At 58.4% G+C, this 55,838-nt stretch carries 58 protein-coding genes (1 of these 58 running past the window's edge); 33 read left to right on the top strand and 25 right to left on the bottom strand.

Annotated features, from left to right (window positions below; genetic code table 11):
• The 3 genes from ACM5SV_RS11810 to ACM5SV_RS11800 form a co-directional block, all read left to right on the top strand.
• Positions 1–66: the 3' portion of an NAD(P)/FAD-dependent oxidoreductase gene (locus ACM5SV_RS11810; protein ID WP_419425219.1), read on the top strand. The gene continues 1,065 nt to the left of window position 1, outside the view; only the last 66 of its 1,131 coding nucleotides appear in the window; its start codon lies off the left edge, out of view; its stop codon occupies positions 64–66.
• Entirely contained in the window at positions 63–413 is a 351-nt protein-coding gene (locus ACM5SV_RS11805; protein ID WP_419425218.1) for a RidA family protein, read from the top strand. The genes ACM5SV_RS11810 and ACM5SV_RS11805 overlap by 4 nt, the downstream gene beginning before the upstream one ends.
• 104 nt (positions 414–517) lie before the next feature.
• Positions 518–1,291: an amino acid ABC transporter ATP-binding protein gene (locus tag ACM5SV_RS11800; protein ID WP_419425217.1), complete on the top strand. Its 774-nt coding sequence runs from the start codon at positions 518–520 to the stop codon at positions 1,289–1,291.
• Between the two features lie 78 nt (positions 1,292–1,369).
• On the opposite strand, the gene ACM5SV_RS11795 is transcribed toward ACM5SV_RS11800, so the two are convergent.
• From ACM5SV_RS11795 to ACM5SV_RS11740, 12 genes are all read right to left on the bottom strand, one after another.
• Entirely contained in the window at positions 1,370–1,609 is a 240-nt protein-coding gene (locus ACM5SV_RS11795) for a GntR family transcriptional regulator (RefSeq protein WP_419425318.1), read from the bottom strand.
• A gap of 143 nt (positions 1,610–1,752) precedes the next feature.
• Complete coding sequence (locus ACM5SV_RS11790; RefSeq protein WP_419425216.1) at positions 1,753–2,181, bottom strand: c-type cytochrome; 429 nt, start codon at positions 2,179–2,181, stop codon at positions 1,753–1,755.
• 92 nt (positions 2,182–2,273) lie between these two features.
• A complete protein-coding gene (gene copD / locus ACM5SV_RS11785; protein WP_419425215.1) occupies positions 2,274–3,161 on the bottom strand; it encodes a copper homeostasis membrane protein CopD in 888 nt (295 codons plus the stop codon).
• Positions 3,158–3,526, bottom strand: coding sequence for a copper homeostasis periplasmic binding protein CopC (copC, locus tag ACM5SV_RS11780; RefSeq protein ID WP_419425214.1), 369 nt, complete (start codon positions 3,524–3,526; stop codon positions 3,158–3,160). The genes copD and copC overlap by 4 nt, the downstream gene beginning before the upstream one ends.
• Positions 3,527–3,608: 82 nt before the next feature.
• Complete coding sequence (locus ACM5SV_RS11775; protein WP_419425213.1) at positions 3,609–4,199, bottom strand: SCO family protein; 591 nt, start codon at positions 4,197–4,199, stop codon at positions 3,609–3,611.
• Positions 4,200–4,251: 52 nt separating this feature from the next.
• Positions 4,252–4,737, bottom strand: a complete 486-nt coding sequence (locus ACM5SV_RS11770; protein ID WP_419425212.1) for a copper chaperone PCu(A)C — start codon at positions 4,735–4,737, stop codon at positions 4,252–4,254.
• A 62-nt stretch (positions 4,738–4,799) separates the two neighbouring features.
• Entirely contained in the window at positions 4,800–5,567 is a 768-nt protein-coding gene (locus ACM5SV_RS11765) for a DJ-1/PfpI family protein (protein ID WP_419425211.1), read from the bottom strand.
• A gap of 1 nt (position 5,568) precedes the next feature.
• Positions 5,569–6,171, bottom strand: a complete 603-nt coding sequence (locus ACM5SV_RS11760) for an SCO family protein (protein ID WP_419425210.1) — start codon at positions 6,169–6,171, stop codon at positions 5,569–5,571.
• Positions 6,168–7,073 carry a copper uptake system-associated protein gene (locus ACM5SV_RS11755; RefSeq protein ID WP_419425209.1) on the bottom strand — a complete coding sequence of 302 codons (906 nt, stop codon included), beginning with the start codon at positions 7,071–7,073 and terminating at the stop codon, positions 6,168–6,170. Before ACM5SV_RS11755 ends, ACM5SV_RS11760 begins: the two co-directional genes overlap by 4 nt.
• An 11-nt stretch (positions 7,074–7,084) precedes the next feature.
• Positions 7,085–8,458: a PepSY-associated TM helix domain-containing protein gene (locus ACM5SV_RS11750; protein WP_222335490.1), complete on the bottom strand. Its 1,374-nt coding sequence runs from the start codon at positions 8,456–8,458 to the stop codon at positions 7,085–7,087.
• Positions 8,459–8,536: 78 nt separating this feature from the next.
• The gene (locus ACM5SV_RS11745; RefSeq protein ID WP_164048729.1) at positions 8,537–8,944 is read right to left on the bottom strand and encodes a hypothetical protein; all 408 of its coding nucleotides are present in this window, start codon (positions 8,942–8,944) and stop codon (positions 8,537–8,539) included.
• Between the two features lie 342 nt (positions 8,945–9,286).
• Positions 9,287–10,567, bottom strand: a complete 1,281-nt coding sequence (locus tag ACM5SV_RS11740; RefSeq protein ID WP_419425208.1) for a DUF3422 domain-containing protein — start codon at positions 10,565–10,567, stop codon at positions 9,287–9,289.
• Positions 10,568–10,912: 345 nt separating this feature from the next.
• On the opposite strand from ACM5SV_RS11740, the gene ACM5SV_RS11735 reads away from it, so the two are divergent.
• The gene (locus ACM5SV_RS11735) at positions 10,913–12,340 is read left to right on the top strand and encodes an aldehyde dehydrogenase family protein (protein ID WP_222335486.1); all 1,428 of its coding nucleotides are present in this window, start codon (positions 10,913–10,915) and stop codon (positions 12,338–12,340) included.
• On the opposite strand, the gene ACM5SV_RS11730 is transcribed toward ACM5SV_RS11735, so the two are convergent.
• Positions 12,334–13,263: a LysR family transcriptional regulator gene (locus ACM5SV_RS11730; protein WP_222335484.1), complete on the bottom strand. Its 930-nt coding sequence runs from the start codon at positions 13,261–13,263 to the stop codon at positions 12,334–12,336. The two genes, ACM5SV_RS11735 and ACM5SV_RS11730, sit on opposite strands and share 7 nt — an antisense overlap.
• 203 nt (positions 13,264–13,466) lie before the next feature.
• Between ACM5SV_RS11730 and argE the strand changes: the two genes are divergently transcribed.
• From argE to ACM5SV_RS11705, 5 genes are all read left to right on the top strand, one after another.
• Entirely contained in the window at positions 13,467–14,591 is a 1,125-nt protein-coding gene (gene argE, locus ACM5SV_RS11725) for an acetylornithine deacetylase (RefSeq protein ID WP_419425207.1), read from the top strand.
• A 9-nt stretch (positions 14,592–14,600) separates the two neighbouring features.
• Positions 14,601–15,524: a 2-hydroxyacid dehydrogenase gene (locus ACM5SV_RS11720; protein WP_419425206.1), complete on the top strand. Its 924-nt coding sequence runs from the start codon at positions 14,601–14,603 to the stop codon at positions 15,522–15,524.
• Between the two features lie 28 nt (positions 15,525–15,552).
• Positions 15,553–15,906 (top strand): cupin domain-containing protein, encoded by a 354-nt coding sequence (locus tag ACM5SV_RS11715; protein WP_018068409.1) that lies wholly within the window; start codon positions 15,553–15,555, stop codon positions 15,904–15,906.
• A gap of 168 nt (positions 15,907–16,074) precedes the next feature.
• Positions 16,075–16,881 carry a phosphotransferase gene (locus ACM5SV_RS11710; protein ID WP_222335480.1) on the top strand — a complete coding sequence of 269 codons (807 nt, stop codon included), beginning with the start codon at positions 16,075–16,077 and terminating at the stop codon, positions 16,879–16,881.
• A complete protein-coding gene (locus ACM5SV_RS11705; RefSeq protein ID WP_222335479.1) occupies positions 16,878–17,321 on the top strand; it encodes an Lrp/AsnC family transcriptional regulator in 444 nt (147 codons plus the stop codon). Before ACM5SV_RS11710 ends, ACM5SV_RS11705 begins: the two co-directional genes overlap by 4 nt.
• A 281-nt stretch (positions 17,322–17,602) precedes the next feature.
• Here the strand turns inward: ACM5SV_RS11705 and ACM5SV_RS11700 are convergent, their stop codons facing one another.
• The 3 genes from ACM5SV_RS11700 to ACM5SV_RS11690 all read right to left on the bottom strand — a co-directional run bounded on the left by ACM5SV_RS11700 (position 17,603) and on the right by ACM5SV_RS11690 (position 20,788).
• Complete coding sequence (locus ACM5SV_RS11700) at positions 17,603–19,018, bottom strand: aldehyde dehydrogenase family protein (protein ID WP_419425205.1); 1,416 nt, start codon at positions 19,016–19,018, stop codon at positions 17,603–17,605.
• Entirely contained in the window at positions 19,018–20,079 is a 1,062-nt protein-coding gene (locus ACM5SV_RS11695) for a homoserine dehydrogenase (protein ID WP_419425204.1), read from the bottom strand. Before ACM5SV_RS11695 ends, ACM5SV_RS11700 begins: the two co-directional genes overlap by 1 nt.
• Before the next feature lie 232 nt (positions 20,080–20,311).
• Positions 20,312–20,788, bottom strand: coding sequence for an Lrp/AsnC family transcriptional regulator (locus tag ACM5SV_RS11690; RefSeq protein ID WP_130660395.1), 477 nt, complete (start codon positions 20,786–20,788; stop codon positions 20,312–20,314).
• A gap of 239 nt (positions 20,789–21,027) precedes the next feature.
• Here ACM5SV_RS11690 and ACM5SV_RS11685 point away from each other — a divergent pair, with 239 nt between their 5' ends.
• The 12 genes from ACM5SV_RS11685 to ACM5SV_RS11630 all read left to right on the top strand — a co-directional run bounded on the left by ACM5SV_RS11685 (position 21,028) and on the right by ACM5SV_RS11630 (position 32,869).
• Complete coding sequence (locus ACM5SV_RS11685; protein WP_419425203.1) at positions 21,028–22,428, top strand: aspartate aminotransferase family protein; 1,401 nt, start codon at positions 21,028–21,030, stop codon at positions 22,426–22,428.
• A 32-nt stretch (positions 22,429–22,460) separates the two neighbouring features.
• Positions 22,461–23,237: an amino acid ABC transporter ATP-binding protein gene (locus ACM5SV_RS11680; RefSeq protein ID WP_222314422.1), complete on the top strand. Its 777-nt coding sequence runs from the start codon at positions 22,461–22,463 to the stop codon at positions 23,235–23,237.
• A 41-nt stretch (positions 23,238–23,278) separates the two neighbouring features.
• Positions 23,279–24,097, top strand: coding sequence for a transporter substrate-binding domain-containing protein (locus ACM5SV_RS11675; protein WP_419425202.1), 819 nt, complete (start codon positions 23,279–23,281; stop codon positions 24,095–24,097).
• Positions 24,098–24,155: 58 nt separating this feature from the next.
• Entirely contained in the window at positions 24,156–24,869 is a 714-nt protein-coding gene (locus tag ACM5SV_RS11670; RefSeq protein ID WP_419425201.1) for an ABC transporter permease subunit, read from the top strand.
• A gap of 1 nt (position 24,870) precedes the next feature.
• Entirely contained in the window at positions 24,871–25,551 is a 681-nt protein-coding gene (locus ACM5SV_RS11665) for an ABC transporter permease (RefSeq protein WP_222335473.1), read from the top strand.
• A 22-nt stretch (positions 25,552–25,573) separates the two neighbouring features.
• A complete protein-coding gene (locus ACM5SV_RS11660) occupies positions 25,574–25,927 on the top strand; it encodes a cupin domain-containing protein (protein ID WP_419425200.1) in 354 nt (117 codons plus the stop codon).
• Positions 25,928–26,071: 144 nt separating this feature from the next.
• Positions 26,072–27,289, top strand: a complete 1,218-nt coding sequence (locus ACM5SV_RS11655; protein WP_419425199.1) for an NAD(P)/FAD-dependent oxidoreductase — start codon at positions 26,072–26,074, stop codon at positions 27,287–27,289.
• A gap of 59 nt (positions 27,290–27,348) precedes the next feature.
• Positions 27,349–28,332 (top strand): hydroxyectoine utilization dehydratase EutB, encoded by a 984-nt coding sequence (gene eutB / locus ACM5SV_RS11650; protein WP_024323570.1) that lies wholly within the window; start codon positions 27,349–27,351, stop codon positions 28,330–28,332.
• On the top strand, positions 28,332–29,327 hold the full coding sequence (gene eutC / locus ACM5SV_RS11645) for an ectoine utilization protein EutC (protein WP_419425198.1): 996 nt from the start codon (positions 28,332–28,334) through the stop codon (positions 29,325–29,327). Before eutB ends, eutC begins: the two co-directional genes overlap by 1 nt.
• Positions 29,328–29,815: 488 nt before the next feature.
• A complete protein-coding gene (locus tag ACM5SV_RS11640; RefSeq protein ID WP_419425197.1) occupies positions 29,816–31,324 on the top strand; it encodes an NAD-dependent succinate-semialdehyde dehydrogenase in 1,509 nt (502 codons plus the stop codon).
• 117 nt (positions 31,325–31,441) lie between these two features.
• Positions 31,442–31,795, top strand: a complete 354-nt coding sequence (locus ACM5SV_RS11635) for a cupin domain-containing protein (RefSeq protein WP_018068425.1) — start codon at positions 31,442–31,444, stop codon at positions 31,793–31,795.
• Positions 31,796–32,032: 237 nt separating this feature from the next.
• The gene (locus tag ACM5SV_RS11630; RefSeq protein WP_419425317.1) at positions 32,033–32,869 is read left to right on the top strand and encodes a GNAT family N-acetyltransferase; all 837 of its coding nucleotides are present in this window, start codon (positions 32,033–32,035) and stop codon (positions 32,867–32,869) included.
• A 94-nt stretch (positions 32,870–32,963) separates the two neighbouring features.
• On the opposite strand, the gene ACM5SV_RS11625 is transcribed toward ACM5SV_RS11630, so the two are convergent.
• Together ACM5SV_RS11625 and ACM5SV_RS11620 are read right to left on the bottom strand one after the other, a co-directional pair.
• Positions 32,964–33,941, bottom strand: coding sequence for a threonine/serine dehydratase (locus ACM5SV_RS11625; protein WP_172643717.1), 978 nt, complete (start codon positions 33,939–33,941; stop codon positions 32,964–32,966).
• On the bottom strand, positions 33,941–34,933 hold the full coding sequence (locus ACM5SV_RS11620; RefSeq protein ID WP_419425196.1) for an ornithine cyclodeaminase family protein: 993 nt from the start codon (positions 34,931–34,933) through the stop codon (positions 33,941–33,943). Before ACM5SV_RS11620 ends, ACM5SV_RS11625 begins: the two co-directional genes overlap by 1 nt.
• Positions 34,934–35,291: 358 nt before the next feature.
• On the opposite strand from ACM5SV_RS11620, the gene ACM5SV_RS11615 reads away from it, so the two are divergent.
• The 5 genes from ACM5SV_RS11615 to ACM5SV_RS11595 all read left to right on the top strand — a co-directional run bounded on the left by ACM5SV_RS11615 (position 35,292) and on the right by ACM5SV_RS11595 (position 40,672).
• Entirely contained in the window at positions 35,292–35,960 is a 669-nt protein-coding gene (locus ACM5SV_RS11615) for a haloacid dehalogenase type II (RefSeq protein WP_164048716.1), read from the top strand.
• 312 nt (positions 35,961–36,272) lie between these two features.
• The gene (locus tag ACM5SV_RS11610) at positions 36,273–37,370 is read left to right on the top strand and encodes a phosphotransferase enzyme family protein (protein ID WP_419425195.1); all 1,098 of its coding nucleotides are present in this window, start codon (positions 36,273–36,275) and stop codon (positions 37,368–37,370) included.
• A 94-nt stretch (positions 37,371–37,464) separates the two neighbouring features.
• The gene (locus tag ACM5SV_RS11605) at positions 37,465–38,793 is read left to right on the top strand and encodes an aspartate aminotransferase family protein (protein WP_419425194.1); all 1,329 of its coding nucleotides are present in this window, start codon (positions 37,465–37,467) and stop codon (positions 38,791–38,793) included.
• A gap of 64 nt (positions 38,794–38,857) precedes the next feature.
• On the top strand, positions 38,858–39,334 hold the full coding sequence (locus tag ACM5SV_RS11600; protein WP_222335446.1) for an Lrp/AsnC family transcriptional regulator: 477 nt from the start codon (positions 38,858–38,860) through the stop codon (positions 39,332–39,334).
• A 63-nt stretch (positions 39,335–39,397) separates the two neighbouring features.
• A complete protein-coding gene (locus ACM5SV_RS11595; protein ID WP_222335445.1) occupies positions 39,398–40,672 on the top strand; it encodes an NAD(P)/FAD-dependent oxidoreductase in 1,275 nt (424 codons plus the stop codon).
• A 33-nt stretch (positions 40,673–40,705) separates the two neighbouring features.
• Here the strand turns inward: ACM5SV_RS11595 and ACM5SV_RS11590 are convergent, their stop codons facing one another.
• The 6 genes from ACM5SV_RS11590 to ACM5SV_RS11565 form a co-directional block, all read right to left on the bottom strand.
• A complete protein-coding gene (locus ACM5SV_RS11590) occupies positions 40,706–42,028 on the bottom strand; it encodes an NAD(P)/FAD-dependent oxidoreductase (RefSeq protein WP_222335444.1) in 1,323 nt (440 codons plus the stop codon).
• A gap of 19 nt (positions 42,029–42,047) precedes the next feature.
• Positions 42,048–42,473 carry a RidA family protein gene (locus ACM5SV_RS11585; protein WP_222335443.1) on the bottom strand — a complete coding sequence of 142 codons (426 nt, stop codon included), beginning with the start codon at positions 42,471–42,473 and terminating at the stop codon, positions 42,048–42,050.
• Complete coding sequence (locus ACM5SV_RS11580) at positions 42,473–43,651, bottom strand: DSD1 family PLP-dependent enzyme (protein WP_419425193.1); 1,179 nt, start codon at positions 43,649–43,651, stop codon at positions 42,473–42,475. The genes ACM5SV_RS11585 and ACM5SV_RS11580 overlap by 1 nt, the downstream gene beginning before the upstream one ends.
• A gap of 78 nt (positions 43,652–43,729) precedes the next feature.
• Positions 43,730–44,458 carry a 4-hydroxythreonine-4-phosphate dehydrogenase gene (locus tag ACM5SV_RS11575; RefSeq protein WP_419425192.1) on the bottom strand — a complete coding sequence of 243 codons (729 nt, stop codon included), beginning with the start codon at positions 44,456–44,458 and terminating at the stop codon, positions 43,730–43,732.
• Between the two features lie 11 nt (positions 44,459–44,469).
• Positions 44,470–45,444 (bottom strand): 4-hydroxythreonine-4-phosphate dehydrogenase PdxA, encoded by a 975-nt coding sequence (gene pdxA / locus ACM5SV_RS11570; protein WP_419425191.1) that lies wholly within the window; start codon positions 45,442–45,444, stop codon positions 44,470–44,472.
• A complete protein-coding gene (locus ACM5SV_RS11565; protein ID WP_419425190.1) occupies positions 45,441–46,649 on the bottom strand; it encodes a four-carbon acid sugar kinase family protein in 1,209 nt (402 codons plus the stop codon). The genes pdxA and ACM5SV_RS11565 overlap by 4 nt, the downstream gene beginning before the upstream one ends.
• Before the next feature lie 106 nt (positions 46,650–46,755).
• Between ACM5SV_RS11565 and ACM5SV_RS11560 the strand changes: the two genes are divergently transcribed.
• Entirely contained in the window at positions 46,756–47,625 is an 870-nt protein-coding gene (locus ACM5SV_RS11560) for a LysR substrate-binding domain-containing protein (protein WP_222335436.1), read from the top strand.
• 150 nt (positions 47,626–47,775) lie between these two features.
• Here the strand turns inward: ACM5SV_RS11560 and ACM5SV_RS11555 are convergent, their stop codons facing one another.
• Positions 47,776–48,444, bottom strand: coding sequence for a FadR/GntR family transcriptional regulator (locus ACM5SV_RS11555; protein ID WP_018068441.1), 669 nt, complete (start codon positions 48,442–48,444; stop codon positions 47,776–47,778).
• A gap of 217 nt (positions 48,445–48,661) precedes the next feature.
• On the opposite strand from ACM5SV_RS11555, the gene ACM5SV_RS11550 reads away from it, so the two are divergent.
• The 6 genes from ACM5SV_RS11550 to ACM5SV_RS11525 form a co-directional block, all read left to right on the top strand.
• Positions 48,662–50,305 carry an ABC transporter ATP-binding protein gene (locus tag ACM5SV_RS11550; protein ID WP_419425189.1) on the top strand — a complete coding sequence of 548 codons (1,644 nt, stop codon included), beginning with the start codon at positions 48,662–48,664 and terminating at the stop codon, positions 50,303–50,305.
• A gap of 57 nt (positions 50,306–50,362) precedes the next feature.
• Positions 50,363–52,033, top strand: coding sequence for a peptide ABC transporter substrate-binding protein (locus tag ACM5SV_RS11545; RefSeq protein WP_419425188.1), 1,671 nt, complete (start codon positions 50,363–50,365; stop codon positions 52,031–52,033).
• A 71-nt stretch (positions 52,034–52,104) separates the two neighbouring features.
• Positions 52,105–53,055, top strand: a complete 951-nt coding sequence (locus ACM5SV_RS11540) for an ABC transporter permease (RefSeq protein ID WP_024323560.1) — start codon at positions 52,105–52,107, stop codon at positions 53,053–53,055.
• A gap of 32 nt (positions 53,056–53,087) precedes the next feature.
• On the top strand, positions 53,088–53,966 hold the full coding sequence (locus ACM5SV_RS11535) for an ABC transporter permease (protein ID WP_020397318.1): 879 nt from the start codon (positions 53,088–53,090) through the stop codon (positions 53,964–53,966).
• A 202-nt stretch (positions 53,967–54,168) separates the two neighbouring features.
• Positions 54,169–55,503 carry an NAD(P)/FAD-dependent oxidoreductase gene (locus ACM5SV_RS11530; RefSeq protein WP_018068446.1) on the top strand — a complete coding sequence of 445 codons (1,335 nt, stop codon included), beginning with the start codon at positions 54,169–54,171 and terminating at the stop codon, positions 55,501–55,503.
• 149 nt (positions 55,504–55,652) lie between these two features.
• Positions 55,653–55,838 (top strand): acetyl-coenzyme A synthetase N-terminal domain-containing protein (locus ACM5SV_RS11525; protein WP_130676705.1); only part of this gene is annotated, 186 nt, incomplete at its 3' end.

The following is a 55,838-nucleotide window of genomic DNA, read 5'->3' as shown; positions in this document are numbered from 1 at the left end:
AGCCTCACTGATTTCCGCCCTGATCGCTTTCTGGCGGCAAAGAACGGAATGGGACAAAGAGCATGACGATTATCCGCATCGCGAAAACGGAAAAACTAAGCCGTGTCGTCATCCATGAGAAGGTGGCATACTTCTCGGGGTTGACTGCCGATGACAAGAGCCTGGACACCGTCGGTCAGACCGAGCAGATTCTTGCAAAGGCCGACGCCTTTCTCAGGGAGATCGGATCTAACCGGTCGCTTCTGCTCAGCGCTACCATTTGGCTGCGAAATATCGAGGATTTCGATGCCATGAACAACGCCTGGACTGCTTGGATCGACAAGGATGAGCCGCCGGCACGTGCTACCGTTCAGGCGATCCTGGGCCTGCCGGATATCAAAGTCGAAATCCAGTTTACGGTCGCTTTGCCGTAGACAGGCGTTTTTGGAATTCCCCTCTTCTTTCACCATCAGTCAAAGAACCAATCAAGGCGGAGTGGGCGTGCTCAGCTCCGCCTTTCGTCGAAAGGAAACCGATCATGGCGGAAGCTCAAAAGAAGAAGGTGGACCTGTTCGACACCCAAGTGGCTGTCGACCTTGTCGATATGAACAAGTGGTACGGCGACTTTCATGCGTTGCGCGATATCAATCTTAGGGTGCTGAAGGGTGAGCGCATCGTCGTCGCCGGTCCGTCCGGCTCCGGCAAGTCGACGATGATCCGCTGCATCAACCGGCTGGAAGAACACCAGAAGGGCCACATCATGGTCGATGGCACCGCGCTCACCAACGACCTCAAGAAGATCGACGAAATCAGGCGCGAAGTCGGCATGGTGTTCCAGCACTTCAACCTGTTCCCGCACCTGACGATCCTCGAGAACTGTACGCTGGCGCCGATCTGGGTGCGCAAGCTGCCGAAGAAGCAGGCGGAAGAGATCGCCATGCACTTCCTCAAGCGCGTCAAGATCCCCGAGCAGGCAAACAAGTATCCGGGCCAGCTTTCCGGCGGCCAGCAGCAGCGCGTGGCGATCGCCCGGTCGCTCTGCATGAACCCGAAGATCATGCTGTTCGACGAGCCGACTTCGGCGCTCGATCCTGAAATGATCAAGGAAGTTCTCGACACGATGGTCGGCCTTGCCGAAGAACGAATGACGATGATCTGTGTGACCCATGAAATGGGCTTTGCCCGCCAGGTCGCCAACCGCGTGATCTTCATGGACCAGGGCCGGATCGTCGAGCAGAATTCGCCTGCCCAATTCTTCGACAATCCGCAGCATGAGCGCACCAAACTGTTCCTTAGCCAGATCCTGCAGTAGATGAAATCGGCGCCGGCCTTCAATCCCGCAGATTCGCGCACTAAAAGTCACGTTTCGGACTGAAATGAGCGCCCACCGCTAATTCGTTTTGGCCTTCGCGCCAAGGAGTCGAGACAGGGGCTTAGCCTTCCCCGCGACAAAAGATCCAATGCCGGGGACGGCATAAATCATTCGGAGCATGGACAGCTCCTGCCTCGCCCGAGCGGCGGTCATCTTGCTCACTCCGAACTGCAACATCATCTCAGTTTCGGACGGGATCCTATCGCCGGGGACCAAAAGACCGCTTTCGATCTGATTGCGTATCTCGGCGCAAATCATTCGATAGCCGCGGCTTGCGTATCCTCGCTCTGTTTCCTGCATGGACTTTGCTGCCTCCGGGCAACATGAGCGAATCTGCTCCGAGCCATACTACCGGAAGCAACTTCCGACCGATCATAACTTCAGGTCATGTCTTGATACCTCTATTTATTCGTACGAAGGAACTCGATCAGCCCCGAAATTTGCGCATCACCCAAACCCGCAAACGCCATCCTGGTGTCGGGGACAAGTTTGTGGGGATTTTCAAGAAAGGCGCGGAGCGTCGTTTCATCCCATATCAATCCACTTTCGCGCATGGCTGATGAATATGGATAGGCGGTGGAGGCGGCGGCACGGTTGAGAACACCGGTGAGCACAGGGCCGGTGGAGTTTCGAGCGCCGGGTCCAATCTGATGGCAGTGCGCACAAGGCTGGAAAATCGGCGAAAATGTTTCCGTTGGTGGAGGGAGGACTAGCTTTTGCGAGGACGCACTCTCCGGCGCAACCCAGGTGCCTTTTCCGGCGAGATAAGGCATTCCGGCAACCGCGACCAGCACAAGTACCAGCCCTACGAAGACGTATTGTCGTTTCAATATATATTCCTTTCGGTTTAATTGGCGCAGGCATGGGTGATGCGACTGTTTGGTCGTGCGGTATGCCGACCTTAGTTCTGCTCGCCACTCGATTAGTTCGGATCGATGGTGCCGAACCAGGCCACCAGGCCAACGACTGCGACCGCGAGGACGATCTCGGCAAGTGTCGCCTGGATGATCGCTGTTTGAGCCTGTGTCATACTGTGCGACAGCCGGGGCACGAACAGGTAACGATTGGCGATCGCCAAGGTCACCATGATGATGACCAGGACGATCTTGATCGACAGCATCACCTGATAGGGGAAAGACCATTCGAGCGGCAAACCGCCAAGGATCAGAATCATGTTTGCGATCCCGGTCAGGAGTACAATCGCCACGGCGACGTGTCCGGCGTTCGAGAACCGTATCAACGCGAGACGTGCCTCTGATGCGAACTCGGGGTCCGACAAAAGAGGCATAAGCAATAGTACCGGCAAGAGGGCGCCAATCCACGCGCCGCCGGACAGCAGGTGTGCGATATCATTCAGCCGATGCGCAAATCCGATCCCGCCCTGGCTCGTTGCCGCGTGCCCAGTGAAGACCTGTGATGCGAGCAGTAATCCCGAGGAGATTGCGACTGCCGTCTGACGCCGGTGAGCGGACGAAAAAACGGAAAGCCCCAGCAGGGCCGCCGCGACCGCCTGCGCCTGCCATGCCCGTCCGACATTGGTATCGAAAAGCACCGCAACGACCGTTGATGGATCAATGGCATCACTCCATCCTTCCCCAATCGTTGCGGCTCTCAGCGGCAGAAGAACAGCTGTCGTCGCGACGATAACTGCGATCCCGAAGGAAGCGTAGATCCGGAGCCGCCCGCCTATCCGCTCAGAGAGATCGGCTGGCACGAGGGCGCTGAGATAGGCGAACGTACCCCAGAGCAGCATTGCTACGCCGAAAAGCAGGTAGCGGCAAAGGACGACAGCGGCCTCCGGCGTGATCATGGCGCGACGGTGAAACTATAGGTGCCGTTGGTTTTATGCCCATCCGTCGACAGCACATGCCATTCGACCGTGTATTTTCCGGGGGTAAGCTTTTGAGAAACCGGCACCATTAATGTCATGTCGCCGTCCATCAGAGAGCCCTCTCCGGTCTTCACGGCTGCCTTGGCAGGGCCGGTCAGTTTCGCACCGCTGAACTTCAGGTTCAGCCCTTCGGTGAAGGTGAGGTCGAGTTCCGAAGGCGCCTGCTTCACCGTGGTGTCGCTCGCTGGCGCAGCCGCCTTCAAATGAGCATGGGCCAGAGCCTGGCCGGCGAAGGCGATGGTGGCGGCAACTGCGAGGAAAGTAAGTTTCTTGATCTGGGGCATGTCGCTCTTCCTTGTGGTTGATCGGTGGTAATTCCTGAACGTAGGGCGGTCGGACAAAATCTCGTTTCGCGCGTCCGTTCATCTATTGGATGAGGTTACGGATTTTCTTCAGCGCCACCTCAGTGTCCTCGCCGTAGGAAATCGTGCCTTTAAAATTCCCCTTTGCATCGACGAGCAGAACCGACGCCGTATGGTCCATCGTGTAATCGCCATCCGGCGTCGGGACCTTCTTGACGTAGATGCGCCAGCCCTTGATCGCCTTCTGCATCTCAACCGGGTCGCCGGTGATCCCGGTAATCCGGTCGGTGAAGTTCGAGGTATAGCTGTGCATGATCTCGGCGGTATCCCGCTCGGGATCGACCGAGAAGAAATACGCCTTCAACCCGCCAGCGTTTGGACCGAGCGTCTTGAACCAGCCAGCCATCTCGTAGAGCGTCGTCGGGCAGACGTCCGGGCAGTGTGTATAGCCGAAATAGATGAGAGACGGATGCCCCTGCAGCGCCACGTCGGTAATCGGCTGGTCTCGATCATCGGTCAGCTTGAAGGGTGCACCAAAAGCGGTGTCGACGGCACTGGCTTGTTCGGATCGATGCCACGCAACCCAGCCTACGCTCCCGCAAACGAGCAGCAATGCCGTGGCGAGGCCTGCGAAAATTCTCTTTCTGGTCGTCATCGGAATGTACCTCGCGTCCGTGCCTTAAACTCCGGATCACTCACGATGTTTCTCACTTTGCGATCTCCTGGTGACTTCCCGTGCCACCGGCGACGGGACCCCCGGTAAAGTCGATGGCAACGGCGCCCGCCTTCTCGAATGTCAGCGTCGACTTGATCACCTGGCCTTGCTTGAAGGGCTCAGCAACCTTCATGAACATCACGTGGTAGCCACCCGGCTTCAGCTCGACGGTCTTGCCGGCGGGTATCGTCAGGCCATTCGCAAGCTCCCGCATCAGCATCACGTCGTTGTCCATCTTCATCTCGTGAATCTGCACTGTCCCGGCGCGCGGCGAACCGGCGGTAACCAGTCGGTCGTCGGTAGTGCCAGTGTTGGTGATGGTCATGTAGCCGCCACCGACCGGCGCACCGGGAACCATGGCTCTGACATAAGGCTCGGAAATCTTGAGGGTGCCGATCGTGAAGTCTTCAGCCACAGCTGAGTTGCACAGCAAGCAGGCGAGACTGAAGGCGATAACTAGGGAAACGCGTTTCAACATGGTCGATGTCCTCGTGAAAGAGAATTTGAAATGACGCTGTCTGAATGATGTTTCGGCCATCGTCAGAGCTGCCTTGAAACGCGCTCGGCTGCCGCCCTGGCGGCGTCGAGCGCCGAGGCGCGCCGGGAAAGGACGCTAGACACCAATGTCTGCCCCGCCTTATCAGGTGATCCGGCGTCGAAAGGCGGGTGTGGGTCGTATTCGATCAACAGCTGTATGAACTTCGCCGTATCCTCGCCGCGAAGGCGTGCCGCGAGCGTCAGGCCGAAGTCAATGCCAGCGGTCACGGCAGCACCGGTGATGACATTGCCGTCTTCGACGACGCGTGCTTCAACCGGCGTTGCCCCAAAGAGCGGCAGCAGGTCCCGCGTATACCAGTGCGATGTAGCGCGCTTGCCCTTCAATAGACCTGCGGCACCTAGCAGCAAGGATCCGGTGCAGACGCTCGTGACAAACTTCGCCTTGGCGCCGCGCGACCGCAGGAAGCCAACAACCTCGGCGTCCTCCATCATTGCGGTCGTTCCACCAAGCCCGCCCGGCACGAACAGGACGTCGGCCTCATCAGGGCAGTCTGCCAGCGTCGTCGTCGGTGCAACAGTAACGCCGGTGTCCGTCTTCACCGGGTCCATGGTCTTCGAGACCAGGTGAATGTCCGCCATCATCATGTTGAAGCAGGTGAGGGGACCGGCAAGGTCGAGAAGGATCATGCCGGGATAGATGAGCGCGATGACCTTCAGCTTGTTTGCAGGTTGATCTGCAGCACCTGCCGAACCAGCAGCCAGCGCCAACGAGGATGCTGCAAGCACGATGTTGAACTCTCTGCGGTTCATTTCAGGCACCCTTTGCTTGGCTGAGGAGAAGACTGCGGATCTTGGCAAGTGCTGCGTCCTGGTCCGATCCATAAGGGATCAGCCCCTTCAGGCGCCCATCGGCGCCCACCAGCAGCAGATCGACCGTGTGGCTCATGTGATAGTTTCCATCATCTGCCGGCTGCTTTTCTGCATGGATGAACCAGCCTTTCGCGACCTTCTTCATCTCCTGCACGCGCCCGGTCACGCCGGTAATGCGGTCACCGAATGCGGTGACGTAATCGTGCATGACGGTCTGCGTGTCTCGCTCGGGATCGATAGAGAAGAAGTATGCTTTCAATGGCCTGCCCTGCTCGCCAAGTGCAGCGAACCAGCCGGTGATCTCGTAAAGCGTGGTCGGGCAAGCTTCCGGGCAATGGGTGTACCCGAAGTAGACGAGCGACGGATGTCCCTTGAAGATCGACCGATCGACCGGTTTTCCCTGATCGTCGATCAGGGAGAAGCTCTCGTTGAACGGCGAAGCTCTCGGTGTATCGAGATAGACGGAGAACATCACGGCGATGAGGCTGGCAACGAAAACTGCGCTCGCCGAGAGCGCCGTGATAGCAAGCGTTCTCGGTTTCATTTCGAATGCCCTTCGTGGCCGCCCGCCGCTGCGGCGCTCTCCTCATCCGCCATCATCACGGTGCCTTCGAAACTTGCGAACAGCGCAACGATTTTCGGGTCAAGTTTCGCCTCCGCATCCAACAACCTTGCAGAAAGCGCTGTTGCGTCGTCCGTGGAGAGACCGACCTTTTGAAGCGATGCGGCGTCTTTGATGCCGTCGCCGCTGCACAAGTGCACGTTCCAGCCATGGTGACCGTTCTTGAGCAGCGCCCGGCCGCCGCGCCCGGCCTGTTGCCAGCCGGCAATCGCCCAATCCCCCTGGACGACAATGGGTTCGACGGTCAGTGGCTTGTCGGCTGTCTCGAACATTGTTTTCAAGGTCTTGGGAATGGTCTGCTGGGGATCGTCAGCCGCCGGCATCGAACTCATATCCATTCCCTTCATGTCCATAGCTGGCGACTGTTCGTCGTCGGGACCGAGCGGGCCGGCAATCTTGCCGACAGCAAACGTGACCTGGACGTCGCCGGCCTTCTCGAAGGTGAGTGTTGCATCGATCTTCTCGCCCTGCTTGAATGGGTTTTCGACGTTCATGAACATCAGATGGTAGTCTGGCGCCAGCTTGATGGTCTGCCCGGCGGGTACGCTGAGACCACCCTTGAGCTCGTCCATGATCATGATGCCATTGTCGATTTTCATTTGATGAAGTTGAACCTGACCGGCGCGTGCGGAACGGGCTGCGATCAACCTGTCAGGCTGCGTCCCGTTGTTGGTGATGGTTACGAACCCATCGCCAACCTTGGCGCCCGGCACCATGGCGTGGGATGCCGGATGGCTGATGGTAAGGTCGCCGGCCTTGTAATCCTCAGCAAAAGCGGCAGAGGTGACGAGCAAGGTCGCGGCAAATATAGCAAATGTCTTCATAGCAATTTCCCTCAAGCAAAGGCGCGCTTCAGCGGCGGCACGAAACGGACGACCAACTGATCGAAGGCGACCATTAGGAGGATCGCCAAGCCGCTGAGCGGGAAGGCGATGGCGAATGCCAGGGCAATGATCCACAGCCCGAGATAAACCGATCTTTGCGGCGGCATCGGCGGCACGCCGAGACGGCCGGCGGGACGGCGTTTCCACCACATGATCACGCCAGTGATGCAGGAGAGGATGATCATCAGGCAGGTCGCCAGCATCAGGAATTGGTTGGCCCGCCCATATTCCTGGCCCTGGTGGGTATTGATGCCCCATTCGATCGCTTTACCGAGAACTGGATACTGATCATACGAGATATCCACCAGCGGTTTGCCGGAGTACTGGTCGATGTGGATCATCCGCTCCTTGGCGAGGTCGTCGGGATAAATTGCCGCGGAATAAACGCCTGTCGGATCGGATGGAATGGCGACGTCGAAGCCCGGTGCCATCCCTGCCTGCTTGGCAACGGCGACGGCCCGATCCAATCCCACCGGTTTCTTTGACTGGGCTGCGGCGATATCGGAGAGCGGCACTGGCGCCTTTTCGACTGCCCAGCCGACCTTTGGCAGTATGTCCGCTGTCACCTTCTGGGACTTCGGAACGTCGTCCCAGAGTTGTGTTGGGTAGCCCAGGCCATGGCTGCCGAGCCAGGATTGAACGTTCGATCCCCAGTAACTGGACCATGGCATGCCTGTGATGGCCAGAAAGAAGATCAGGATGCCCGCAAATGCGCCGGTGACGGCATGGAGGTCCCGCCAGAAGACGCGACGGGATGGTGTGCCGCGAACGCTGACGACGCCCCCAGTTTGGCGGCGCGGCCACCACAGATAAATACCCGTCACGACCAGGACCATGACAAAGCCGCCCACAATCTCGATAATCCTGTTGGGAGCGTCTCCAAAGTAGACGAGGCTGTGGATGTGCTTGACGACCGTATTGAACTCTTGCGTCGTCTCGACCGTGTCGAGCACCTTGCCGTCATAAGGATTGACAAAGACCAGGCTTGAGCCGGCATCCGACGAGACGGTCATAATTGCCGAGCGATCTGGCCCGGCGGGGTCCTTATAAGAGGTTGCAACCGATCCCGGAACGGCATCCTCGGCAATCGCTGCGATCTTCTGCGGCGAAAGCGGCTCACCCGCCGGCGCGACGATGTAGCGATAGGCGAAGGCCGTATTGTTGATCTCGTCCTTGAACAGGTAGATTGAACCGGTAATGGAGAGGTTGAGCAGGAAAGGAATGACCAGCAGGCCGGCAAAGAAATGCCAGCGCCAGATGGCGCGATAGAGCGATACGCCGGCGATGGCGTTCTCTGCCGGTTCAGCGGCAATGATAGTAGACATGATAATATATCCGAATCCTTGACCGGCGATATCGCGGCCATGATGCAAGATGCACCACGGCGTCAGCCGCGATGCGGTTCAGGCAAGGATCGGATCGGCAGGTGGAGCGCGTGGGCCAGTGTTTGGTGGATAAAGCTGACGATGGAGGATCTCCACGCGACGCGGCAGATCAATTGTCACACCAAAGCTCATCCGCACACCAGTGGCATCGGCAGGCTGTGGCAGCAAGACCGAGGCGCTGATGCGGCAGGCTTCGCAGGGGTTGAGATGCCCGACCTTACCGTGCTCCTTGCCGTTGTTGTCGACGACGGTGATGCAGAGGGTCGGCAGTGTGCCGTCAGGCAGCACATATTGGGCGAGCGCGGCGGGGCTGAGACTATCCTTAGCGAAGGCGGGGACTTGATGTGCGAAACCGACGAACAGCAGCGCCAGCGCGCATATGATGCGCACCGCCAATTGGTCGATCTGGTCTGCTCGCAGCTTCAAGGTTCCCTCCACGTGGCACGATCTTGTGTTAGCGGCATTCGTGGAGAAGCTCAATGCGGCAATTCAGACATCATACTTTCAACCGACGGCGTAACGAGCCAACGTTACGCCCCTAGGTTCTCAATGCGCTGTTCAACTGAACTGCCGTAGCTCAGCCAAGATCTGTGCGAGATTGCTGCTGCTGGATCTTCTTATCTGTGGCGACGAATTTGGACGTTAACATTGGCGCTTCACAACGCGGCGGAGGTGGTAGGAAAACTATCGCCCCGCCGAAGCGCTTGCTGGAGATACAGAAGAGCTGCGTTGATTGATCGAGTGTCCCCGGGTCGGGCTACGCTACATCTAGCTCTCTGCCTTTAAGGCATGCTTGACGCGGAGGATGGTGATCACAACAGATCCTACAACCACCGGAACAGCGACGAGCATGATCACCGGATCGAAATGGAATCCTGCATGGTCTGCTGTCTCATATATAAATTTCAGCAAGCTCAGCAAGTAGTAGCTAATTGCAATCATTGAGAAGCCTTCGACCGCGCGCTGGATCTTGACCTGCGTCGCGGCCCGATCAGCCATCGCCTGAATCTGTGTAGAGTTCTGGAACTCAATCTCGACCTGGATTCGGGTTTGTAGCAGGTCGAGCAGGTGCATCGCAGCCCTTGATAGGTGCTCAAGCCTCAATGCTGTTGCTTCGCAGGTACGCACCGCAGGCTTGAACCGGCGCTCCACGAAGGTACCGAAACGTTGAAAGCCGGGGACATGGGTTTCGCGTAAAAGGGCGATCCTCTCTTCAACGATTTTGGCGTAGGCAGCAGTTGCGCCAAACCTGTTTCTGGTCTCCGCGGTGGCTGAAATGATATGCGACGAGAGAACAGTAATTTCCTCGAGCAATTGCTTGTGCTGATGTGCAGGCGTACTCAAGTTTCGATTGGTCAGCCGAACGAGTTCCGCGTCATATCCGCCCAGAAGCGGGGCAAGACGACGCGCCTCCGGCAATCCGAGCAGCGCCATTGACCTATAGGTTTCGATCTCAAAAATCCGCCGTACCATGCGCCCAAGCCGATGTGCATTCAGGTCCTTGTTGAACAGGATGATTCTGCTTGAATTGTCCTCTCGAACGCGAAAATCGGAGCAAATCTGTGCCGCCCCGCCGCCGATTGATGACGCGGCGGTATCGCCGAAGTCGAGCGACTTTAGAACCGTTCCCAGCTGATCAGGAGGGTTTCCGAGGACGAGGATACTCACGTGGCAAACGAGCAGAGGAGAGTTCAGCCCTGCCAGCCGAGCAAAATCACCTTCACAAAGGTCAGTTTCCGGCCAACCCTCGGGCTCGCTGTCTAATTTTCGGACCCGCGTGACCGTTACGAACTCAGTGTGCCGTTCAACTCTGACTGAAATTCCACCTTCGGCTTCGAGACTATCGTGGAACTCCTTGATCACGCCATCCAACGGCATGAAAGCAACGTGCTCGACGATCGCCGGACCGGTGAAATAAATCGACGGGCGAGCGTGAAGCTCCGAGTTGAAGTCTGCCATCTTCTGTTCAAAAGCAGCTGGACGAGAGACCTGTGGTGCGGAAGCAGACACCGTTGGGGAGAATGCATCTTCTGCGCCCTTTGAAATCATGTCTGTCTTCCCCATTCCCGAAAGCACACGAACTGCCGAACCTATATGAACGGAATGCAATCAACTTGAAAAGCCCCGCCGGAGTTGTTGCGGTCGACTTGCGCGGCAAGCGAGGGGCGTTGCTTTCCTGGTGACAGGACTCAACACTTGGTCGGCTGACGCCGAGGGAGCTTTTGGACGGACATACACGAGGTAAGGCCGATACCACCTGCGTCAGGTCCGACGACGCGTTTTCCGTTAACACGCGTCTTAAGCAACCATTCAGACGACATGAATTGTCATCTTCTGGTCTTTGCGGGCATCTTGCTCAGGCAGCTCGGAATGGCCGCGACGCGAGGTGAAACTATGGTGACCGAACGAGAAAACCAATTCTACCTTGGCGGGGAATGGCGGGAATTTGCGGACGTAACGCATTTGCCGGTCGTGGATCCCGCCTCGGAACGGGTGGTTGGACATATTGCTGCGGGTGGTGCTCATCACGTCGACATCGCGGTTGGAGCGGCGCGCAAAGCCTTCTCCGCCTTCTCTCAATCGCCTGTGTCCGAAAGGTCCGCTCTGCTCGGCAGGATGCATTCGCTCCTGAAGGAACGAGCTGAGAGCTTCGCGGAAGCCCTCGTTATGGAGATGGGGGCGGCGATCAGCTTCGCGAGGGCTTCGCAGGTTCCTTTCGCTGCCGAGCACATCCGCGTCCAGATGGAAACTCTTGAAAAATTCCGGTTTGTGACGATTGATGGGCGTACCGCGACCGCCAAGGAGGCGATCGGGGTATGCGCCCTGATCACACCATGGAACTGGCCGCTCTACCAGATCACCGCCAAGGTCGCCCCCGCAATCGCGGCAGGCTGCACCATTGTCCTCAAGCCCAGTGAGCTTTCACCCTATAGCGCTCTGCTCTTTGCCCAGTTGATGCACGACGCCGGCACTCCGCCAGGCGTATTCAATCTGGTCAACGGCACTGGCGAGAGCGTTGGCGCAGCGCTCGCCAGCCATCCGGACGTTGACATGGTTTCGATCACTGGTTCGACCCGCGCGGGTGTACTCGTAGCGCAGGCGGCCGCACCGACGGTGAAGCGGGTGGTCCAAGAACTCGGCGGCAAGTCCCCGAACATTTTGCTTGACGATGCCGATTTCAGCGAGGCGGTAGCGAAGGGCGTCCTCGCCGGCATGCGTAACGTCGGCCAGTCGTGCAGCGCCCCGACGCGCATGCTGGTACCCGCACATCGGCTGGCCGAAGTGGAGGAACTTGCAAGCACCACCGCGCGTGCCATCAGCGTCGGCGCTCCGCTTGATCCGGCGACGAACATGGGACCCATTGCCAATCGTGCCCAATTCGAGCGGGTACAGACCATGATCCAGGCCGGTATCGATGACGGCGCCAAGCTCCTGTGCGGTGGATTGGGTAGGCCGGCCGGTCTCGACATCGGCTTCTTCACACAGCCGACGATCTTTTCCGAGGTGATGTCCGACATGCGCATAGCTCGTGAGGAGATCTTCGGCCCCGTGCTTTCGATCATGCCCTACAGGCAAGAGGAAGAGGCAATTGCGATTGCCAACGACACCGTCTATGGGCTCGGCGCCCATGTCCAGTCTTCGGATCCGGAGCGGGCACGGCGGATCGCCGCACGCATTCGTGCAGGCCAGGTTCATATCAACTATCCGGCTTGGGACGGAGCGGCCGCGTTCGGAGGGTACAAACGCTCGGGTAACGGCCGCGAATACGGTGTATACGGCCTCGAAGAATATCTCGAGACGAAGTCCATCCTCGGTTATTGACGAGGTGACGCGGCGCGGTCGGCTCGCCAGGGCAGTGGCTTCAACGATTGACGAAGCATCGTTAGGAAAGCGTCAGTCCGCGCGCTTCGCCCGTGCCGCGATCCGAGGATGGCGACGATATCGGCCGGCGGGAGTTTCCAGTTGGGAAGTACCTGCCGCAGTCGCCCCTCGGCGAGATCTTCTGCAACGCTCCATTCGGAACGCATCATGATACCCTGACCAGCCAGCGCCCAGTCCCTTATGACTGCACCATCGTTGCTCGACATGACCGGATTAATACGCACTGTCGCACTTTCCTGCCGCAGTCCCTTGAAGCGCCAGAGCGTTACGTCTTCCTCGTTCTCTCGAACTGCAAGACAGCGATGTGGAGCAAGATCGGCGGGTGCATAAATGGGCGGAGCCGTGGCCAGGTATTCCGGACTTGCGCAGAGAATTCGATCGTTCGGCGCTAATGTTGTCACGATTTGGTCTAGATGCGCGGATGCCCCGATGTGAACAACGACCTCATAGCTTTCAACGATTAGAGCCGAGGGATGGTCGGACAGCTGCAGGGTAGCCGTCGCTCCGCCATGCTCTCGAGCAAACGCTTCCACGACCGGGGCCACGTAGAGCCTTCCAAATCCGTGTGGTGCTGCGACCCTGAGGTGTCCGCGAACCGCACCCTTACGATCAGCTAGGGCCTCGGCAAGTGAATCTATGGCATCGCTGACGATAACGCTGTGAGAAGCGACCAATGAGCCCTCTTCAGTGAGGCGCAGCCGGCGTCCGGACCGGTCGATCAACCGTACGCCGGCTTTCTCTTCGAGCGCGCGCAGGCGCTGGGTGACCGCGGGAGGCGTTACGTTCAGCTTTCTCGCGCTTTCCGCGAGAGATTTCGAGGCGGTAAGGACCGAGAAGAAGGCGAGATCATCGGAGGTAAGCATTAATTCGTGCCTTAATGGAACCTTCACTGCTCATTAATTGCCATCTTTAGGGTTTGGCGACAAGGTCAATTTCGAAATTGGAGATCGGATTCACGAATTTAGTGTCTTCGACTCCGACCGCCCGTTTGGCCGCGGCGACCAGTCTCAGGGAGCAGGAAACTGCCCTTCCAGACGCTGGGGGTTGTCATGGTGGAGAGCCTGCGATGAATGCTAAAGATATCCTCGAGCAGCTGGTCGGCTTTCCATCCGTCGTCGGGACTCCGAACGGCGACATCGTGACATGGGTCAAGGGCTACCTCGAAAGTCATGGCGCCGCCGTGACTGTCTTGCCGGGACCAGAAGGAGATCGAGCAAATCTTTTTGCCACCATCGGCCCTAAAGACAAGCCCGGCTACATTCTTTCCGGGCATATGGATGTGGTTTCTGCGTCCGAACCCACCTGGACGTCGGATCCCTTCCGCCTGCGGGCAGAGGGCGATCGGCTCTTCGGCAGGGGGGCGTGCGACATGAAGGGCTTTCTTGCCGCCGCCCTTGCAGGACTTCCGGCAATGACGAGGATGCCATTAAGCCGTCCGATCCACTTCGCCTTTTCCTATGATGAGGAAGCCGGATGCCGCGGCGTGCCGCACATGCTACGGCAGATCGGGAGCCTGTGCGCCCCGCCCTTGGGCGCAATTATCGGCGAGCCGAGCAGCATGGTGGCGATCCGAGGTCACAAGGGAAAGGCGGCCGCCCGCGTCGAGATCCATGGCACGACCGGCCATTCGTCGCGTCCCGACAGGGGCCTCAACGCCATTCATGCTATGACTGCGGTGATGACCGCAGCTATGAAGACCATCGAGACTCTGCGGAACGGTCCCTACGACCAGACCTTCGAACCCCCGTATTCCAGCCTGCAAATCGGCACGATCGTGGGCGGCCGCAGCGTCAACATCATCCCTGATCTCTGCGCTCTGGAATTGGAAGCCCGCGCCGTGCCCGGCGTGTCGCCAACGGTTCTGCTGGAACCTATCAAGGCAGTTGCCGAGGCGTTGGAGAAAGACGGCTTCCGCACAACGTGGGAGACCAGCAGCACCTACCCCGCACTCTCGCTTGATGCCGACGCGCCGCTCGCCCGGCTGGTCGAGGGAGTGACCCGCACGCCGGCCTTGGCCGCCGTCAGCTACGGCACGGAAGCCGGGCTCTATCAGGCCGCTGGCATCGACGCGATCATCTGCGGGCCGGGGGACATCGCCCGCGCCCATCGCGCCGACGAATTCATCCGCCTCGACGAACTTATTGCCTGCGAGGAAATGATCTTGCGGCTTGCCGAAACCCTGCGAGACTGAGAGGGAATTATGGTTTGCTGGTTCAATTCTGATCGAGAAAGAGGTCGCGTCTTCGCGGATGCTTTTGCGCGCGATCTGCCCGATCTGCCTTTCGTCATGGATATCTCGGAACGCAATCCAGACGACCTCCGCTACATCCTGACCTGGACAGCGCCGCCCGATCTTCATCGCTTCAAGAACCTGGAGGTGGTCTTCTCGATCGGCGCCGGCGTTGACCAATTCAAGCCGCACACGCTCCCCCCGAACGTCATGCTCGTCCGCATGGTCGAGGACGGCATCGTCCGGATGATGCAAGAATATGTGACGCTTGCGGTACTCGCCCTGCACCGCAATTTGAAGGCGTATATCGGCCAGCAGTCTGACGCCACCTGGCGCCCCCTGCCTGTGCGCCAGGCTGCCCAGCAGCGGATCGGTATCCTTGGCCTCGGCCTGCTCGCAGGGGCCGTCGTCGAGCGACTGAAACCCTTCGGCTTTCCGCTTGCCGCCTGGAGCCGCTCGGAGCGACAGGTGGAGGATGTTGACTGCTATCACGGTCCGGACGGTCTCACCCCGTTTCTGGCGCGTACCGACATCCTGATCTGTCTCCTGCCGCTGACGCAAGAGACGCAAGGACTGCTCGACGCCGCGCTCTTGAAGACGCTTCCAGCCGGCGCGGCGCTCATCCACGTGGGGCGCGGCGCCCAACTCGATCACGACGCGCTCATTGCGGCTCTCGACGCGGGGCATCTGTCGGGCGCGGTCATCGACGTCACCGAACCTGAGCCCTTGCCTCCCGAACACGGTTTCTGGCGACATCCAAAGATTATTCTGACGCCCCACATCGCAAGCGTTACGCAACCAGAAACGGCGGCCCGCGCCGTCATCGACAACATCAAGCGCCATCGCGACGGCCTCGAGCTGATCGGGCTCGTCGATCGCGACCGCGGTTATTGAGCTGCAACCAGGAGAGCAAGGAGAAAACATGTCCCTCCTCAAGACCATCGTACCGAACAGCACAGAAGCTCCGCGTGAATCCAAGCCCGGGCCGGAGCGTCTTATTTCCGGTGATCCGTCGTTCAAGTCCTGGGCCCAGGACGTAGCGAGAGGCGAAATGATCCACACCGGCGTCTGGGAGGCAACTCCGGGACTGACGCATTCCGTCAAGGGCGAGACTTTCGAGTTCTGCCACATCCTTCAGGGGGTCGTGGAAATCACGCCGGTTGGCGGAGAACCGGTTACCTACAAAGCGGGTGACAGTTTCGTGATGAAGCCCGGTTTCGTCGGCACATGGCGTACCGTGGAAACCGTCCGTAAGATCTACGTGACGGTCATGTAACTGCTGGACGTCCGTGGGGGACGACGAGCAATCGTCTGCGCCGCGGCGGAAGAGAGTATTTTCCGCCGTGCGCTTTGCCAGGCAATCGCTCGCAGCAATGCGGGAGTTCTCGCGACCGTGGGAGTTCGTTCGAGCGCTAAATCATCGGCCGTCACAAGGGAGCGAAAAATGGCTGTTTTTACCGAGCTTTCTGACGGTGATCGCCAATGGATCACAGCGGCCTATGGTTTCACATCGCTCTCGTCTGTGATCGGCATCGCCGATGGCGACACTGATACGACCTACCTGTTTCGCGCCCAGGAAGGCGAGTTCATCGTGACGCTTTTCGAAAACGGAGTCCAGCCTCTTGATCTGGAAAGAGCCTTCGAGACCATGGAGGCGCTCTTTCAAAATGGCGTGCCGTGCCCTAGACCGCTGCGCACGCTCCAAGGCCATGCCACGTGTCGGGCTGCCGACCGATTGGTTGCTACCGTCAGCTTTGTCCAAGGCTCCTCGTCCACCCTTGCAGGCCCGGCGAAGTGCCGAAGCCTGGGCCGCACGATGGCTCAAATCCATTCTGTTCTTGAACGGAAGACAAAGCCTCTGGCGCCGGCCCTTCCAACTGGGACAGTTCACGGCGCGTTGGCCCAGGCGAATGTCTTTTTCGTTGGAAATGACGTGAGCGGGATCATTAACTTCAGGCTTCGCCACGACGATGCGTTCGTATCGGAGATTGCAGATGTGCTGGTCGGTTGGGTGGCGGAACCCGGCGGTGAACTGAACAAGGATCGGGCACGTGCGCTGCTTCAGGGTTACGAAGAGGTTCGACAACTGACTGCCCCCGAAAAGGAAGCCTTACCAGGGTTCATCATGGCGTCCACGGCTAGACGGCTTGCCAGCCAGAAGGAAGGAAGCTTCCTACCGGAAGTGGCCGTGTTAGCTTATCGTTCGGCAACTTCGGACATTCTAGGTAGTCCATCGGCTCTAACTCCATGAAAAATCTTCTTGATCGGACCGACGAACAGATAGTGGCCGCATTGAAGGCCAACGCTCGAACCTCGCATGCCGAGTTGTCGGCGAAGGTAAATCTTTCGCGCAACGCCGTGCGGGTTCGGATAGAGCGACTTGAGCGAGAAGGCTTCATCAAGGGATATACGATCGTCACCGGCGATGGAGCAACTAGCCAAAACGTGACGACCGCGATCGTCTTCGTCTATCGCCATGATCGCATGAGGGGCGGGGATGTTATTCAGGCGCTTCGGAAAATCCCGGAAGTGGTCGCTTGCGATGTGATGACCGGCGATTTCGATCTCCTTGTCAGGGTAGAGTCTTCCAAGGCAGACCGCATAACGCAAATTTGGCACCTCATAGCCGAGATGCCCGGTGTGCGCGACACACTGACTTCTTTTGCACTCTCCTCCGTGATCCGAAAATAGGACTGGCGACTATCGGTCGATGCACGCGTATGCCGTCCATGCGGCCATATGCAGTCTCGATCGCCATTTCGACGACGCGCTTGTATTCTTCCTGGCTAAGCATTGGCTTTTTCCCGTGGTTCCGCAGGGCAAACCCTGACGTGTCCTCGGCGATTTGCCTGATGAGGCTGCCAAACGCAGCCTCATCGACTTTACGATCGGCGAAGGGGGCAAGCACGGCGACAGATCATTGGAATATATCAATGTCGGGAGGCAACGATGGTCTTAGACTGGCTGGCCGGTCAGCGCTGCAACCGGGTGATGCAGATGACCTTCGGCTGGGTCATGTCTTCGTAAGCGAAGCGCACGCCTTCGCGTCCCATGCTGCCGTATTTGAAACCTCCAAAGGGCATCGCGTCGAATCGGTAGTCGGATGACTGATTGATCATTATACCCCCGGCATCGATCCTCTTGGCGGCATCGAAAGCGTCGGCGAGATCGTTGGTAAAGATTCCCGCATGCAAGCTATACTCCGGGTTGTTTGCCAGTTGTATTGCCTCATCCAATTCGTCGAAAGGCTGCAGGATGACTACCGGTGCAAAGACTTCCTCATTCAACACGTCGCACGTCGCCGGCACATTCTCGAGGATGGTCGGAGGATAGAGTGTACCGGAGAGCTTGTGACCGCAAAGCAGCGCCGCGCCGGCAGCGATGGCACGCTCGACCATGGAAGCGGCGCGGTCGACCGCCTTTTCGGTGATCATTGGACCCATGTCAGTGTCAGCTTCCATCGGGTCGCCAGTTCTCAGCTCAAGTGTCTGAGTCACGAACGCGGTCTTGAACCGCTCATAGATCGGGCGCTGAACTAGAATCCTCTGCGTGCCGATACAGTTCTGACCCGCCGCCCAGAAGGCGCCTGACACACAATCTTCAACAGCGGCGTCAACATTGCTGTTTTCCATCACGATAACTGGTGCATTTCCACCGAGATCCATCGCGAGTTTCTTGATACCAGCGGATTTTGCGATGGCCTCGCCGGTTGCAAAGCCGCCCGTGAAGGAGATCATTCGAACCTCCTTAGCCGAAACGAGCGCCTTGCCCAGGTCCGCTCCGCCGACCGCGACCGTGATGACTTCTTCCGGCAGACCGCTTTCGATCAACACGTCCGCCAGCTTGATGGCCGACAGAGGGGTAAGCTCGGAAGGCTTCAGGAGTATCGCATTGCCGCCGGCGATGGCGGGGCCGAGCTTGTGGGCTACGAGATTAAGCGGATCATTATAAGGCGTGATCGCCGTGATGATGCCCAGTGGCTCTCGCGTATACCAGCCTTGACGCGACTCCGATCCGGCGTAGGCGTCAAAGGGAATGACTTCGCCGGCGTTTCGCTTGGCCTCTTCCGCCGAGAGCTTCAAAGTGTTGACACAGCGTGTCACCTCCTTGCGCGCCTGCGTGATTGTCTTCCCGGCCTCCCGCACGATCAGGAGCGCGAATTCCTCCTCTCGGGCTTCAACGGTCGCTGCGGACTTTTCGAGAATTGCGGAGCGCTGGTGGCGGGGAAGCGATCGGGCGATCTTCGCGCCACGATTGGCGCGCTCAAGCAGCAGGTTGACCGCGTCCGCACTAGTCTCCGAGACCACACCGACCAAGCTGCCGTCGAAGGGATTGTTGACGACGATCTCGGCCGAAGATGTCTTTTTGCTCAGGGCGAAGCTTGCCATCACGCAGCCTCCTTCGCCAGGGTGCCAGACCGGGCATTATGGATGGCGACAATGTCGGACAGCAGCGCATAGGCGGTCTCGGTCCGGCCGGCGCCTGGACCTGTGACAGTGACAGAGCCCAGCAGTTCGGTGTTCAGCGAGACTGCATTGGTAGCGCCGTTGACACCGGCGAGCGGATGCTCGAGCGGTAGCTGTTTGGGAGCAACGATGCCGGTTATCGTCCCGTCGGCATTGCGAAAGGCCGATCCGATCAACTTCCAACGGCTGTTGGCCTTTGCCGCTGCTTCGATGTCGGAAGGAGAAAGCTTGGAAATGCCTTCGCAGAAGACTTCCTCCGGCTTGAGGTTTGCTCCCAGCAGCTCGTTTGCGAGGATCACCACCTTGAGGCGGACGTCGAAACCTTCGACGTCGGCGGTCGGATCGGCTTCGGCAAAGCCGAGTGCCTGCGCTTCCGCGACGGCGCTGGCGAAGTCGAGACCATTCTCCATGCGGCCGAGGACGAAGTTTGATGTGCCATTCAGAATTCCTTCAAACCCTTTCATCTCTGCGCCGGCAAGGGTCTTCTCTGCCATACGTATGACGGGGGTGCCGCTCATGACGGAGCCCTCATATTCGAAATGAACGCCGTTTGCCTTGGCAAGAGCCTTTAGTTCCTGAGCAGCGATTGCGACGGGCCCCTTGTTGGTGGTGACGACGTGCTTGCCGGACTTGAGGGCCCAGCGGCAGTGCGAAACGGCCGGCTCGCCGTCCTTGGGGTTTGTAAATGTCGCTTCCACGACGATGTCGACAGGCGCCGTCTTGATGATCGTCTCGTTATCGGCTTCCGCGCTGCCCCCAGAAAGCCGACCAAAGCCGCCCTTTGCGAAATTCGCTTCAACGAGTGTCCTGGCGTCGAGGCCGTTCGGCGAAATTACGGAACCGAGATAAAGGTCGCTGACAGCAACGATGTTCAGGCGGAAACCGAGATCCCGTTCCCACAGCAGGTTCTTCGTCGCGATGAGTTCGGCCAACGCGCGGTTGACGCCACCAAATCCGATCAGAGCAATGTTGTATATTTTCATGTGGTACCCTCCGGTGAAGCGATCTGTGCGCATATCATCGGATGCGGATCGCTCAGTCGGAACGGCGCAAACAGACCAATCTGCCGTGCATTTTGCTCATTCAACCGCCGTCTTGCTGTGCCGTCCCATTCCGCGCGAGAACTTGAACGGATAAGATGGTCCAGCCGAGAAAAGCCGATTTTGCTTCAGGCGCGATCCGTCAAAACGGGGCCCGATCTCCGTGGGAAAAACCTCAGGAGAATTGATCAAAGTCGATCGGAACTGAAAATCCCGTCTTGACCCGGTCCATGACAACCATTGTCTTGAAACCTTTGATATCGGGATTTTCATAGAAGAACTTGCGGGTAAAAACCTCATAGTCCTCCATGCTTTGGGCAGTGACAATCAGGACGAAGTCCGCGTCCCCGGTTACATAATAGCCGTTCATGACTTCCGGCATCTGCCGTATCGATTGCTTGAAGCGGTCAACAATGTCTGCTCTTTCGCGCTCGAGCGTCACCAGCACAAGCATCGCGATGGGCCGCCCGACGAACTTGTGTTTCACAATCGACACTTCGGCCTCGATCACACCCGCCTCACGCAGCCGTTTGAGGCGGCGCTGCACCGCAGTGGCCGATAGACCAACCATCGCGCCGAGTTCTTCGCTGCTGTGCTTGTTGTGATTTTGCACGATGCTGAGCAGGCGAGCATCAAGGCGGTCAAGTTGCATGGGAAAATCCGCATAATTTCATCGTTTTGCCGCCTCAAAAAGCAGGATTTCTTCGTCAGATCAATATTTATCGGGAAATGCGGCGTTCAAATGGCCTTACGCTTCATTTTGCAAAGGAGTGAGGCGACAAAAAATGTTCAAGCGGAGGACGACAGTGCGACATACTCGGGGCGGCGATCTCGCTCCTGACCACATGAAATACGGTGCGTTTGTTTTGACGGCCGCATGAGGAAATAACCATGACCAATATCGCTGAATTAGCAGACATGGACCGTAGGACAGTTCTGCACCCGTTCACCTACCTCAAGGATTACGCGGCGGGCGAGACTGAACCTACCATCGTCGAGACTGGAAAAGGCGTTCGTATCCGGGACGCGTCCGGCCGGGAATATCTCGACGGGTTTGCAGGCCTTTATTGCGTCAATGTCGGCTACGGCCGCACCGAAGTCGCCGAGGCGATCGCCCGTCAGGCCTACAAGCTTGCCTATTATCATTCCTACGCCGCGCACACGACGGAGGAGCTCGCACGTCTTTCCGACCGACTGGTGCGAATGGCGCCCGGCAACATGTCGAAGGTCTTCTACGGGCTGTCAGGTTCGGATGCGAATGAGACGCAGGCAAAGATCGTCTGGTATTACAACAATCTTCGCGGAAAACCGCAGAAGAAGAAGATCATCTCGCGCGAGCGTGGATATCATGGGTGTTCAGTGGTTTCCGGCTCCATGACGGGCCTGAGCTTCTATCACGATCACATGGATCTGCCGGTTTCGGGAATTCTGCGCACCGGTGTCCCACATTTCTATCGTGGTGCGATGCCTGGCGAGACCGAAGAAACCTTTTCACAGCGCCGCGCCGAAGAGCTGGAAGCGCTTATTCTCGCCGAGGGGCCGGACACTATCGGCGCCTTCATAGCGGAGCCGGTCCTTGGGACGGGGGGCATTATACCGCCGCCGGCGGGATACTGGACGAAAGTCCAGGCTGTGCTGAAGAAATACGACGTGCTGCTGATTGCTGACGAGGTGGTCTGCGGATTTGGCCGCACCGGCGCCATGTTCGGTTCGGATCTTTATGGCATCGAGCCCGATCTAGTCACCGTCGCCAAGGGCTTGACGTCTGCCTATGTGCCGCTGTCGGCCGCGATCATTTCGCAGAAAGTCTATGAGGTCATGGAGGAAGCGACGCCTCTGGTGGGATCCTTCTCACACGGCTACACCTATTCCGGCCATCCGATCGGCGCAGCGGCCGCAAACGCAGTCCTCGATATCGTTGAGCGGGAGAACCTGGCGGGCCAGTCCGCGACCAAAGGCACTTATCTTTTGCAGCGGCTGAGGGCAGAATTCGAGCAGAATCCGATCGTCGGGGAAGTCCGTGGTGTCGGCATGCTGGCGGCCATCGAGTTCGTCTCCGACCGTGGCACCAAGTCCTCGTTCGATCCGGGTCTCAAAGTCGGAGCGCGCATTTCCCAAGCGGCTCGCAATCGCAACCTGATTGCCCGGGCGATGCCACACGGGGACATCTTGGGCTTTGCTCCGCCGTTGGTCATGACGGAAGCCGAAATCGATGAAATGGTCGCGATCGCGAAAGCCGCGGTCGACGAGGTGATGAAGGAATTGGACGCTCAAGGCGCAATGGCGGGATAGTAGATGACCAATTGGCTGGAAAGTTTTCACGCATGAGCGAGGTCCTGAAGGTCCACGAACTCACCAAGACGTTCGGATCCACGAAGGTGTTGGATGGCATCAGCTTTCGCATGCGCGAAGGTGAGGTCATTTCCCTGATCGGATCGTCAGGATGTGGAAAAAGCACCGCCCTTCGCTGCATCAACTTCCTGGAGACGCCGACCTCCGGGCAGATCGAGTTCATGGGCCAGGCAATCTCCGTCAATCGCAAAGAGGGTGGCGAAAGCGAGATCGTCAACGCTTCCTACATCAGAGCGTTTCGCCAGCGGATCGGCATGGTGTTTCAGAACTTCAACCTCTGGCCCCACCGTAACGTCCTCGGCAACGTGACCGAGGCCCTGGTCTATGTGCTGGGCTTGAGCAAAAAAGAGGCCGAAGAGGTTGCGTTGGCCGCCTTGTCGAAGGTTGGCATGGCAAATTTCGCAGAGCGCTACCCACATCAGTTATCTGGTGGGCAGCAGCAACGGGTCGCCTTCGCACGTGTGCTGGCGATGCGACCGAAATTGATGTTGTGCGATGAGCCAACGTCCGCACTCGACCCGGAACTCGTCGGGGAAGTGCTGAAGGTTATCAGAACTCTGGCCGAAGAGGGTGCCACGATCCTCCTCGTCACACACGAAATGCGGTTCGCACGCGACGTATCGAACCGGATGATATTCCTGCAAGAGGGCCGCCTTGAGCAGGACGACACGCCGACAGAACTACTTCGAAATCCCGCGACAGAAGGGGTCAAGCGGTTCCTGTCAGGCGTCATGCCGGCCTGCGCCTAGAGGCATCGGGCCACAACAACAACGATAAAAGGGTAACAGACATGATCATCAGCAAAATCATCAAGTCGGCGCTGGCAACCAGCCTGCTCGTTTCCGCTCTGGCCACGGCCGCTTCGGCTAAGGACGGGGTACTGCGCATCGGCACGGAGGGCGATGCGCCGAAGTTCAGCATGGCTGATCCGAACGGAAACGTCACCGGGTTTGACGCGGACATCGCCAATGGTATCTGCGCCGAGCTCAAGTTAAAGTGTGAGTTTGTTGTGCAGACGTTCAGTTCGCTTGTCCCGTCCATGGACACCGATCGGTTCGACGTCATTATATCCGGCCTCGGGATTACCGCCGAGCGCCAGAAAAAGATCGACTATTCCATCCCCTATGCGACAACCCCGCTCTATTTCGTCGTTGCGAAGGATTCTCCGCTCGCCGGTCTCAAGAGCCTGGCGGAAATTGAAAAGGCTATTGAAGGCAAAAGCGTCGGCGTCGTCACAGGCACGACCTACGCCAAATTCATCGAAAAGCGGATGCCAAGCGTTGATCTGAAGACATACGACGCTGTCACTCAGCAAACCGCCGACCTTGCAAGCGGCCGTATCGACGTCGCTTTCGGAGATTCTCCGACCTGGATGGATTTTTTTCCAACGCCGGATGGCGCAAACTTCACGAAGATCGACGTGAAGATCATGGCAATGGATGACCCGGACGTTCTTGGACGCGGCATGGGCGTTGGGGTGCGCAAGGGCAACACGGAACTAAAGGCGAAGGTGGACGCCGCGCTTTGCAAGATGATCAATGATGGCAAAGTGAAAGAAGCCTCGATGCATTGGTTCCAGGACGACTATACCATTCCCTGCAAGAAGTGATCTTTGACGATGAGACCTGTCTTGGATTGGTCCAAGGCAGGTCATTGGGATGGTGTCCATGCTAGCTGATTTCTGGATATTGATGGTGGAGCGAGGCTGGGCCCTTGCTCTGCTGCGGGGAAGTGCCATCACGATCGCGATCGGTCTTCTCGGAATGTCTTTGGGTTTCGTTATTGCCACCCCATTGGCTGTCTTGCGCTGGCAGAAAGTCGCCGTGGTTTCGCAATTGGTCGATGCGTATAGCATCGTCGTTCGTGGTGTTCCGGGGCTGCTGGTGATCTACCTGCTGTTTTTCGGGTCCGTCGATTGGGTCAAAACCATCACGAGCGCTTTCGGCTATCAGGACTCGGTCGACAATGCCTACCCGTATATCATCGGCGTGATCGCCATAGCCGCAATCTCGTGCGCCTATTCCATCGAGGTGATCCGCGGTGCACTTCAGGCGGTGCCGCATGGACTGCTTGAAGCCGCGCGGTCGCTTGCCTTGCCAGCCACGGTCACGTTCTTCCGTATCACGTTTCCACTGGCTTTGCGTCTGGCGCTCGGAGGGATCAACAACGTCTGGCAGATGACGATCAAGGATACGTCCCTGATCTCGGTTGTCGGGCTGCAGGAACTGATGAGAACTGCGGCGATCGCGGCCGGGATCACGCGCTCTCCTCTCCTCTTTTATTGCATCGCCGCGGCGTTGTTCTTCGGTATGACAGCGGTCAGCCAAGGCCTGTTCTCCAGGGCGGAACGTGCGCTGAATCGCGGCTTCGGAGGGCGATGACATGGATCTCGAGATTGTCAGATATGCCGTGCCCTTTTTGCTGGTCGGCGCCAAGACGACATTGCTGATCGCCCTGTTCGGAATTGGCTTCGGATTCCCATTTGGTATCGCTGTCGGTCTTGGCCGCGGCTCGAAGAACAGGATCTTACGCAACAGCTGCGACACCTACTGCGCGATCTTCCGCGGGACGCCGATGTTGGTTCAGATCTTCGTCATTTACTACGGACTGGCGCAGGTAAGCTTCATCCGTCACAACCCGGTGCTGTGGTGGATGATTGGTGATGGATTGCACGCGGCGATCCTCGCCGTCGTGCTGAATACCGGCGCCTACACCGGTGAAATTTTCCGCACGGGTTTCCTCTCTCTTCCCAAGGGGCTTATCGAGGCGGCCGAAGCCTGCGGCATGTCCCCCTGGCATGTCTTCACACGAGTGAAATTTCCGTTGGCATTGCGCCAGGCTTTGCCTGCCTACAGCAGCGAGGCGGCCATTATCGTCAAGGAATCGAGCCTCGCATCGACAATCACTGTCCTGGAAGTCACTGGATATGCCAAGAGATTGATGAGCGAGACCTTCGCGATCATGGACATCTTCATCATCACCGCTGCCCTCTATCTCGCCATGAACGTCGTTGCTCTCACCGCATTGAAACTTCTCGAACGACGCTTGTCGATCGTCCGATAATCACCTTCAAAAAGGAAATAGCATGTCCAATCTCACCTTCGTCGATCAGAACAATCTTCCTGAACCGCGCAAGGGTCAGCCAGCGCCTGACAGACTTGTCGAGGGCAACCCGCAGTTCCGGAGCTGGGACATCGCACAGACAACTGATGGTGTTGTTCGCTCCGGCGTATGGGAAGCAACACCCGGCGCGTACCGCTCGATCAAGGGCGAAACCTTCGAATTTTGCGTCATTCTTTCAGGTGTTTCCGAACTGATCGAGGACGGCTGTGAGCCGCGGCGCATCGTGGCCGGCGACGCTTTCGCCATGCATCCGGGTTTCGTTGGAACCTGGCGGGTCATCGAAACGACGCGCAAGCTCTGGGTCTCCCGAGACTAAGTCATCACCAACTCAAGTCATCTTTCCGGAACCTACCTGCTCATGACCCAAGCTCAAAGACATCCAATCAAGTCAACGCCCTACTGGTGGGAGGACTGCCGCTTGCCGTCCCTGCCAGCTCGAGACGTGGAAAAGACATGCGATGTGGCGATCGTTGGCGGCGGGTATACTGGTTTGTCGGCTGCACTCGAACTTGCCCGTGCCGGCAAGCATGTCCAGCTGTTTGACCGCCAGGCTCTTGGCCAGGCGGCATCCAGCCGAAATGGAGGCATGGCCAGCGGAAGTATCCGCCCGGGGCGCAAGGATCTCATCAAGCGGTTCGGGCAGGAGAGGGCACAAGCCATTCTCCTCGAAGGCAAGGCGGCGCGAGAGGATCTTTGGCGCTTCCTGAGAGAGGAAAATATAGAATGCGATTTCTCCCTGTCTGGCGTCTTCAGCGGCGCCATGACGACTGACGAGGCCGAAGAACTCCGTCGTCAGGCAGACTTCCTGCAACAGAACCTCGGTGTCGAGGCATATCCCGTGGAAAGGGCCGACGTCCGGAAGTTCATCGGGACAGACCTTTATATCGGAGGGTTTGTACGTAAGGATGTCGGTGGTCTTCAGCCGGCAAAACTGCTCGCGGCCATGATCGCCCTGGTAAGCTCATCGAGCGCGGTCATTCATGAAAATACCGCAGTCCTTGGCTCGGTCAACGAGGCTGGTGGCGTGCGAGTTCAAACCGAGCGTGGCGATGTCTTCGCCAGCAAGCTTCTTGTCTGCACCGACGGCTACACCGACGGTTTCGACCCGTGGCTGCGTCGACGCCTTGTTCCTGTCCGCAGCAGGATCATTGCAACTGAAGCGCTGGATAAAGAGATGATGGATCTGCTGATGCCGCCACGCATGATGTATGGCGACATGCGCAAGCTCAGCTACTATTATCGGCCGTCGCACGATGGTTCCCGAATCTTGTTTGGCGGACGCGATGGCACGACCGAGGGAGATCCAGCGGCTCCGACCAGGCATCTGCAAACCGAACTTGCAAGGCTTTTCCCGGAACTCGCGGGGATAAACATTACGCATAGCTGGTTCGGCTATGTGGCCATGAACCGCGACATGATCCCTCGCATGTTCTCGCGGGGGAATACGGTCTATGCGACCGGCTATTGCGGCTCCGGTGTCGTATGGGCCAGATGGCTAGGCAAGAAAGCTGCGTTCAAGATCCTGGGCGACGCGGAACAGTCGCGCTCCGCATTCGATTTCGACGCAGCTCCCAGGGCCGTGCCATTCTTTAACGGCAAACCCTGGTTCATTCCCATTGTTTACTCGCTGTATGAGCGTCACGACAGAAAGACGCTGCGCCGTCGCCAGAAAAGCTGAGGTGCAGAGCGTAGCACAGCGGATCACAGATAGTGAGGCCCCGTTTCAAGTGAAAAAACATGATTAGCCTGGACACGATCGAGCAAGCGCGCGAGCGCATTGTCAAGCATATCCGCGACACGCCTCTCGTGATGTCGGCGGCGCTGTCTGAACTGATCGGGACGCAGGTCAGCCTGAAGATGGAGCATCACCAGCTGACCGGAAGCTTCAAGCTTCGAGGGGCGACCAATGCCATTCTGCAGCTCAGCCAGTCCGAGCGCGATCGAGGCATTATCGCGGCTTCCACCGGCAATCACGGACGCGCTCTGTCCTACGCCGCTCAGGCGATGGGCGCCCGCGCGACCATTTGCATGTCGCGACTTGTGCCCGAAAACAAGGTGTCTGAAATCCGCCGGCTAGGTGCATTCGTGCGGATCGTCGGGTCTTCGCAAGATGATGCGCAAGAGGAGGTTGATCGGCTGGTCGCGGAGGAAGGCCTCAGCATGATCCCGCCCTTCGACCACCCCCGGATCATCGCCGGCCAGGCTACCCTCGGTCTTGAAATCGTCCAGGCGATGCCTCAAGTCGCGGCGGTTCTTGTTCCCGTGTCGGGCGGCGGATTGGCAGCAGGTGTCGCGGCGGCCGTCAAGGCGGTGCGGCCGGAGATCAAGGTGATCGGCATTACCATGGAGCGGGGAGCGGCGATGAAGGCCAGCATTGATGCGGGCCACCCGGTCCAGGTCGAAGAGCATCGAAGCTTCGCCGATTCGCTCGGTGGCGGCATCGGATTGGCTAACGTCTGGACGTTCCAAATGTGCAAAATCCTTCTCGACGACGTCGTGCTCGTCGACGAGGGTGAAATAGCGGCCGGCATACGCCACGCTTATGAATATGAGCGTCAGATAGTCGAGGGTGCTGGCGCGGTCGGTATTGCTGCGCTGCTCTCAGGGAAATTGGCGCACGTTGAAGGCCCGATCGCGGCAATCCTTTCGGGCGGAAACATCGACATGGCGTTGCACAGGAACGTGGTCAACGGGCTCAATACGATTGGTGAGGGAAGCTAATGCCGACAATACGAATATTGACTGAGTCGGAGCTCAGGTCGATCGTACCGCTCGACATCGATGCGGTGAATTGTGTTGAAAATGCCTTCCGCGCGCTGGCGATGGAGAATGCAGTTAAAATGCCGCCGATTCTGCGTCTCGACGTCCCTGACAGCAGGGGCGAAGTCGATGTGAAGACGGCGTATATTCGGGGCGTAAGCGGCTTTGCCATCAAGATCAGTCCCGGCTTCTTCGACAATCCGAAGATCGGGCTACCGAGCACCAATGGGATGATGGTTTTGCTTTCGAGTAAAACCGGCCTGGTACAGGCTCTTTTGCTGGATAACGGCTATCTCACCGATGTTCGCACGGCTGCCGCCGGCGCTGTTGCGGCAAACCATCTGGCGCAGAAGGATGCGTCGATCGTGACGGTCTTCGGAGCAGGCGTTCAGGCGAGGCTGCAACTTGAAGCCCTCATGTTGGTGAGGCCGGTTCGAGAGATCCGTGTTTGGGCGCGTGATCCCCGCAAGGCACAGTCGCTCGTCGAACAATTCGCAGGCAAACGAAACCTTTCGATTTCCGCGTTTGACGATCCTAAAAAGGCAATCGCCGGGTCCCAGATCATCGTCACGACCACACCAGCGAACCGGCCAATTGTCGATGCTTCTTGGCTTGAACCCGGGCAGCATCTGACAGCTATGGGTTCGGATGCGGAACATAAGAATGAAATCGACCCGATGGCCATCGCCCGCGCAGATGTTTATGTGGCCGACAGCCTCAAACAAACGCGGAGACTGGGTGAACTCCACCATGCCATTGAAGCCGGCCTAGTCTCGGGCGATACGGAGTTTGCGGAACTGGGCCAGATTGTCACAGGCACCAAGACGGGTCGCAAAAGTGTCTCGGAGATCACGATTGCCGATCTTACGGGAACCGGTGTTCAAGACACGGCCATTGCCACGCTTGCGTTTGCGCGCGCCGAAGCGCACGGCGCTGGGACGCTTTTCGAAAGTTGATGGCAGGCGATCTTTGCCAGCCGAGCGCCCCTGATGGGGGCGTTGAGAAATGCAGTCCGGCGACAGAACGTGTTGGCGAGCGTTCTTTGTTCGTGCCCGGCCGTTTTTTTCGAGCGGCATCCGCAGTTTCTCGGTTGGATACGCTTGAGGATGTCGGCTCGCAAAATTGATGCAACGCGTTCCTAGCGTCTCTGTATGCGGCCCGGCCCTTACTGACATTGGAACTATCAACCGACTGCAAAATAATGTCGGCCTGACGGCTGCGTGTTGTCACCGACCGATAACAGCTGTGGCTTTGTCCGCATTAATGCCGCCAAAGACCCCTGAAATGCTGTTGCGCTGGCGGTTCCGTCAACGAACTTAGCCCTATCACCGCATCCCCAGTCTTCGAGCATGGAAAATAATCTGCGCAACCAATTTGATCTATATTGACACCAATCGTGAAACCAATTGTATATTGATCGCATGACGATCCTGATTGGTAGCGAATGGTGGTGAACGTGAAAACAACTCCAACACTTGAAACAACCCGTGTTGCTCCTTCGCAGGCGGCTGCTGTAGCATGCGATGCTCCCAGCCAACTGTTCATTGGCGGCCAATGGGTCGCCGCGCAAGGCGGCCGGACCTTTGATGTGATCGATCCCTCGACTGCTGATGCAATCGCCACCGTCTGTGACGCCGACATCCCGGACGCGATGGCGGCCGTCGATGCGGCAGAAAAGGCGGCTGCGGCCTGGAAGGCAACTCCGCCGCGCCGGCGCTCGGATGTTCTGATGAAGTGTTTTCACCTTCTCCTCGAACAGGCAGAATGGCTGGCGCAACTGATCACAGTTGAAAATGGCAAGGCACTTGCCGACGCAAGATCGGAAGTCGCCTACGCGGCCGAGTTTTTCCGCTGGTATGCCGAAGAGGCGGTAAGATCTCCCGGTGAATTCGGACCTGCACCTTCCGGCGCGAACCAGATCATCGTGAGCCATGAGCCGATTGGTATCGCCGTATTGGTAACGCCTTGGAACTTCCCGGCAGCAATGGCTACGCGCAAAATTGCTCCCGCGTTGGCCGCGGGCTGTACTTGCATCCTGAAACCCGCAGCCGAGACCCCTCTTACGGCGCTGGCGATCGGAGAGCTCATGCGACAGGCAGGTGTTCCCGCCGGGGTGGTCAACATCGTTACCACGAAGAAAGCAGGCCCTGTGGTCAGCGCGATGCTGCATGACAAGCGGGTACGGAAGCTGTCGTTCACCGGCTCGACAGGCGTTGGCAGGATCCTGCTGCGCGAGGCGGCGGACCAAGTCGTCAGTTGTTCAATGGAACTGGGCGGCAATGCGCCTTTCATCGTTTTCGATGATGCCGATCTGGAAACCGCTGTCGCCGGCGCAATGGTCGCCAAGATGCGCAACGGCGGTGAGGCTTGTACAGCCGCGAACCGCTTCTACGTGCAAAAGAGGATTCTGGCTGACTTCACGCGTCGCTTCGCGGAAGAGATGGCCGCACTCGAAGTAGGACCAGGCCTGGCCGCGGATAAGCAGCTTGGCCCACTGATCACCGAAGCCGCGGTGGCCAAGGTCGAGCGCCTGGTCGACGACGCTATCGCCAAGGGAGCCAATCTGGTTACCGGTGGCAGCAGATTGAGCGGCGAGGGCTTCTATTATCTACCGACCGTCCTCGCCAACGTCTCTGCCGATGCTGAGATACTTCGAGAAGAAATCTTCGGTCCGGTCGCGCCAATCATCGCGTTCGATACTGAAGACGAGGTCGTCGAACTAGCCAACGACACCGAATATGGATTGGTATCCTATGTCTTTAGCCGGGACCTCAAGCGCGCGCTCGCAGTCGCGGGCAGGCTGGAAAGCGGCATGGTGGGAATCAACCGAGGTGTCGTATCCGACGCTGCCGCGCCGTTCGGCGGCATGAAACAGAGCGGCCTCGGACGCGAAGGCAGCCACCACGGCATGCTCGAATATCTCGAAACGAAATACATCGCCGCCGCTTGGTAGACGCGCGATCAACGCAGGTACGTTTCGCTATGCCATGGTAATGGCCTGGAAAGTCAAGCCGGCTCAAAGCCATCCAAAGGTGACGCGGGTGGCTGAAGCCAGACCTAGGAGAGATAAATGTCGCTACTGAAAACCATCGACCCGAATCCATTGTTCGAGCCGAAGCATAAAACTGCAGAGCCGGATCGCCTCATCGCGGGCAGCCCCGCGTTCAAGACATGGTTGCAGGACACCGCCAAGGACGGCACAGTCAATACCGGCGTCTTCGAGGCCACGCCCGGCGAAACGCACTCCATCAAGGGTGAGACTTTTGAATTTTGCCATCTCGTCCACGGTGTCATCGAACTGACCGAGAAGGGAAAGGAGCCTGTCACATATCGTGCAGGCGACAGCTTCGTGATGAAGCCCGGCTATGTCGGCGTTTGGAAGACCATAGAGACGGTGCGAAAAATCTTCGTCACCGTCACCTGATCACGGGACTCTCGGCGACGGGGCGGAAACGGAGCAATCCGGCAGGCAAGGCCTTCAGATGCTTCCACCCGAAACTGGATGGGCGGTTTATCCGCCCATGCCGACTTCCAAACTCGAAGGCCTATATGCCAAGCTTGTCGCGGTTCGGCCTAGACGTCAATCTTACGCCCCTGTGTCACCAAAACCCGCCGCTGTTCTTTCGAGGTGAGCGCAGAGACCCACGAAATGGATGAACTCATGCAAACGGAATCCGTCGTTCTTGCGCCTTTCGAGGCTCACCATCTGGATGATGCGGTGGCGCTTTCGCGTGCGGCGGGTTGGGCTCACAGGAGAGAAGACTGGGTAGTGATATGGTCGCTGAGCCAGGGGCGCGTTGCACTCGCTGGCGACCGGGTCGTGGGAACAGCTCTCATGACTCCCTTCGGAGACACCTGCTCAGCCATCAATATGATCATTGTCGACGAAAGCCAGCGCGGCCGGGGATTGGGAAGAAAATTGACCACCGCCGTGCTGGAACTCGCGGGGAATCGGGAATGCCGCTTGACGGCGACAAATGACGGCTTACCGCTTTACGAAAAACTGGGCTTTGTTGCGACACATCAGATCGTCCGCCACCAAGGCATCGTCAATCGCATCAATGCTTCTGAAAATGTTGAGTGGGTCGGGCCCGACGCCCTGCCGGCAATCAAAGCGCTCGATCGTGCGGCGTTCGGCGCCTCGCGCGAGGCATTAAACGATGTCCTGTCGAAGGAGGGAAGGTTCGCGGTCATTCGGAACGATGATCGTATCGTCGCGTTTGCGTCGACGCGGTTGTTTGGAAAGGGCGAAGTGGTCGGGCCGGTCGTTGCGGAAAACTTCGAACAGGCGAGGGACTTGCTCGCATTCATCCTCTCAGGCAAGGAGGGTCGCTTCGTACGGATCGACATCCCTGAACAGACGGGCCTTTCGTCGTCGCTCAAGGGGTGGGGGCTACCTCAAGCGGATGGAGTCGTAGCGATGGTTCGAGGTGCTGCGGGCCACCCTCAAACACCAGCGGTTCAGACTTTCTGCCTGGCCAGCCAGGCTATCGGCTGACTTGGTCGGGCGGAAGTCCGTTGATTGCACGTCCATTGTCTCTGGGCGAAACATAATAATCATGTCTGTACTCCGAGGTGATCGCGAGTGGCGATCACCTCTCCGCATTGTATATCTCGGCAAGGTCGCATAGATCCCAGTTTCCGCCAGACAACACGACACAAACTTTTTCGTCGGGCTCGACATCTATGGCGCCTGCCAACAGAGCTCCCACGCCGATGGATGCGGCGGGTTCAGCAATGAGTTTCGCGTCCTTGGCAAGAGCACGCATCCCGGCAATGATATGCTCGTCTTCAACAAGAACAATCTCGTCCACATACTTTTCGATAATCGGAAAAGGATTCTGGCCCGGAACGCTTATCCTCAGCCCATCCGCAATAGTGTTCTTCAAGGGAAGCGATGTGCGCTCCTTGTTTATACGGCTCTGAAAATACTTCGGCGTCAGGGCGGGTTCCGCCCCAATGACGCGCACTGATGGTTTCGATTCTTTGATGGCAGTCGCGATTCCCGAGATTAGCCCGCCGCCGCCAATGGGAACAATGACCGTATCTACATCGGCGAGATCCTGCAGTATTTCACAGCCGATCGTGCCCTGGCCGGCCATCACGACGGGGTCCTCGAAAGCGTGAACAGCTGCGTATTTGTTTTCTTCAGCGATTTCATACACCCTTTTCCACCTGGCGGCGGTGTCGCCATCGAAAAGAATGACTTCTGCCCCGAGTGCCTTTGTGTTTTCAATTTTAATTTTGGGCGTGGTGACCGGAAGCACCAAAATTGCTTTTACGCCGAGCAACCTGGCAGCATAGGCAATCCCTTGGGCATGATTGCCCGACGACGTTGCGATGATGCCGTTCGCGATCTCTTCCCGCGATAGCGAGAGAGCCTTGTTCAGGGCGCCGCGAATTTTGAATGCACCCGTAATCTGCAGGGTTTCCGGCTTGAGATAGAGCTGACAACCAGCGGCGCTTTCCATCTTTTCCGCGCGCAATAGCGGCGTGTGCCTGATGTGCGGTTTCAGCCGTTCCTGAGCTTCACGAATGTCTTGAATGGTGGGGTAGTTGCGCATGGTCATCACTCGAAAAACTGAAAGAAAGCGCCGACGTTGTTGGCTATTGCGTTCTGATAGATTTTGTTGGCTGTCGTATTGTCTTGTATGGCCATCCCCGTGGAGTCAAAAATAGTGATTTCGTCATCACTTTCTCGTCCCGGCTTCCTCCCCAACAATACCTCGCCGATTTCGCCGTGGATGTCGTCCTTGGTAATGATGTTTTTATTCAGCGGGTGCCAAGTCTCGCCCTTTTCCGTGCATTGTGAAAGCGAGTCGACGATGATTTTGGCATTTCGGAAAAGTTCCGGTTCCAGTTCCTGTTTGCCGCGTTGATCCGTGCCGATCGCAACGATGTGTGTACCGGGTTTTACCCATTCCGCTTCCACAAGCGACCCTTTCCCTCGGGTCGTTGTGATCAAGATGTCGGCCCGCTCGACCGCCTCCTTCTTCGAGCTTGCGACGGTGACGGGAATGCCGAATTCGCGCTCGATGTCCGCCTTGTATTTGGAACTTGTTTCGTAGGTGCTATCCCAGGCGTGGATCTCTTCGATCTTCAGGATCTCGTTGATCGCACGGATTTGCATTCTTGCCTGATTGCCTGTGCCGATCGACGCAATCGTCCTGGCGTTCTTTCTCGCCAGTGCTTTGACGGAGACGGCTCCCGCCGCCCCGGTTCTGAGGCCAGTGATCAAGCTACCATCCATGATACAAATCAACGCACAGCTCTTTGCATCAAACAGGAGAATGGTGCCCATGCTGTTCGGCACGCCGTGTTCTACCGGGTTGTTGGTGAACCCTCCGGAATGCGCCTTCATAGAGATGATTTCAGCGACCTTATAATAGCCAAGCTTGAAGTCGATCTCGCCACGCAGGGAGGGCAGATGAATCCCGATATAGTCGGGCTGTTCCACCTGATCGCTGCTGAAGGCCTTGTAAGCCTCTTCGACAGCGTCAATGACTTCCGTCATGCCGATAAGCCGTCCTACGTCATTCTTCTTGAGCAGCAGCGTTTTCATGCGTGACCTCTCTATTTCAATTCATCGGATGCATGGGCGCATCACGATCTGACCTGCACTAATCATATTGGGCCCGCTGTATTTCTATTGGCCGTATCCGCGGGGCCTCAAGCAGATTGTTTTATATCGCATGGCGATTTTGGCAGAGAGTACCGGCAGGCGCTTTCGAAGCTTGGGCGGTGTGTTGGAACTATCCCGCCACCGCGGATCACTGTGACCCGGCACTCACAAGGGGAAATGATGTTTCCCTCCAGCATTTTGTGCTGATGTTCCGCAATCTCCGGGCAATTCGGATGCGAGCGCCGGGCTATGATTGGTCATAACTTAAACAGCTCCCCGCAAAGCAAGGACGAAGCGCATGACCACTTTCCGCCCGAAATACATCACGTTCGATTGCCACGGCACGCTGATCAACTTTCAGATGGCGGAGGCGGCACGCGATCTCTACACCGAGCGCATGAGCGAGCAGAAAATGCTGCAGTTCATCGCCGACTTCTCTGCGTACCGGCTTGATGAAGTCATGGCCGACTGGAAGCCCTATGCGGAGGTCGTACATAACGCATTGGCGAGGACCTGCAAACGCAATGGCATCCAGTTCAAGAACGAAGACGCGCAGATGGTTTACGAACGCGTTCCCACTTGGGGCCCGCATCCCGACGTTCCGGCCGGTCTTGCCAAGGTGGCAAAGGAAATTCCGCTGGTCATCCTGTCGAATGCAATGAACTCCCAGATCATGTCTAACGTTGAGAAGCTCGGCGCGCCTTTCCACGCGGTTTACACCGCCGAAGAGGCTCAGGCCTATAAGCCGCACTTCCGGGCCTTCGAATATATGCTCGATATGCTTGGCTGCGGACCGGAGGACATACTGCATTGCTCTTCTTCGTTCCGTTACGATCTGATGTCCGCGCACGACCTTGGGATCAAGAACAAGGTCTGGGTCAATCGCGGTCACGAGCCGGCCAATCCCTATTACGGCTACACCGAGATTGCCGGCATCTCTGACTTGCCGGGCGTTGTCGGGCTTTAAGGAAGCCCGAATACATCTGAAAATCTCTCTGCCACCGGTCCGACAGCGAACCTCGGTTTGCCGGAGGGTAAAGGGCCGAGGGCATTGCGGTGCCGCGGTGTTCGGCGGCGCGATCATGGATCCCGGCACGGGCGAGGAAACAATGCCGAGGCCAGGACGATCGTGCTGAAGGCGGGGACGGTGGTTCCAGCGCCTTCAGTAGCAATCGCCAACCTTCACGCAGGTTGGCCGCAGCGGACTGGATGCCATACTGACGGTCGTTTTTCGGATGACCATTGCCGTCCGGCTCCAAACAGTGCGAGGGTCTCAATCGTGGGTGCTTGTAACGATGCGGTTCCAGACGACGGTGCGGGTCATCTCGACGCCAACCAGTCGGTCGGCGAGCCTTTCAGCGAAGCATATTTCAGGGGCGCTGCCGCTATTCTGGCGACTAAGCCGAGCCCTGCCGATGCGCACGTGTCCGGTGAGCTGCTACTGCGCCACTACGGTTTGACGGGAACGATCAGGGTTCTGTCCTCGGAAGTGGAATGTACCGCCGAGGTCACTCTGTTGAGCGGCGATCGGTTGATCCTCAAAACGTCAGCGCGGCCGGAAGGACGAGACAGTTTCCGCTTCCAGGTTGCGGCCCTTGCAGGGCTGGAAGGCGCTTCCGGTTTCGCAGCACCTCATCTGGTGCGTACCGGCGCCGGTACGCTGATGTTCGAAGAGGAGGAGATTTGCGGCTACCTGCAGACCCGACTTTCAGGGGTGCCGCTGCACCAGGTGAACGCAACTCCGGACGTCCGCTACCGGGTCGGCCAGGCGCTTGGCAGGCTCAGTTTGGCGCTCGAGCCTCTGAAGCTGCCCGCCATGCATCGCCCGGTACTTTGGCATGTCGGATGCTGGCCGAGGCTAATGGAACTGGAGGAGCATCTGCAATCAGAGCCTGTCGCGGCCTCAGTGCGTCTTGCCATGGGCAATTATGTCGAGCTCATCAAGCCGCAACTGCGCGAGGTAGCATGGCAGGTCACGCACAACGACCCGAGCCCTTTCAACACGCTCCTGGCCGGTCAGGGTATCGCGTTCATCGACTTCGGCGACGGCTGCTGGGGTCCTCGGATTCAGGATCTCGTGGTTGCTGCAAGCCACTTGGTAACCGACCCATCTTTGGCTCTCGGCGGCTCAGAAAATCTCATCGCCGGTTATGCTTCGGTGACTCCGCTTTCCACGCTTGAGGCGAAACTGCTGGTCGGATTGATGAAGGCGCGCCAAAGCGCCCTCATCCTCATCAACTACTGGCGAGCCGAGCTGTTTCCGGCCGAGGCGGCATATATCAAGAAAAACGTGGCCAGGGCCGAACGCGGGCTCTCTATCCTATCGGCGTTAAGCGCGGGGGAGGCCGATATGGCTGTGCGTAGCGCAGGACCTTAGCCGGCCGCATCTAAACCTTGCGTCGCTCGCCTTGGTAATCAGGACGGTAAGCCGCGACCTACTCGCGGATAGAAATCTAAGCAGGATCAAAGCTATGTCCACAGATCTCATGCCCAACCGCTTCACTCCCGGGGAAGCCACAATTTCCCCCCGGGAGTCTGAGCTGATCGCTCGGCGCGACAGCGTATTGGGAGCTTCCTACAGGCTCCAATACCGCCGGCCGGTTCATTTCGTTCGGGGCGAGGGCATGTGGCTCTTCGATCCGGACGGACGTCCCTATCTCGATTTCTACAACAACGTGCCCTCTCTCGGGCATTGTCACCCAGAGATCAACGCTGCCATGGCAGAACAAGCCAGCCGAATTAGCGCAAACACGCGCTATCTTGAACCGAGGCTGGTCGATTATGCCGAACGGCTCGTGGCCGCCTTTCCCCAGGAGCTGAACCGCGTTGTCTTTACCTGCACGGGTAGCGAATCGAACGACCTGGCGCTCCGGATTGCAAGGTTGACCAGCGGCAACGAGGGCGTGATCGTCTCTTCCCATGCCTATCACGGCACCAGTGCGGCCACGGCGATGGTGTCGCCCAATCTGGGCGATGCCATCAAGCTCAGCCCTGCCGTGCGCATGGTGTCGTTGCACGGTCCCTCGGGCATACCCGAGCGGCAAGCTGCGGCATTCTTTGAAGAACAGGTTCGCTCCGCAATCGCTGATTTAAACCGACGTGGGATTGGCATCGCGGCCCTCCTCATCGACACGATTTTCTCCAGCGACGGCGTCTGGGTTGACCCTCCTGGCTTCATCGCCGGTGGAGTTAAAGCGGTGCGGGAGGCAGGTGGCCTCGTGATTGCCGATGAAGTTCAGCCAGGATTTGGGCGGACGGGCACACACATGTGGGGTTTTGGGCGTCACGAAGTTGTGCCTGACCTCGTCACTCTCGGCAAGCCTATGGGCAATGGATTTCCAATCGGCGCGGTTGTTGGCCGCAAGGCACCGATGGATCGCTTTGGCGCAACTGCCCGGTACTCAAACACCTTCGGCGGCAATACCGTCGGGATCGCGGCCGCTGACGCCGTCCTGACCATTTTGCACAGAGAACGCATCCCCGAGCATGCGCATGCCATGGGTGAACGCCTGAAAATGGGGTTGGAGCATCTTGCTAAGCTGCACGGCGGTATCCGCGGCATTCGAAATGCCGGTCTGTTCTTCGGCATCGACATCGGGCTGGATGGAACGGGAGACGCCAGCCGGCGTGCCATGGCATTGGAGATTGTAAACCTGGTGCGTGACGATGGCGTTCTTATCAGCACGACTGGCGCCAACGAGGATACGCTGAAAGTTCGGCCCCCACTGATTTGTCAGGCGGAGCACGTGGATCGGTTTCTCGAAGCCATGGAGTCCGCGCTCAGGAAGGTCGTTGCGTAGGTCTAACATCGACTGCCTCGGCAGCCGACCAGGATCGTGCCATTTATCACCGAAAGCTAAGTCCATGAAACTCGACCGGACAGACATCAAGATCCTGCACGTGCTGCAGCAGAATGGTCGAATGACCAATGTGGAGCTTGCTGAGGTTGTCAACCTATCGCCAAGCCCCTGCCTCATGCGCGTCAAGAAGCTGCAGTCGGAGGGCTATATCGAAGGCTACACGGCGCAGATCAATGTCGCCAAGTTGGGGCAGGCGCTATTGGTGTTTACTGAGGTCACGCTGAAGAACCACCGGCAGACCGATTTTGCACGCTTCCTCGCTGCTATCGAGAAGATCGAGCACCTCATTGAGTGTCATGTGATCTCGGGCGGCTACGACTATCTCTTGAAATTCGTGACTACCGGCATAGGCGAATATCAGGAGATCATGGAGCGGCTGATCGAGCTGGACGTCGGTATTGACAAGTATTTCAGCTACGTCGTGCTGAAATCGCCGATCCGCAGGGCGCAACTGCCGCTGACCAAGCTGTTTCAACCTTAAGCTCCTATAAGCTCCTCGCCCTTTCTCCGGGCGATCCAATCTCTAGAGACAAGGCGCGCCACCATGAAGTTCTCATCCTACTGGCACGACACTGCTCCGGCCTTTGCCGGGGCCGAAGAGGGTCCGATCGATGGCCATTACGATGTCGCCGTGGTCGGCGGCGGCTTCACCGGTCTTGGCGCCGCCAGGCAGCTCGCAAAGGCAGGTGCCAAAGTCGTCGTTCTGGAAGCCGAGGCGGTGGGTTGGGGCGCCTCCGGCCGCAATGGCGGTCACTTGAACAACGGACTTGCGCACAGCTATCTGGCGGCAAAGGCGGAGCTTGGCAAGGAGCGCGCGATTGCGCTTTACAAGGCGCTGGACGACTCGATCGACACGATCGAGGCTCTAATCCAAGACGAGAGAATTGATTGCAGCTTCCGCCGCACCGGTAAGCTGAAGCTCGCCTCCAAGCCCCAGCATCTCCAAGCGATCGCGCGCAACTTCGAAGCCGTGCACGCCGAAGTCGATCCGGACACGGCGTTGCTAAGGGCAGACGACCTGAAGCAGGAAATCGGCTCGCCCTTCCACGGCGCGATGCTCTCGAAGAAGAGCGCGATGATGCATATGGGTCGCTACGTCATAGGGCTCGCCGAGGCAGCGAAGCGTCACGGCGCGACGATCTTCGAGAACGCGGCCGTCACGGGCCATCGGCAGGCGGACCGCCGTCATCATCTGAAAACCGGCCGCGGCAGCGTCACCGCCGATGCGGTGCTTGTTGCCACCGGCGCCTATACACCCTCGACCTTCGGCTATTTCCGGCGCCGGATCATTGCGGTAGGCAGTTTCATTATTGCCACGCGGCCGCTGACCGAAGCGGAGATCGCGGCGACGATGCCCGGCAACCGCACCTGCGTCACGTCGAAGAATATCGGTAACTATTTCCGGCTCTCGCCCGACAACCGGCTGATCTTCGGAGGCCGCGCGCGCTTCTCGGCAACTTCCGACCACGGTTCGGACCCCAAGATTGCAGCAACCCTAAAGGCGAGCCTCGCAGAAATCTTCCCGCAACTCGCCAGTGTCGAGATCGACTATTGCTGGGGCGGGCTCGTCGACATAACCAAGGATCGGTTCCCGCGCGCCGGCTGTCATGACGGCGTCTGGTACGCCTTGGGTTACTCCGGCCATGGCGCCCAGCTTTCGACCCATCTCGGAATGCTGATCGCCGACGCGATCCTCGGCCGGCCGGACCGCAATCCGATGAAGGGGCTCGATTGGCCGGCCGTCCCGGGGCACTTCGGAACCCCCTGGTTCCTGCCGCTGGTCGGCATGTATTACAAGATGTTGGACAGCGTCGGCTAGGACTTCATGTCCTACCCTCGCCTTTCGCCATGATCAGAGCCCGCCGACCTCGACTCTGGAGCCGTCAAAGAAGCGCGACAGCCGGAAGGGCGTGGGATCAACGCAAGGCCTATCGTTAGCAACCAGATCAGCGGCGAGGCGGCCGATGCCGGGGCCAATGCCGAAGCCATGGCCGGAACCGCCCGCGGCCAAATAAAGGCCTTTCACATGATCAGACGCCGAGATAACCGGTACCGCGTCCGGTGTGCAATCCACATAGGCGCCCCAGCTGTCAGCGATTTCGATTCCCGCAAGCGCCGGGAACTGCTCGGTGACGCCCTTCAGGATAGCCGCGATTGTCCGGCGGCTCGGTCTTGGATCGAGAACACGGATTTTTTCGAAAGGCGAAGGCGTATCCTTGTTCCAGCTCGCCAAAGCTTCCGGTCCGTGAAACATGGACTTGCCAACGCCAATCTGGACCGCTTTCAGTCGCTTCAGAAACATCGGCATGAACCAGCGCGCGTAGCGCAGGCCTTGTGGCGTGATATCCAAGGTCGCCCTACCGCTGACAGCGAGCGTGTAACTGCCGTCCAACCTGCGTGTCAGCGAGCACTCAGGCGTATAAATCGCCTCGCCGAGATTCGTTGTGGGTCGTGTACGAATTGCAGTCTGGCGCACGCTTGCCTGCGGGAACTGCACGCCGTACTGGCGACAGAACAAGGAGGTCCACGCACCGCCGGCGTTCAGAACGGCCTGCGACCTGATGATCCCTTTTTCGGTGATGATCCCAGCAACTGCACCATTGACGATATCGAGACCCCGTGCGGCGCATTCCTGGTGGATAGTCGCTCCGAACTTACGCGCACCATTCGCGATGGTCGGCGCCGCAATGGCGGGTTCGCCCTTGCCATCATCGACTGAATGGACGCCGCCGAGCCAGCGGCGGCCTTGCGCGGGAATTCTGTCATGCGTCTCCCGGGCAGTTAGCATCTTGGTATTGACGTTGAATTGCCGAGCGAGATCAAGCCATTGTTCCCATTCCGCCAGCTGCTCCGGGTTGTCCGTCGCATAGAACAGGCCGCATTGGCGGAAGCCGACGTCCTCCTCGATTTTGGCTGCGAACTGGTCCCAAGCCTGCATGGAAATCCCCGAGAGCGGCAGTTCGCGCTCATCGCGGTTCTGCCGGCGGCACCAGCCCCAGTTTCGGCTGGACTGCTCACCGCCGATATAGCCCTTCTCGACCAAAGCAACGGAGAGCCCCCGCTCTGCGAGAAAAAATGCCGCCGACGCGCCGATAATGCCGCCACCGATGACGACGACGTCGGCCTTCGCGGGAAGCTCTTGATCGCTCGGTATGCGTTTGAGGAGTGGTGACATCGTGGCTGACCTGAATTGATTAGTCGGAGCTGTTTTGTGCCTGCCGCGCAGGAGCGTCTTGCGCGAGCACGGCTATCGCGTCGATCTCGACGAGATAGCCGTAGTGGAGTTCGGGCACCGGAACCACGGTGCGCGCCGGGCGCGCCTCTCCCAGCCGCGCTGCATAAACCTGGTTGAAGCGCGGCCAGTTGCTGACGCCAACGATGTAGGCCGTCACCCTGATGAGATCGTCCTTGGTTCCGCCTGCGGCTTCCAGGACCGCCAGCATGTTGTCGATGGCCTGCCCCGCCTGCGTCTCGAAGCTATCGTCGGGAAGCGGCGCCCCATCCGGCCGGATCGGGAGCTGCCCTGATATATAAAGATGCCGGCCCGCCAGTTTGGCCTGGACATAATGACCGGCCGGGCTGGGCGCGCGATCGGTATTCACGGTTATGACGTTCGACATCACCAGCCTCCGAAACGCGGCCAACAAGCCTGAACGGCATGCGAGCCAATGCGGACAACATGATAGACCGGGTGCTGCGCAGCGGTTGCGCATGCGTGGTTCGGCAGGATCCGCACCCGGTCTCCGATCGCCAGATCGGGAAGGCGAGCGTCCGAGCCGCGTCGCACGGCGAGGATGCCATGCTCCTGGTTCGCATCGGCAACGATGATGTCCTGGTAGGCATTGCCGTCGATGTCAGTGACGAGGCCATATCCCTGGTCGATGGCCTGCCTGCTGGTGCCGCGGTCCCGCGACAAAGACATCCATCCGCCATCGGTTATGATCCAACCCTTCTCGCGCTGGTGTCCGATAACCGTCGCAAGAACGCTGAGCGCGATGTCATCGACCTGGCAAATGCCGATGCCTGCCATCACCAGATCGAAGAACACGAACACCCCAGCGCGGACTTCGGTCACGCCTGTTAGATCCTTCGCATGATGGGCCGTCGGCGTCGAACCGACGCTGACGACCGGGCACGGCAGGCCCGCACCACGAAGAAGCTGCGCGGCTTCAACAACGGCCAACCGCTCCGCTTCCGCATAGCGTTGCTGCGCCTCGTCGCCTCCACCTTGGTAGCTATCGCCAGCATGGGTCAAAACGCCACGCAGCTCCGCGCCTGCCGCCAGCGTCTGCCCGATCTCCAGCAACTGCGCGTGATTGGCAGGCACGACACCCGAGCGATGGCCATCGCAATCGATCTCGATCATGGCTGGGATCCGCATTCCGGCGCCTCGGGATGCCTCGGCAACCGCCTGCGCCTGTTCGACGGTATCCAGTACCACCACGAGATCGACGCCCTTGGCGCGCAGCTCGGCGACACGCGCGAGCTTTGAAGGAGCGATGCCGACGGCATAGATCATGTCGCGAACGCCAGCGGCTGCGAACTGCTCTGCTTCCTTCAACGTCGAGACGGTCGCCGGTCCCTCTGGCGCACTCATCAACCGCCGGGCCACGTCAATCGACTTCGCCGTCTTCAGATGCGGTCGCAGCGACACGCCGAGGTCATCGAGCCGGTTCCTGAGCCGCTTGATATTGCGGTCCATCCGGTCCGCATCCAGAACCAGACAGGGCGTTTCCAGCGCCTCAAGAGTGGTCGTGGCTGCCGAGCGAGGGGAGGGGGCGAACGTCGCTAGATCCATTTGTCTGGTCTCCAAATTCGAAACTCACCTTGTCGCCCAATCGTAAAGACGGCAATTAATGATTGGTGAAGGTTCGATTCAGTTGCGCGTTAATTCTGATGGTGCAATCCAGCCCGCGTCGGCCTGAATCCGATCGAGAACGTTGATCTCCGCCTCGATCTCCAGCCGCAGGTTGGAACTGCCGGAAAAAGCACCATTGAAAGCCGCCGTTCCGATGGTAAAGCCTGCAGCACCAGACCGTACGACCGCCGCCATCCTTTCAGGGCTGTCGATCGATCCGGCAACAACCACGGGCTTGGCCACGGCCTCGCACACCTGCGTCATCAGCGCTTCGACATCGCCGCCGAAGCGATAGGCCAGCAGATCGAGACCGCTGACACCGTTGATCGCCGTCAATTGCCGGGCACTTTCCACAATTGTCTCGATCGTTCCTTCGAGCTTGCTCGGATGACCGACAATCTTGCCGGGGAACGGATAGTAGCCGATGTTTCGCCCAGCAATAACTGGGAGAACGACATGCGGTCGGGTGCCACCCATCAAGATGTCGACGCCAAGCTCGACTGCGGCCTGCGCGGATCGTCGTTCGCTCTCCTCATCGAGGCTGACCACTTCGAGGTAGAGCGTGGCACCCCCCGCCTTGATTGCAGAAGCAAGGCTCAAGAGTTTGTCGAATGGTAGGCCAATATCCTTGAACCCCACATGTCTGATGCCGGCGGCAAGAACATCCTGAAGGCGCTCGGCCGCGTCGCCAACGGTGCGGTCGTGGTTGGTCAACATAAATATGAAGTCGGGAGAAGTCTGAGGCATCGAAAGCGCTCCTAGATTGCGTTGAGAAGCAGCGCCTGATCGAAGGCGTAGCGAAGTGAGGAATGGTCTGCCGTACCTTGGCCCGCGATGTCGAATGCGGTGCCGTGATCGACGCTGGTACGGATGAAGGGCAAGCCGATGGTGACGTTGACGCCGTTGTCGATGCCGAGATACTTGACCGGAATGAGGCCCTGGTCGTGATACTGCGCAACGACGATATCGAACTCGCCCCTGCGGGCCCGCATGAAAATCGTGTCTCCTGGCCACGGACCGGACGCGTTTATTCCAAGTTCCTGAGCCCGGCTGATTGCCGGTGCGATAATGTCGAGATCTTCGCGTCCGAACATGCCGTTTTCACCGGCATGGGGATTGAGGCCGGCGACGGCGACGCGGGGCGAGGCGATGCCATATGCCTTACATGCCCCGTGCGCCAATTCGATCGTCCTGAGCACAGATTCCTGCGTCACGAGGTCGATGGCGTCTCGCAACGAGACGTGGATCGTGACCAGGATGACACGGAGTTCGTCGTTTGCCAGCATCATCGCGAACTTGTCGGTCCCCGACCGTTCTGCAAGGATTTCAGTATGGCCGGGATAATTGAGCCCCCCCATTTTCATCGCTTCCTTGTTGATCGGCGCGGTAACGATTGCCCTGATGTTGCCTGCGAGCGCTTCGTCGATCGCCCTCACAACATAGTCGTAGCTGGCGCGGCCAGCGCGCGCGTCCACCTGCCCGATCGGTAAATCGTCAGGTAGATCGGAAACGTTGAGAACGGCTATGAGTTTGTCGTCTGGGACAGCCTCGTCGACTGAAGTGACGGGCTGCACCTGAAGCGGAAGATCGAGGGCTCGGACAGCACGTTCCATCACCTTGGCATCGCCGATCACCACCGCGTGCTCAGGCAGTCCGTCCGCAAAAATGCGTGCGACGATTTCCGGGCCGATCCCACAAGGATCGCCCATGGTTATTCCGATAGGCTTCTTCATTTCTTATCTCCAAGCCAGAGGCCCCGAAGCAATTCGGCTGATTTCAGCAGCACGTTCGACGAACCAAAGCCGCCCGCTTTTGTGATGATGTGTATGGGATGCGATCCGCTCGTGCGTCCGACCGGAATTCCAGGCTCGATCTCGCCCAAAAGTTCGAGCGAACCAATCTCAAGTACGCCCAACACGGATTCGGCAGTGTCGCCGCCGGTCACGAAGAGCCCGGTCACGGGACTGCGCTGCATAATCATGCGGACCGCCTGGCCAAGAGCGATTGCGATGGACCGGGGCTCGGCCTGCGTGCCGCGCTCAGACGTTGTTAAAATGACATCTCCGGCAGACCCAGATTGGCTATATTGCGCAATGGCGCTTTCGGCGGCGAGAACGGGGGAGTGAGACGCCTGCTCGGCGTCGACCACGATCTGCCGCACGCTGCCAGTGCTCATCAGCCTTGAGCATTGCTCGCGGCTCAGAGGGTTGACGCTGCCGATGACGAAGAGATTGAGCGCCGCCGTGGGGGTCGACGGTGCGATGTCAGCGGGGCCAACATAGTCCGCCAACGCAGTCGCCAGTCCCGGAGAACCACACCAAAGAATGGACTTAGGATCGGCCGCCGATTTCACCAGCAGTGCCAGGTCGTCCTGGGTTGCTGCATCAGCTATCAGTAACTTGCTGCCATTCGCGACAAGTTCGCCGGACTTTAATGCGCGAACTTCCTCAAGCCCAAGAAAACGCACTTCCGCGTCTGGAATATCCCGGAACAGAGCCCGAAGACGAGAGTCTGTTATTGGATGGAGCGGGTCCCTCGCAAATTCGGTCTTCTCCAACGGCACGCCACGCAGAAGCTGACGCCCTCCCTCAGTCGTTCGCCCGCCCGCTGGGAAGGCCGGAGCGACGATTGCAACAGCCCGACCGGATGCCGCACGTGCAGCAGATACTTCAGCTCCGACGTGGCCTCGAATGGTGGAATCCACGGTGTTGTAAAGGATCTCCGCGGACGTCAGGCTTTTTGCCGCCAGCGTCGCCCGATCGACAGCGTCCTCAATGGATACTGCCCGGCTTGCTTTGTTCACGGAGATAATCGCAGCATCTTGCAGAGACGATGGCTGATAATCGTTGAAGACAAAGCATCTGTGCCCCATGCTCACGAATGGCGCGGCGCCATCCGTTGCGCTCGTCAGATCGTCGGCGAGAATTCCTACCTTCAAAGTCGCTCTCCGTCGGTTCTCAATGTGACGGAAGACTATTAGCGCTATTGCTTCTGACAAAAAAACGATGAATTCTGACAGAAATCCGTAACTTCAAGTCACAGATATGGCCGCACGAGTCCCTGCATTATCCGCACTGAGAGCCTTTGAATCCGCTGCTCGTCATTTGAATTTCGGGCGCGCCGGCGATGAATTGTTTGTGACGCACAGCGCCATCAGCAAGCAAGTCCGCTTGCTTGAGGAAGACCTTGGCGTAGATCTTTTCGAACGAAGAAACAGGGCCGTTTTCCTCACCGACGCGGGGCGACGCCTTCTTGTCACGATGAGTGAGGTGCTTCGCCAGATCAGCGATTGTTGCGAGGAAATAAGAGTTGGCGGTTCGGCGCCGCTGGTGGTCTCATGCGAGCCGACGTTCACGCAGCGGTGGCTGATCCCTCGCCTCCCACAATTCAATGCACTTCATCCGGATGTCGAGGTTCATGTATTGGCCGCTGGTGGTCCGGTGAGCTTCGACAGGAATCATATTGATTTAGCGCTACGGAGAAGCGACTTTAGCTGGTCGCCGGAGCTCTTTGTGGAAACGGTCGTCGAAGAACGTGTCGGCCCCGTATGCGCGCCACGCCTGTTGGCTTCCGGCAGCGATGATATTCTTTCCTTGCCTCGCATTCATTCGGCCACCCGGCGAGATGCGTGGGCGCGATACATCGCCGATAATTTGCTCGCCGATCCAAATCCAACCGGGAACCAGGTATTCGAACATTTTTATCTGAGCATAGAGGCGGCAATCGCTGGCTTAGGTGCAGCAATCGGCCCAGAGCCGCTGGTGGCCGACGCTGTAGAAAGCGGGCAGCTGGTGGCGCCGCGGGGGTACTCCGGCAACGGATACAGCTACATCCTTTTGAGCCGCCTCCCGTTCGAAGGCGATGCTAGGAAACGAAACTTCCTCTCCTGGCTTCGGCGGCAGTTTGGTCCCTGAAGCGCGCAGTCTGGTCAGTATCTTGAGGCGGATGCTCCGCTACGTGGGAGATAGAGTGGCTAGATGGGCGACATGGTGGAGATCGCAGCCAAGACGGTCGCAGCGGACAACGCGACGCCGGGCCGAACATACCAATCGCGCTGACCAAGTTCAGATGCTGGGGCCGAGTATGTTTGCTCTGGCTTCGATGATATGGTCGTACATGTTTCGCTCGGCCTCTCTGCTGTCGCGGTCTTTGATTGCGTCAAGAATCGCCTGATGGCTGACAATATAGGTCGCCATGCGCTCAGAGGTCAGCGACTGTTCTTTCATTTTTCCCCAGAGGTTTCCCGCCCGTACTGCGTGAATACCTTCATAGAGCGAGGCAAGAAGACCGTTACGAGCGGCTTGGACGATGATGCGATGAAAGACGGCGTCCCATTTCTCGAAATCAACTAGAGATTCCGACGTGCTGCCTCGTGCGATTGATTTCTGCATTTCTTCGACTTCCTGCCTTGTCGCCCGTAACGCTGCCAAGGCAGCGATCTTGGGTTCAATGATCAGCCGCGCCTCAAACACTTCCGCCGGATAGGTGCGCAATGTGTCTCCTTCATTGGTTGCCGGCCGGCGAAGGGCGCTGGAGCCAACGCCGCTGCCGGCGATAAAGGTGCCTCTGCCGACGTGCCTGATAAGGCGGCCTTCCTTCTCCAACGAACTGAGCATCCTTCTGAGGGCGGTACGCGGCAGCCCGAGTTTCAGCGCCAAGTCACGCTCGGGGGGCAGGCGATCGCCTGGTTCCAGACCTTCCGCCTCAATGAAATCCTTCAACACCACGCTCATGTGTCCTCCACAACAATTATTTTGCTAAACCAATTTGATCTATATTGACACCAATGGCAATACCAATCTTATATTGATCATCGAACCAACGCCGATTGGTAGCGAATGGTGTCGAGCCAAGGAGCTGTGCACCCGCTCGAAGAGATTGTGCGGCAGCATGCATGAATCGGCGACAATATTTCAATCGAGACGCTGCGTAGATAAGGGAGATAGACCGATGGCCGTTATGACAGAGGCTGTTACAGCGGGCGACGCAGCGCTTACGGTGCGCGGCCTCACTGTCGACCTGCCGAAAGGCATGGAACGGGCTCATGCCGTCGAAAATGTCTCGTTCGACCTCAAGCGTGGTCAGATCCTTTGCATTATCGGTGAGTCTGGTTCGGGCAAGTCGGTGACTGCAAACACAATCATGGGGCTCTTGCCCAAGATCATTCCGGTCTCATCGGGCGCGATCGATCTCAATGGAACCACCATAGTCGGTGCGCCCGCAAAAACGCTGCGCCAGCTGCGTGGCCGTGTCGTGTCCATGATCTTTCAGGATCCGCTTTCGGCGCTTAACCCGCTGATGACGGTCGGCGACCAAGTCGCTGAAGTGATGACGGCCCATGGAGTGGGCACCAAGGCCTCGCGACGTACCCGCGCCCTTGAATTGCTGACCGAAGTCGGGCTACCCGATCCGGAGCTGATGTACCACCAGTATCCGTTCCGGCTTTCCGGTGGCCAGCGGCAGCGCGTCATGATCGCGATTGCGCTGGCGCTTGAGCCGACCATCCTGATCGCAGACGAACCAACGACAGCTCTTGACGTCACCACGCAGGCGCAGATCCTGAAGCTCATCCGTGACATTCAGCGTCGCAAGGATATGAGCGTCATGTTCATCACCCATGACTTCGGTGTTGTGGCTGAAATTGCCGACAGCGTCGTGGTTATGGAGAAGGGGCGGATTGTCGAACAGGGGAGCGTCGATCAGGTTCTCAAATCCCCCAGCCACCCCTACACTAAGCGCTTGATCGCGGCCGTTCCGCACCTCACGGGCGAAGACAGAAAGTTCAAGGCGCAGACGAGCGACGAGACGATCCTGACGGTCAATGGGTTGTGCAAGACCTATCGCAGTGGCAGCGCGCTGTTCGGTAGCCAGCGTGTCGTGCCTGCGGTGAAGGACGCCTCATTCACGTTGGCTACGGGCCGCACCCTCGGCATTGTCGGCGAAAGCGGCTCCGGAAAATCGTCGCTGGGCCGGCTTCTGATCAAGCTTCAGGACAGCGACAGCGGTCAGATCTTGTTTGAGGGCAAGGATATCGTCAAGCTTTCGGAATCCGAGTTCCGGCCGCTGCGCCCTCGAATTCAGATGATCTTTCAGGATCCTTTTGCCTCGCTCAATCCGCGATCCACGATTGGTCAAATACTGACAGTCGGGCCTGTCGCACATGGTATGCCCTACGTGCAGGCGCGCGAAGAGGCCCGTGCGTTGCTTTCCCACGTCGGTCTCGATGCCGGCGCCTTCGGCCGCTACCCGCACGAATTCTCGGGTGGGCAGCGCCAGCGCATCGGCATCGCCAGGGCCCTGATGTTCAAGCCTAAGCTACTGATTGCCGACGAAGCAGTCTCCGCGCTTGACGTGTCGATCCAGGCCCAGATCCTCAAGCTGCTTGACCAAATCCAGCGCGAGACGGGCGTATCAATGATCTTCATCACCCATGACCTTCGTGTCGCCAGTCAGATCTGTGACGAAATCGCAGTGATGCAGAAGGGCAGGGTCGTCGAGCGCGGCCCGCCGTCTCAGATCTTCCTGAAACCGCAATCGGACTACACCCGTGAACTTGTCGCTGCAATTCCGGGAGAACGACGGAGAGGCACTTGAGAAGGTTCAATTCACCCCTGGCAGTCACTGCCTAATAAGCAAAAGAGAGGGAATAAAATGACAAATGACTCTACGACCAAAAGCAACATTTCTCGGCGCGACGCACTGCGCCTGATGGCAGCCGGCGGCATTGCATGCTTTGCCGCTCCCAACCTGATAGGCAAGCCTGACATTGCCCGGGCCGCGGACAAGAAGCCTGCGGGTCGCGTCGTGGTCGGGCTTTCGCAGGAACCGACCGTCTTCAATCCGCTGATGGCCCATATCGAAACGGACGATGCGGTCCACTTCTCACTCTTCGACGCCCTCTTCCGCATGGATCCAGGCGGCGTTCTCCAGCCCAATCTTGCGCTAGAGGTTCCCACGCAGAAGAACGGCGGCATCTCGGAGGATGGCCTGAACTGGCGCGTCCGCCTGCGTGACGATGTGCACTGGCATGACGGTAATCCCTTCACGGCTGAGGACGTGAAGTTCACCCTTGAACTGATCACCAATCCGAAATTCCGCGCCTGGCGTACGGGCGGCCATTCGTTGGTGCGCGACCTCACTGTGGTCTCGCCAACGGAAATCACCTGGCGCATGGAGCAGGTTTTCGCTCCTTACCTGTCGTTTCTCACCGAAACCTTCATCGTGCCGAAGCACCTTCTCGAGAAGGAGCCTGATCCGAACGCAGCGGCCTTCAATCAGGCACCCATTGGCACCGGCGCCTTCAAGTGGAGCCAGCGTGTGGCCGGCGACCATCTCGAACTGGCGGCGAATCCGGATTATTTTGGCGACGGTCCGTATGTCGAACAGGTCATATTCAAATACATTCCTGACCAGACGGTACTCTACACCCAGTTCAAGAGCGGCGATATCGATCTCACAGACCAGGCGTACATCACGTCCGACCACTACGACGAGGCTAGCAAGTTGCCGGGTCGGGTGGTGAGTCTGGTGCCTGGTGCCTCCGTCGAGTCGTTCTATCTGAATCTTGAGCGGCCGCAGTTCAAGGAACTTGCGGTGCGTCAGGCACTCTATACTGCAATGGACAGAAAGGCGATCATCGACGCCCTCTATTTCGGCGTGGTGACAACGACGGAAACCTTCATGCCGAAGGAGTCGTATTATTTCAATCCGAACCTTCCGGCGCAGGAATACAATCCGGACGCAGCACGCAAGCTCCTCGACGATGCCGGCTGGGTGCCGGGGTCGGATGGGATTCGTGAGAAGAATGGAGTGAAGCTGGCGTTCAACAACTCAACGACATCCGGCAACAATCTCCGCGAGCAGGTGCAGCAGTTCCTGCAGCAGACATTCGCGGAAATTGGCGTCCAGATGACCATCTCGAATTTGCCGGCTGCCGTCATGTTTGGTGAATTCTGGCTGAAGTCACAGTTCGACACGGCGATCTCGGGCGTTACGCATCTGATTGCCGCGGATCCCGACGCCACCAACCGTCTTGCCAGCAGCGCGATTGCCGCGAAGGGTGGAAAGGGATCGAATGTCGGCCAGTATTCCAATCCAGAAGTGGATGCGCTGCTCAAGAAGGGTGCCCAGACCTTCGATCCGGAAGCACGTCGTGAAATCTATCACCGTATCCAGGAAATCGTGCGTCAGGACCTTCCCTTTCTTCCCCTGTTTGCCGCCACCTATGTGGTTGGCACAAAGGAAGGCCTTGAAGGCTGGCAACCGAATACGAACACGCGCACGGCATCATGGCATGCTGCCGGCTGGCACTGGAAGAGCTGAGTTAACCTAACGTCGCTGCTGCCGCGCGTTGCGGCGGCGGCCTCTATTGGCGCTATCACAGGGAGAGCTCAATGCGTAGCTTCCTACTTAACCGGTTCGCTCAGAGCCTTGTACTGCTTCTGATCGTTTCCGTCATCGGCTTCGTGGTCCTAAACCTGATCCCGGGTGGGCCCCTAGCACAATTTGGGCTGGATGCGAGCATGACGCAGGATGACCTGAACCGACTGACGGAGCAGTTGGGCTTGAACCGTCCTCTGTGGATCCAGTACATGGATTGGGCCTGGCGCCTTTTGAAAGGAGATTGGGGCCACTCCTTCCGCGACGGAGCGCCAGTCCTCGACGTGATCGGTCGACACCTCATGGCAACGCTGTTGCTGATGGGATCGTCTACCGTCATCGCGATTGCCATCGGTACGTGGATCGGAGTTCGCGGCGCCATAAAGCGTTATTCGATTTTCGATTACATGGCGACGGTCGGTGCGATGGTGGCCCTTTCGATCCCGACTTTTTGGTTCGGACTGATTGGCATTTACGTATTCTCGCTCAGACTTGGCTGGCTCCCGGCCGGCAACATGTACACGATCGGTGACGAGTCCGTTCTGAACTATCTTCACCATCTCATCCTGCCCAGCGTCGTGCTTGCGCTGGTGCATGTGGCCATCTGGAGCCGCTACATGCGATCGGCTACTCTCGACGTGATCAATCAGGAATTCATCAAGACGGCCCGCGCCAAAGGACTGAGCGAGCGCCGCATTCTGATGAAACACGTCATCGGAAACGCGCTTCTGCCGATGATCACGCTCGCGGGAATGCAGCTTCCCAGCGTCCTCACGGGTGCTTTGGTCACAGAGACGGTATTCACCTGGCCGGGAATGGGCCGCCTGTTCCTCGACAGCCTCGGCTACAGTGACTACCCGGTGGTGATGGGATTGCTCATGTTCTCGGCGATCCTTGTCGTAGTGAGCAACCTCGCCGCCGACATCGTTGTCGCCATCATCGATCCCCGGATCCGTCTGAGTTAAGCGCCTTAAACGCTCATCAGGAGTCAGCCATCATGACTGCCATTGCCGCAAATTCGCCCCGGGAGCGCTGGTGGAACAGCCGATCTGCGCACCGTTTCATGAACCACCATCTGGCCCTCATCGGCATGGTGATGATCGCTCTCCTGACGCTGGCATGCGTCTTAGGACCCCACTTGTTGCCGTACGATTCGCTCTATATCGATCTGCGCGCCCGCTTCGCTCCGCCGCTGACCGGCCGGCATTATCTCGGTACCGACCCGCTGGGAAGGGATCTGGCCGCCCGGTTGTTCATGGCGGGCCGGATTTCGCTCCTGGTCGGTTTCTCGGCAATGCTGCTGTCGACGCTGATCGGGACCCTTGTAGGCGTGGTGGCGGGATATAGAGGTGGCCTGGTCGGCACGGTGCTGATGCGTGCCGTGGATGGCTTCCTGTCCTTCCCATCCATCTTCCTCGTGCTTGCTCTTGCAGCTGCGCTGAAGCCGAGCCCGATCATGATTACCGTCGTTATTGCTGCCACGAGCTGGATGGAAGTTGCCCGAATTGTCGAGGCCGAAGTCCGCTCCCTGCGCGAGCGTGAATTCGTGCTGGCCGGCCGCATGCTGGGATTGAGCGCAACGCACATCATGTTCCGAGAGATCCTTCCCAATGCCATAGGTCCGATCATCGTCGCGGCCACCCTGACCATCGCCCGGGCGATCCTGATGGAGGCCTATATCAGCTTCCTCGGTTATGGAATTCAACCGCCTCTTCCCAGTTGGGGCAACATGCTGAATGGCGCGCAGCAGTATCTGGAGACCGCACCGTGGCTGGCGATCATTCCCGGCGCCGCCATCACGATCGCTGTAACCAGCTTCAATTTCATCGGCGACGGGCTGCGCGACGCGCTCGATGTTCGCGGTGATCACAGCTGAGAGAACACCATCCTAGGCGAGATGACGACGGTCTAACGCAAAGCCATCGGCACTAGGATGTCGAATAGGCTGGACGGCGTAGCAGATTCACTTCATCGCTATCCCTGATGGGTTGGAAACCTTGCGTGTTGCCACGGATGATTGTTGAGGGTTCAAACGTGCCTGTCGGAGATGCGGCGCACGATGCCAGAGGAATGGGTCTATGCCGGTCGAAGTTCAGAAAGTAAGTGACAGCTTTTCGTTTCCAACCGAGGTCGACGTCGTTGTCATCGGGGCGGGGATCGTCGGTACCTGCACGGCCTATGAGCTCGCCCGCAAGGGGGTGTCCGTTGCTTTGCTCGAAAAAGGTATCGTTGGCGGCGAGCAGTCAAGCCGCAATTGGGGATGGGTCCGACAGCAGAACCGCGACCTCCATGAACTTGCGCTTGCCACGTATAGTCTGCGGCGCTGGGAGGAACTGAGCACCGAGATCGGTCGCGATCTTGGGTTTCGTCGAAGCGGGATACTTTACTGCACGAAGAACGAGGCTGATGTTGCTCGGTGGGAAACGTGGGGTAAGGCTGCGCGCCTTCAAGGATTCCACAGCCAGATTCTGAGTGCGTCCGAGGCCAATAATCGGGCTTCGGGTGGCACATCCTCGTGGGTCGGCGGCGTTTGGTCTCCGACCGATGGGAGAGCTGAGCCAAGTCTTGCTGTGCCTGCCATCGCTGAGGCCGCGAAGGAAAGCGGCGTATCGCTCCATCAAAACTGCGCCGTTCGGGGCCTTGACATTACCGAAGGCCGGGTAACAGGCGTGTGGACAGAGCGAGGACTTGTGAAAGCTGGCACCGTTGTTTGCGCTGGTGGAGCATGGGCTTCGCGGTTTTCTCATCGATATGGTATCGAGCTTCCGGTCGCAAACATCTCCGGCACCGCAATTAAGACGACTCCCGCGCCCGAAATCATTCAAGCGGGGTGCCTCTCGGCTTCAAACTTCGTGTTGCGACGTCGGACAGATGGCGCCTACACGATCGCCGTACCCGGACGTGGTACGCTCGACCTCACTCCGAGGGGGATGCGATACGCCTTCAAATTCTATCAGATGTACCGCAGCAAGATTGGGAAGAAGCTGAAGTACCGTCTGAGCAGCAGCTTCTGGAATGGGCCCGATGCTTTCAGTACCTGGGAGAACGATGAAATCTCGCCGTTTGAAAAAAACCGAATTTTAGATCCCGCGCCCGACGGGGAACTCGTGAAGCTCGCATTGAAGAACCTTGAAAGCGAATACCCCGCACTCAAGGGAATCGGGGTCGAACGCGCGTGGGGAGGGCTCATCGATACTTCGCCAGATCTCGTCCCCGTTATTTCAAGAGTGGAGCAATTGCCGGGTTACGTGATTGCTGCGGGGTTCAGCGGGCACGGCTTTGCCATAGGACCGGGTGCCGGCCGGTTGGTCAGCGAGATCGTGATGAACGAGACCCCGATCACCGACATCTCACCCTACAGGCTGAGCCGGTTCAGCGATGGCTCGGCGATCAGACGACCGGAAATGATGTAACGGTTGATCGGCAGTCCAAACTGCTGCTGTCCGTGCGCCGATAAGCGGGCCTCGGACCGACATGGGTCGCTATATCATCAGACAGAACAGGTCTCCAGATTCTTGGCGAGCGGAATCGTCTTCAGGAGCCAATCACAGGGAGCAAAACAGTGGTCCTCGAGCGCTACACCGTGCCACGCCTTGTCCGGCAGCGAGCATTCATAGACCGGGAAAAGTACCTGAAATGGTACGAGGAAAGCGTCGAGAACCCGGACAAGTTCTGGGGCAAGCACGGCAAGCGGATCGACTGGTTCAAGCCCTATACCAAGGTCAAGAACACATCCTTTACCGGCAAG

It is taken from the genome of Rhizobium sp. CRRU65, from assembly GCF_048551595.1.
Taxonomy (GTDB): Bacteria; Pseudomonadota; Alphaproteobacteria; order Rhizobiales; family Rhizobiaceae; genus Rhizobium; species Rhizobium leguminosarum_J.
The sequence above is the reverse complement of the archived record's forward strand: the minus strand, read 5'-3'. Positions and strand labels throughout refer to the sequence as shown.

Bases quoted from the DNA above. Each gene is read 5' to 3' on its own strand.
- ACM5SV_RS11675 (WP_419425202.1), top strand. From the start codon at position 23,279: ATGATCATCAGCAAAATCATCAAGTCGGCGCTGGCAACCAGCCTGCTC.
- ACM5SV_RS11555 (WP_018068441.1), bottom strand. From the start codon at position 48,444: ATGAGCGTGGTGTTGAAGGATTTCATTGAGGCGGAAGGTCTGGAACCA.
- ACM5SV_RS11715 (WP_018068409.1), top strand. From the start codon at position 15,553: ATGTCCCTCCTCAAGACCATCGTACCGAACAGCACAGAAGCTCCGCGT.
- ACM5SV_RS11710 (WP_222335480.1), top strand. From the start codon at position 16,075: ATGGCTGTTTTTACCGAGCTTTCTGACGGTGATCGCCAATGGATCACA.
- ACM5SV_RS11670 (WP_419425201.1), top strand. From the start codon at position 24,156: ATGCTAGCTGATTTCTGGATATTGATGGTGGAGCGAGGCTGGGCCCTT.
- ACM5SV_RS11640 (WP_419425197.1), top strand. From the start codon at position 29,816: ATGGTGGTGAACGTGAAAACAACTCCAACACTTGAAACAACCCGTGTT.
- ACM5SV_RS11665 (WP_222335473.1), top strand. From the start codon at position 24,871: ATGGATCTCGAGATTGTCAGATATGCCGTGCCCTTTTTGCTGGTCGGC.
- ACM5SV_RS11575 (WP_419425192.1), bottom strand. From the start codon at position 44,458: ATGCCTCAGACTTCTCCCGACTTCATATTTATGTTGACCAACCACGAC.
- ACM5SV_RS11585 (WP_222335443.1), bottom strand. From the start codon at position 42,473: ATGTCGAACGTCATAACCGTGAATACCGATCGCGCGCCCAGCCCGGCC.
- ACM5SV_RS11635 (WP_018068425.1), top strand. From the start codon at position 31,442: ATGTCGCTACTGAAAACCATCGACCCGAATCCATTGTTCGAGCCGAAG.
- ACM5SV_RS11750 (WP_222335490.1), bottom strand. From the start codon at position 8,458: ATGTCTACTATCATTGCCGCTGAACCGGCAGAGAACGCCATCGCCGGC.
- ACM5SV_RS11560 (WP_222335436.1), top strand. From the start codon at position 46,756: ATGGCCGCACGAGTCCCTGCATTATCCGCACTGAGAGCCTTTGAATCC.
- ACM5SV_RS11735 (WP_222335486.1), top strand. From the start codon at position 10,913: ATGGTGACCGAACGAGAAAACCAATTCTACCTTGGCGGGGAATGGCGG.
- ACM5SV_RS11720 (WP_419425206.1), top strand. From the start codon at position 14,601: ATGGTTTGCTGGTTCAATTCTGATCGAGAAAGAGGTCGCGTCTTCGCG.
- ACM5SV_RS11740 (WP_419425208.1), bottom strand. From the start codon at position 10,567: ATGATTTCAAAGGGCGCAGAAGATGCATTCTCCCCAACGGTGTCTGCT.
- argE (WP_419425207.1), top strand. From the start codon at position 13,467: ATGAATGCTAAAGATATCCTCGAGCAGCTGGTCGGCTTTCCATCCGTC.
- ACM5SV_RS11685 (WP_419425203.1), top strand. From the start codon at position 21,028: ATGACCAATATCGCTGAATTAGCAGACATGGACCGTAGGACAGTTCTG.
- ACM5SV_RS11755 (WP_419425209.1), bottom strand. From the start codon at position 7,073: ATGAAGACATTTGCTATATTTGCCGCGACCTTGCTCGTCACCTCTGCC.
- eutC (WP_419425198.1), top strand. From the start codon at position 28,332: ATGCCGACAATACGAATATTGACTGAGTCGGAGCTCAGGTCGATCGTA.
- ACM5SV_RS11620 (WP_419425196.1), bottom strand. From the start codon at position 34,933: ATGAAAACGCTGCTGCTCAAGAAGAATGACGTAGGACGGCTTATCGGC.
- copD (WP_419425215.1), bottom strand. From the start codon at position 3,161: ATGATCACGCCGGAGGCCGCTGTCGTCCTTTGCCGCTACCTGCTTTTC.
- eutB (WP_024323570.1), top strand. From the start codon at position 27,349: ATGATTAGCCTGGACACGATCGAGCAAGCGCGCGAGCGCATTGTCAAG.
- ACM5SV_RS11605 (WP_419425194.1), top strand. From the start codon at position 37,465: ATGTCCACAGATCTCATGCCCAACCGCTTCACTCCCGGGGAAGCCACA.
- ACM5SV_RS11680 (WP_222314422.1), top strand. From the start codon at position 22,461: ATGAGCGAGGTCCTGAAGGTCCACGAACTCACCAAGACGTTCGGATCC.
- copC (WP_419425214.1), bottom strand. From the start codon at position 3,526: ATGCCCCAGATCAAGAAACTTACTTTCCTCGCAGTTGCCGCCACCATC.
- ACM5SV_RS11700 (WP_419425205.1), bottom strand. From the start codon at position 19,018: ATGGCAAGCTTCGCCCTGAGCAAAAAGACATCTTCGGCCGAGATCGTC.
- ACM5SV_RS11800 (WP_419425217.1), top strand. From the start codon at position 518: ATGGCGGAAGCTCAAAAGAAGAAGGTGGACCTGTTCGACACCCAAGTG.
- ACM5SV_RS11730 (WP_222335484.1), bottom strand. From the start codon at position 13,263: ATGCTTACCTCCGATGATCTCGCCTTCTTCTCGGTCCTTACCGCCTCG.
- ACM5SV_RS11595 (WP_222335445.1), top strand. From the start codon at position 39,398: ATGAAGTTCTCATCCTACTGGCACGACACTGCTCCGGCCTTTGCCGGG.
- ACM5SV_RS11695 (WP_419425204.1), bottom strand. From the start codon at position 20,079: ATGAAAATATACAACATTGCTCTGATCGGATTTGGTGGCGTCAACCGC.
- ACM5SV_RS11690 (WP_130660395.1), bottom strand. From the start codon at position 20,788: ATGCAACTTGACCGCCTTGATGCTCGCCTGCTCAGCATCGTGCAAAAT.
- ACM5SV_RS11530 (WP_018068446.1), top strand. From the start codon at position 54,169: ATGCCGGTCGAAGTTCAGAAAGTAAGTGACAGCTTTTCGTTTCCAACC.
- ACM5SV_RS11600 (WP_222335446.1), top strand. From the start codon at position 38,858: ATGAAACTCGACCGGACAGACATCAAGATCCTGCACGTGCTGCAGCAG.
- pdxA (WP_419425191.1), bottom strand. From the start codon at position 45,444: ATGAAGAAGCCTATCGGAATAACCATGGGCGATCCTTGTGGGATCGGC.
- ACM5SV_RS11770 (WP_419425212.1), bottom strand. From the start codon at position 4,737: ATGTTGAAACGCGTTTCCCTAGTTATCGCCTTCAGTCTCGCCTGCTTG.
- ACM5SV_RS11545 (WP_419425188.1), top strand. From the start codon at position 50,363: ATGACAAATGACTCTACGACCAAAAGCAACATTTCTCGGCGCGACGCA.
- ACM5SV_RS11550 (WP_419425189.1), top strand. From the start codon at position 48,662: ATGGCCGTTATGACAGAGGCTGTTACAGCGGGCGACGCAGCGCTTACG.
- ACM5SV_RS11540 (WP_024323560.1), top strand. From the start codon at position 52,105: ATGCGTAGCTTCCTACTTAACCGGTTCGCTCAGAGCCTTGTACTGCTT.
- ACM5SV_RS11765 (WP_419425211.1), bottom strand. From the start codon at position 5,567: ATGAACCGCAGAGAGTTCAACATCGTGCTTGCAGCATCCTCGTTGGCG.
- ACM5SV_RS11795 (WP_419425318.1), bottom strand. From the start codon at position 1,609: ATGATTTGCGCCGAGATACGCAATCAGATCGAAAGCGGTCTTTTGGTC.
- ACM5SV_RS11615 (WP_164048716.1), top strand. From the start codon at position 35,292: ATGACCACTTTCCGCCCGAAATACATCACGTTCGATTGCCACGGCACG.
- ACM5SV_RS11630 (WP_419425317.1), top strand. From the start codon at position 32,033: ATGCAAACGGAATCCGTCGTTCTTGCGCCTTTCGAGGCTCACCATCTG.
- ACM5SV_RS11625 (WP_172643717.1), bottom strand. From the start codon at position 33,941: ATGACCATGCGCAACTACCCCACCATTCAAGACATTCGTGAAGCTCAG.
- ACM5SV_RS11705 (WP_222335479.1), top strand. From the start codon at position 16,878: ATGAAAAATCTTCTTGATCGGACCGACGAACAGATAGTGGCCGCATTG.
- ACM5SV_RS11590 (WP_222335444.1), bottom strand. From the start codon at position 42,028: ATGTCACCACTCCTCAAACGCATACCGAGCGATCAAGAGCTTCCCGCG.
- ACM5SV_RS11580 (WP_419425193.1), bottom strand. From the start codon at position 43,651: ATGGATCTAGCGACGTTCGCCCCCTCCCCTCGCTCGGCAGCCACGACC.
- ACM5SV_RS11535 (WP_020397318.1), top strand. From the start codon at position 53,088: ATGACTGCCATTGCCGCAAATTCGCCCCGGGAGCGCTGGTGGAACAGC.
- ACM5SV_RS11760 (WP_419425210.1), bottom strand. From the start codon at position 6,171: ATGAAACCGAGAACGCTTGCTATCACGGCGCTCTCGGCGAGCGCAGTT.
- ACM5SV_RS11805 (WP_419425218.1), top strand. From the start codon at position 63: ATGACGATTATCCGCATCGCGAAAACGGAAAAACTAAGCCGTGTCGTC.
- ACM5SV_RS11775 (WP_419425213.1), bottom strand. From the start codon at position 4,199: ATGACGACCAGAAAGAGAATTTTCGCAGGCCTCGCCACGGCATTGCTG.
- ACM5SV_RS11660 (WP_419425200.1), top strand. From the start codon at position 25,574: ATGTCCAATCTCACCTTCGTCGATCAGAACAATCTTCCTGAACCGCGC.